The 57671-nt window shown below is 69.8% G+C and carries 24 protein-coding genes (2 of these 24 only partly in view); 13 read left to right on the forward strand and 11 right to left on the reverse strand.

All coding sequences use genetic code 11. The features are described 5' to 3' along the window. The 4 genes from ABZV58_RS22850 to ABZV58_RS22865 form a co-directional block, all read left to right on the forward strand. Positions 1-942, forward strand: the 3' portion of a protein-coding gene (locus ABZV58_RS22850; RefSeq protein ID WP_355002154.1) for an amino acid permease. The gene continues 600 nt to the left of window position 1, outside the view; the window shows 942 of its 1542 coding nt (coding positions 601-1542); its start codon lies off the left edge, out of view; the stop codon is at positions 940-942. Positions 943-1009: 67 nt separating this feature from the next. After that, entirely contained in the window at positions 1010-1771 is a 762-nt protein-coding gene (locus ABZV58_RS22855) for a DUF1989 domain-containing protein (protein WP_355002155.1), read from the forward strand. Continuing rightward, complete coding sequence (locus ABZV58_RS22860; RefSeq protein ID WP_355002156.1) at positions 1768-2388, forward strand: urea amidolyase associated protein UAAP2; 621 nt, start codon at positions 1768-1770, stop codon at positions 2386-2388. Before ABZV58_RS22855 ends, ABZV58_RS22860 begins: the two co-directional genes overlap by 4 nt. Positions 2389-2438: 50 nt before the next feature. Beyond that, on the forward strand, positions 2439-4400 hold the full coding sequence (locus ABZV58_RS22865) for a 5-oxoprolinase/urea amidolyase family protein (RefSeq protein WP_355002228.1): 1962 nt from the start codon (positions 2439-2441) through the stop codon (positions 4398-4400). A gap of 5 nt (positions 4401-4405) precedes the next feature. Here ABZV58_RS22865 and ABZV58_RS22870 read toward each other — a convergent pair whose 3' ends face one another. Both ABZV58_RS22870 and ABZV58_RS22875 read right to left on the reverse strand, forming a co-directional pair. After that, entirely contained in the window at positions 4406-4558 is a 153-nt protein-coding gene (locus ABZV58_RS22870) for a hypothetical protein (protein ID WP_169810847.1), read from the reverse strand. A 163-nt stretch (positions 4559-4721) separates the two neighbouring features. Next, the gene (locus ABZV58_RS22875) at positions 4722-5876 is read right to left on the reverse strand and encodes an epoxide hydrolase family protein (RefSeq protein WP_355002157.1); all 1155 of its coding nucleotides are present in this window, start codon (positions 5874-5876) and stop codon (positions 4722-4724) included. 63 nt (positions 5877-5939) lie between these two features. Here ABZV58_RS22875 and ABZV58_RS22880 point away from each other — a divergent pair, with 63 nt between their 5' ends. Both ABZV58_RS22880 and ABZV58_RS22885 read left to right on the forward strand, forming a co-directional pair. Next, the gene (locus tag ABZV58_RS22880; protein ID WP_355002158.1) at positions 5940-6890 is read left to right on the forward strand and encodes a YafY family protein; all 951 of its coding nucleotides are present in this window, start codon (positions 5940-5942) and stop codon (positions 6888-6890) included. A 48-nt stretch (positions 6891-6938) separates the two neighbouring features. After that, complete coding sequence (locus ABZV58_RS22885; RefSeq protein ID WP_355002159.1) at positions 6939-7187, forward strand: hypothetical protein; 249 nt, start codon at positions 6939-6941, stop codon at positions 7185-7187. Here ABZV58_RS22885 and ABZV58_RS22890 read toward each other — a convergent pair. Beyond that, on the reverse strand, positions 7171-7707 hold the full coding sequence (locus tag ABZV58_RS22890; RefSeq protein ID WP_355002160.1) for an NUDIX hydrolase: 537 nt from the start codon (positions 7705-7707) through the stop codon (positions 7171-7173). The genes ABZV58_RS22885 and ABZV58_RS22890 overlap by 17 nt on opposite strands. Before the next feature lie 252 nt (positions 7708-7959). After that, on the reverse strand, positions 7960-9006 hold the full coding sequence (locus tag ABZV58_RS22895) for an NAD(P)-dependent alcohol dehydrogenase (protein ID WP_355002161.1): 1047 nt from the start codon (positions 9004-9006) through the stop codon (positions 7960-7962). A gap of 81 nt (positions 9007-9087) precedes the next feature. Here ABZV58_RS22895 and ABZV58_RS22900 point away from each other — a divergent pair, with 81 nt between their 5' ends. Beyond that, on the forward strand, positions 9088-9738 hold the full coding sequence (locus ABZV58_RS22900) for a TetR/AcrR family transcriptional regulator C-terminal domain-containing protein (RefSeq protein ID WP_355002162.1): 651 nt from the start codon (positions 9088-9090) through the stop codon (positions 9736-9738). 4 nt (positions 9739-9742) lie between these two features. On the opposite strand, the gene ABZV58_RS22905 is transcribed toward ABZV58_RS22900, so the two are convergent. Beyond that, positions 9743-10207, reverse strand: coding sequence for a MarR family transcriptional regulator (locus ABZV58_RS22905; protein ID WP_355002163.1), 465 nt, complete (start codon positions 10205-10207; stop codon positions 9743-9745). A 109-nt stretch (positions 10208-10316) separates the two neighbouring features. On the opposite strand from ABZV58_RS22905, the gene ABZV58_RS22910 reads away from it, so the two are divergent. Continuing rightward, positions 10317-11456, forward strand: coding sequence for a GDSL-type esterase/lipase family protein (locus ABZV58_RS22910; protein ID WP_355002164.1), 1140 nt, complete (start codon positions 10317-10319; stop codon positions 11454-11456). Between the two features lie 21 nt (positions 11457-11477). Here ABZV58_RS22910 and ABZV58_RS22915 read toward each other — a convergent pair whose 3' ends face one another. After that, the gene (locus ABZV58_RS22915) at positions 11478-12092 is read right to left on the reverse strand and encodes a TetR/AcrR family transcriptional regulator C-terminal domain-containing protein (RefSeq protein WP_355002165.1); all 615 of its coding nucleotides are present in this window, start codon (positions 12090-12092) and stop codon (positions 11478-11480) included. Positions 12093-12162: 70 nt separating this feature from the next. On the opposite strand from ABZV58_RS22915, the gene ABZV58_RS22920 reads away from it, so the two are divergent. The 4 genes from ABZV58_RS22920 to ABZV58_RS22935 all read left to right on the forward strand — a co-directional run bounded on the left by ABZV58_RS22920 (position 12163) and on the right by ABZV58_RS22935 (position 14333). After that, entirely contained in the window at positions 12163-12720 is a 558-nt protein-coding gene (locus tag ABZV58_RS22920; RefSeq protein ID WP_355002166.1) for a peroxiredoxin-like family protein, read from the forward strand. Then, positions 12717-13259: a DUF1772 domain-containing protein gene (locus ABZV58_RS22925; protein WP_355002167.1), complete on the forward strand. Its 543-nt coding sequence runs from the start codon at positions 12717-12719 to the stop codon at positions 13257-13259. The genes ABZV58_RS22920 and ABZV58_RS22925 overlap by 4 nt, the downstream gene beginning before the upstream one ends. Next, positions 13256-13861, forward strand: coding sequence for an ATPase (locus tag ABZV58_RS22930; protein ID WP_355002168.1), 606 nt, complete (start codon positions 13256-13258; stop codon positions 13859-13861). The genes ABZV58_RS22925 and ABZV58_RS22930 overlap by 4 nt, the downstream gene beginning before the upstream one ends. Positions 13862-14123: 262 nt before the next feature. Next, positions 14124-14333, forward strand: a complete 210-nt coding sequence (locus ABZV58_RS22935; protein WP_355002169.1) for a hypothetical protein — start codon at positions 14124-14126, stop codon at positions 14331-14333. Positions 14334-14468: 135 nt separating this feature from the next. Here the strand turns inward: ABZV58_RS22935 and ABZV58_RS22940 are convergent, their stop codons facing one another. From ABZV58_RS22940 to ABZV58_RS22960, 5 genes are all read right to left on the reverse strand, one after another. After that, positions 14469-15044 (reverse strand): Uma2 family endonuclease, encoded by a 576-nt coding sequence (locus ABZV58_RS22940; protein WP_355002170.1) that lies wholly within the window; start codon positions 15042-15044, stop codon positions 14469-14471. A gap of 166 nt (positions 15045-15210) precedes the next feature. Continuing rightward, complete coding sequence (locus ABZV58_RS22945) at positions 15211-52296, reverse strand: non-ribosomal peptide synthase/polyketide synthase (RefSeq protein WP_355002171.1); 37086 nt, start codon at positions 52294-52296, stop codon at positions 15211-15213. An 842-nt stretch (positions 52297-53138) separates the two neighbouring features. Then, on the reverse strand, positions 53139-53339 hold the full coding sequence (locus ABZV58_RS22950) for a hypothetical protein (protein ID WP_355002172.1): 201 nt from the start codon (positions 53337-53339) through the stop codon (positions 53139-53141). Positions 53340-54818: 1479 nt separating this feature from the next. Beyond that, positions 54819-55523: a hypothetical protein gene (locus ABZV58_RS22955; protein ID WP_355002173.1), complete on the reverse strand. Its 705-nt coding sequence runs from the start codon at positions 55521-55523 to the stop codon at positions 54819-54821. A 60-nt stretch (positions 55524-55583) separates the two neighbouring features. Beyond that, positions 55584-55898 (reverse strand): hypothetical protein, encoded by a 315-nt coding sequence (locus ABZV58_RS22960; RefSeq protein WP_355002174.1) that lies wholly within the window; start codon positions 55896-55898, stop codon positions 55584-55586. A gap of 931 nt (positions 55899-56829) precedes the next feature. Between ABZV58_RS22960 and ABZV58_RS22965 the strand changes: the two genes are divergently transcribed. Further along, positions 56830-57671, forward strand: the 5' end (the start) of a protein-coding gene (locus ABZV58_RS22965; protein WP_355002175.1) for a toxin glutamine deamidase domain-containing protein. It continues 3196 nt past the right edge of the window; only the first 842 of its 4038 coding nucleotides appear in the window; it begins with the start codon at positions 56830-56832; the stop codon falls past the right edge of the window.

Below are 57671 nucleotides of genomic sequence, written 5' to 3' on the forward strand. Positions count from 1 at the left end.
GCGATCATCGGCCTGTTCTTCGTGAACAGCGAGCGCGGACCCGGCGTCGTGTTGCAGACCGATCAGGCCGCGCCGGGGCCGTACTGGGCCGCGTTCCTGGTCTCCGGTCTGATGGCCGCCTACGTGATGGTCGGATTCGATTCCGCCGGTGAGCTTTCCGAGGAGACGAAGAACCCGCGCCGGGTCGCTCCGCGCACCATCCTGACCGCGCTGTCGGTGTCCGCGCTCGGCGGCGGGCTCATGCTGCTCGGCGCGCTGATGGCTGCCCCGAGCCTGACCGACGGCGCGCTGGCCACCGAGGGTCTCGCCTACGTGCTCACCTCGAAGCTGGACAGCCCGGCGGGCAAGGTCCTGCTCGGCTGCGTCGCCATCGCGATCATGGTGTGCACCTTGGCGATTCAGACCGCGGGCTCACGGTTGATGTTCTCCATGGCCCGCGACGGCAAACTGCCCTTCGCCCGGCGGCTCGCCGCGGTGCATCCCCGGTACGGCACGCCCGTGCTGCCGGCCGTGGTGATCGGCCTGCTCGGTATCGCCCTGCTGATGGTCAATCTCGGCAACGCCGCGATCTTCGCGACCCTCGCCAGCGTCTGCATCGTCTCGCTGTACGTGGCCTATCTGCTGGTCACTGTTCCGCTGCTGATCCGGCGGCTGAAGGGCTGGGGGCGCACCGTGGAGGCCACCGACGAATCGCTGTTCAGCTTGGGCCGCTTCGGCATTCCGATCAACGCGCTCGCGGTGGTGTGGGGCGTCGCCATGGCGATCAATCTGGCCTGGCCGCGCGCCGAGGTCTACACGCCGCACGGTGGTGGCTGGTGGATGCTCTGGGCCGCACCGCTGTTCGTGCTCACGGTGGCGGCAGTCGGCGCGGTTGTGCACCGGTTCGTCGTCGCCGTTCCGCGCGCCGAGACGAGCGGCGAACCCGCCGTCCAACCGGCCTGACCACATCCATGCCGTGCGCGGCGGTTCTGCCGACCGCCGCGCACGGATCACTCGAAAAGGGAACACCATGACCGAGTCCCCCACGGGAACCGCTTCCACCGAGGCCGCGCGCTCCCACGCCCGCGCCCAAGCCGCGGCCGCGACTCTCGCGGCCCCGGACCTTCCCTCCGACGTGCCGTCCGCCAAGGTCACTTGGTCGCAACGCATTCCGCCGAGCGGCTACGCCAATGTCGTTCTGGGTCGAGGCACCCGCGTCCGGCTGAGCGACCCGGCCGGATCCGCCTGCGCCCACATGCTTCTGCTCCGCGCCGATGCGCCGTGGGAGCGGCTGAACGTGGCCGACACCGTGAAAGTGCCGTGGCAGGCGTATCTTTCGACGGGTCACCCGCTGCTCACCGATCAGGGCCGAGTGCTGGCCACCGTGCTGGCCGACAATTCCGGACACCACGACACGCTCTGCGGACCCACCCCCGAAGCCCGCGGGCTGCTGCGTCTCGCGGGGGCCAAACAAGGCTTGGCGGCACGCGATATCGCGCCGAGCGTCTCGTTCTTCCGCGGCGTCCGGGTGGCGGCCGACGGCGCGCTCGTCGCCACCGGCAGCGCGGCCGCCGGATCGTCGGTTGATCTGCTCGTCCACCTGCCCGCGGTGCTGCTGGTGGCCAATGCCGCGCACCCGCTCGACGAGCGCGCCACCACCGATCTCGATGTCGTCGCCTGGTCCGCGCCCGAGGATCTGGTCACGACCCACAACAGCGACCCGGAATACCTACGGGCCGTGCAGAACACCGAAGCGGCCTGGACGGCCATGACCCTGGAGGCGACGGCATGACCTCGACCCTGTCCCGCGCCATCGTGCTCGACGAGACCGTGCCCGCCTGCGCGCCGTGGTCGACGATCGTCCGTGCGGGCGATCAGTGGGAGATCATCGATCTGCACGGCAATCAGGCGGTCGACTGCCTGCTCTACTCCGCCGCCGACCACGCCGACCGCTACAGCGCCCAGGCCACCATCGTCGCCCAGCGCAACATCTTCCTGACCACCGGCAGCGTCCTGTTGACCGACGCGGGCACCTCGCTGATGACGGTGCTCGCCGACGAGGTCGGCAACCACGACACCATCGCGGGCGCGTGCTCACGGGAATCCAACACCCTCCGCTACGGGCACCACACCCGCCACCAGCACGCCTGCGTGGAGAACTTCCTCGCCGAGGCGATGAAATGGGGTCTGGGCAAACGAGATCTCGTCTCGAACATCAACTGGTTCATGAACGTCCCGGTGGAGCCGGACGGAACTCTCGGCATCGTGGACGGGTTGTCGGCTCCCGGCAAGAAGGTCACCCTGCGGGCCGAGGTCGACACGCTCGTGCTGGTCTCCAACTGTCCGCAAATCAACAACCCCTGCAACGGCTTCGACCCGACGCCCGTGCGCATGGTGGTCACGCGATGACGGTCGTCGAGGCGCCCGCCCGCACGCCGGAAGCCGACATCACCGACGCTGTGCGCGCGCGCGTCGAAGTGCTGCGGCCGGGAACGCTCGTCACCGTGCAGGATTGGCCGGGTCGTGTCGGCTACTGGCACGTCGGCGTTCCGCCATCCGGCCCGATGGACGACCTCTCCTTCCGGCTGGGCAACCGGGTGCTCGGCAATCCCGAGGGTGCGGCGGGGTTGGAATGCACGCTCGCCGGTCCCGCGCTGCGATTCGCCACCGCCACGTGGGTGTGCGTGACGGGCGCGCCCGCAGAGGTGACGGTGGACGGCGTGCCGGTCGAGCAGTGGCGGACGGTGCGGGTGCCGGACGGCGGCGTGCTGGAGGTCGGCGCGATTCACGGGCCGGGAATGCGGACCTATGTGCTGCTCTCCGGCGGCATCGACTTGCCCGAATACCTCGGGAGCGTCGCGACTTTCACGCTCGGGCGATTCGGGGGCAGCACGGGTACCGCCCTGCGCGCAAGAGAAGTGCTGCGCCTGGGGGCATCCCATGCTCCCCTCGCCACCGCTGTCCCGGCCGACGACCGACCGGTGCTGGCCAGGCGCTGGGAACTAGCAGTCACGGAAGGACCGCACGGCGCACCGGAGTTCTTCACCCGCGCCGACTTCGACACCATCATCGGCACCGACTACGAAGTGCACTTCAACTCCGATCGCACCGGCGTGCGGCTGATCGGACCCAAGCCGGAGTGGGCACGCACCGACGGCGGCGAAGCGGGTCTGCACCCGTCCAATATCCACGACACGCCCTATTCCGTTGGCGCACTGGATTTCACCGGCGACACACCGATCCTGCTCGGTCCCGACGGTCCGAGCCTCGGCGGTTTCGTCTGCCCGGTCACGGTGGTCGCGGCGGATCGGTGGAAGCTGGGCCAGCTCTGTCCCGGCGACGCGGTGCGGTTCGTGCCGGTGCGCCGCGAACACGCCGCGTCGCTGCGCGATCTCGGTCCCGGTAGACGGGCTTCGTGGCCTTCGGTGCTCTCCCCCGGTGGTGACGGCGACGACGGCGTGCTGCGCCGCGCCGAAGCGGACGGCGAGACCGGGGTGACGTATCGCCGCGCGGGCGACGACGGTGTGCTCGTCGAATATGGCGCGATGGCATTGGATCTCGGCCTGCGCGCCCGTGTGCACGCGCTGCACCAGCACCTGCTCGCGGCGGATCCGCGCGGGGTGGTCGAGCTGACCCCCGGTGTGCGGTCCTTGCAGATTCGCGTCGATCCGCACGTCCTGCCCGTGCCGAAGCTGTTGGATCTGCTCGCCGAGGCCGAGCGGGAGTTACCCGCCGTCGCGGAGCTCGTGGTGCCGAGCCGTACTGTGCACTTGCCGCTGTCCTGGGACGACCCCTCGACCAGGGAGGCGATCACCCGCTACATGCACGGTGTGCGCGCCGACGCCCCGTGGTGCCCGTGGAACATCGAATTCATCCGCCGCATGAACGGACTGGCCACGGTCGAGGACGTCTACGACACCGTCTTCGGCGCGCAGTACCTGGTGCTCGGTCTCGGCGATGTGTACCTCGGCGCGCCGGTGGCCACCCCGATTGATCCGCGCCACCGCTTGGTGACCACCAAGTACAACCCGGCCCGCACCTGGACGCCGGAGAACGCGGTCGGAATCGGCGGCGCCTACCTGTGCGTCTACGGCATGGAAGGGCCGGGCGGCTACCAGTTCGTCGGCCGCACGACCCAGGTGTGGAACCACGCCGCCACCGAGACGCCTTGGCTGTTGCGCTATTTCGACCGCATCAGCTGGTATCCGGTGAGCGCGGAAGAATTGCTCGACATGCGAGCCGATTTCGCCGCAGGCGAGGTGGAGGTGCGTGCGGAGGACGGCGAGTTCCGGCTCGCGGAGTACCGCGCGTTCCTCGCCGACAACGCGGCCGCCATCGACCGATTCCGCGCGACGCAAGCGGAAGCCTTTGCCGCCGAGCGGGAATCGTGGCGGGCGGCGGGTGAGCTCAGCGCCGAGTGAATCGGTTACCAGCCGAGCAACTCGGCCATGTCGATCCATTCGTCGCCCCAGCGCTGTTCGATCTCGCGGCGCTGGGCCTCGGATTGCTCGGGTGACCAGCCGCAGCGCCGCCAGAAGGCCTCTCGATGTTCCTGCGTCATCCGCAACGGTTCGGTCATGGCGATCGCTCCTGCTCACCGCGGTCCTGCGCTTCCGAGTGTGCGCCTGAATCGGCTCTGCTGGAAACCGTTTCGCCGATCTCGGGTGCGTCCGCCGATAGTCCGCACATGGCCCGCCTTGTTCCGGAAGTGATAGACCGGAACAAGGCGCGGTCGTGGACTTTCAGCGCAGCTCGCGGAAGAACGCGCGGACGTCGTCGGTGAGCAGCTCCGGTTCCTCCAGCGCGGCGAAGTGCCCGCCGCGGTCGACGTCGGTCCAGCGGGTGATGGTGTTCTCCCGCTCGTCGTAGCGCCGGATCGCGACGTCGTGGGCGAATACGATGACGCCGGTCGGCACGCCGGAGTTCACCTTCGGGGCGCCCCACGGTGCGTCCTGTGCGTAGCCCACGTACGCCGCGGAACCCGCTGTGCCGGTGAGCCAGTACAGCATCGCATTGGTCAGCAGGCGATCCCGGTCGATGATCTTGTCCGGCTCCACCGCCCGCGGGTACGTCCACTCGCGGAATTTGTCCATGATCCAAGCCAATTGGCCGACCGGCGAATCCGTGAGTCCGTAGGCGAGCGCCTGCGGACGGGTGGACTGGATCGCGATGTAGCCGAATTCCTCGTTCATGAACGCCTCGATCCGGCGGATCCGATCACGCTCCAGGTCGGTCAGCTCGGCGAACTCCTTCTCCGACAGCGGCAGCTGAGGGAAACCGCCCAGCCCGCCATTGGTGTGCACGCCGATCACCCGATCCGGCGCGACCCGTCCGACCTCGGGGCTGACCGCCGCGCCGATGTCGCCGCCCTGCACGCCGTAGCGGTCGTAGCCGAGCCGCCGCATCAGTTCCGCCCAGGCTCGGGCGATGCGTTCGATGGTCCAACCGGATTCGCGCACCGGCCCGGAGAATCCGAATCCCGGCAGCGCGGGAACGACGACGTGGAACGCGTCGGCGGGATCGCCGCCGTGCGCCCTCGGGTCGGTCAACGGGCCGATCAGATCGAGGAATTCGACCACCGAACCGGGCCAGCCGTGCGTGAGCAGCAAGGGAAGCGCGTCCGGCTCCGGCGAACGGACGTGCAGGAAATGGATGGTCTGTCCGTCGATCTCGGTACGGAACTGCGGATGCGCGTTGATTTCGCGCTCGGCGGACCGCCAGTCGTAGGCGGTGCGCCAGTACTCGACCAGCGAGCGCAGCCAGGCGGTGGGTACGCCGGTATCCCAGTCGTCGCCGGGCAGCGGATCGGGCCAGCGCACCGCGTCGAGCCGTCGGTGCAGGTCGTCGAGTTGCCGCTGCGGGATGTCGATGCGGAATTCGGTGATCTCGAAGGTCATGAGAACGACGATATGCGGCACCTAGGACAATCCTGGCCCTAGGTTTCGGGCAGACTTCTCGGCATGTTGGAAACCTCCGCCCGCCTGCTGCGCCTGCTCTCTTTGCTGCAAACTCCGCGCGACTGGACCGGAGCCGAACTGGCCGAGCGTCTCGAGGTGGACGTGCGCACCGTCCGCCGCGACATCGACAAGCTGCGCACGCTCGGCTATCCGGTGCAGGCCAGCGCCGGGGTGGCGGGCTATCGGCTCGGGGCGGGCGCGAAGCTGCCGCCGCTGCTGCTGGACGACGACGAGGCGGTGGCCGTCGCGATCGGTCTGCGCACCGCGGCGGGTGGGACCGTCGCCGGGATCGAGGACAGCTCGCTGCGCGCGCTCACCAAGCTCGAGCAGGTACTGCCTTCGCGGTTGCGGCACCGCGTGCAGCTGCTGCACTCGGTGACGGTCACCGTTCCCGCGGCGGGCGCCACGGTCGACCCGGACGTGCTCACCGCCGTCGCCGCCGCCATCCGCGACCAGCACCGCCTACGCTTCGACTACCGAAACCACCGGGGCGACAGCACTTCACGTACCACCGAGCCACACCGGCTCGCGCACACCGGCCGCCGCTGGTATCTCATCGGCTGGGACGTCGACCGCGGCGACTGGCGCACCTACCGCGTCGACCGAATGCACCCGCGCATCCCCACCGGCCCGAAGTTCACACCGCGCGAGGCGCCCGACATGGACCTCTCCGGCTACCTCTCACGGGGCGTGACGACCTCCCCCTACCGCTACGCCGCCCGTATCACCCTGCTGGTCCCCGCAGAGGTGGCAGCCGACCGCGTCGCGCCGACGGTGGGCGTCATCGAACCGATCGACACCGAAAGTTGCCTGTTGCGAACGGGTTCGAACTCGCTCGACGAACTCGCCATCTACGTTGCGCTGTTCGACTTCCCGTTCCGGGTACACGAACCGCCCGAGCTCGTCGAGCGCGTGCGCATCCTGGCGACTCGGTTCGCCGACGCCGTGCCCTGAATTCCCCTCACCCACGCCGAACTTCGATCGCCAACCCAGTCGTTGGACATGTCCGACGGCTACACCCGCGGCCGCTCGTTCAATTTGTGTCTGCTGGCCTCGGCCCGTGCCGCCGAAGACCCGCACGAAGCCGTGCGTGTCGGATCAGAAGCCCTGGCGGTCACAGCCGGGCTGGAATCCCAGCGCACCCTCACTTACCTGCGCGAGCTGCGGCACCGGCTCACGCCGTACGCCGAGCTTTCCGACGTCGCCGACTTCCGGCACCGCGTGCTGGCCATCGCTACGCGGGCAGACTGAGCAGACGGTATACCGCGACGACCGTAGCCTCGCCGACGATCTCACCGCGTTCGATCATCCGTGCCGCCTCGTCGAGCGGTATCCAGCGGATGTCCTCGGCCTCGTTGATGTCCGGTTGCGTGTCGGTCACGTCGGCGCCGCGGGCAAGGTAGATCTCTTGCGGATGATCCAGGGTGCCGATCGCCGGTTGGTAGGTCACAAGGTGTTCCATGCTCCTCGGACGCCAGCCGGTTTCCTCTTCGACTTCGCGCGCCGCCGCCAGCGCGACATCCTCTGCTTGATCGACGTAACCGCCAGGCAGTTCCCACACCCAGCGGTCGATGATGAAGCGGTGCCGGTACATCAACAGAACTTCGCGTCGATCGTTGAGCACCAGCGTCATCGCACAGCGCGGCATCCGAGCGATGTACTGGGTGAACTTCACGCCGTCGGGCAGCTCGACGTCAACGGTCGACAGTTTGATGTGTCGGTTCTCGTCCACGACGGTCTCACTGTGGATCGTCCACTGGGTGCGGCTCACCACTCGACCGTAACCTGATGTCAGATCGCGTGGCCAAGAGCTCGGCAAGGTATACAACCGCACCGGACAATACGTGAAGGTCGGGGTGGTGCCGAGGTGCGGGAGCGCATGCGGCCGCTCGTCGCGGTGACGGCATAGGAGTGGGCTGGATGGTGCGGATCGGGGTCAGTGGGCACATGAACATCACCAAGGCGGCCGATCGCGGCCCGCCCTTCGACAACGCTTCGCGTTGCTGCGAGCACTGCGCGAATCTCACGAAGGTTCGGAAGCACCTGTCCGGCTGACGATCAGCACCGTCTTGCCTTGCGCGTGACCTTCGGCGACGTGCGCGATCGCGGCGGGGGCTTCGCGCAGCGGGAACTCGCGTTCGATCGCCGGGCGCAGCTTTCCGTTCTCCACGAGTTCGGTCAGGTAGTCGAGGTCGGCGCGCCGCGGCTTCATCAGCAGCGGCCGTAAGGTGTGGCGGACGAAAAGGTTTGCCACCACGACCTTTCCGATCCATAGCACCGGGCCGAGCCAGTCGCCACCTGGGGCTCCGGCCGAAGATACGAAGACTCCCTCGGGCGCGAGCACTTTGCGGTAGTCGGAGAGGCGGCGGTTGCCCGCGAGATCGAGCAGGACGTCGTAGCGTTCGCCATCTTCGACGAAATCGGCGCGGGTGTAGTCGATTACCCGATCGGCACCGAGTGCGCGCACGAACTCGACGTGGCGCGTACTGCACACCGCGGTCACCCGTGCACCCATCGCCTTGGCGATCTGCACCGCGGAACTGCCCACACCGCCGGACGCCCCGTTGATCAACACCGATTGCCCAGCGCGCAACCCGCCGACATCGCGCAGCCCCTGTAGGGCGGTCATGCCCGAATCCGGCACGGCGGCAGCCTGTTCGAAGCCGAGACCAGCGGGCATCGGCGCGAGCGTCGCCTCGTCGACGCAGACGTACTCGGCGAAGGCCCCGAAACGGGTTGCGCCGTAGACGAGATCACCGGCTCGGAACGACGTGACCGCGGACCCGATCGCGACGACCTCGCCCGCCAGATCGTGCCCGATCACCGGATCCTTCGGTTTGCGCACACCGAAACCCATCAGCCGGATCAGGTACGGCCTGCCGGTGAGCAGGTGCACATCACCCGACGCGACGGCGGCCGCCCGGACCCGAACCAGAACCTCGTGGGCGGCGGGAGTCGGCCTGGACACTTCCTCGACGCGCAGGACGTCGCTGGAACCGTAGCGCGGCGCGACGACCGCCGTCATGACGTCTCGCTCGGAGGCCGGGATCGCTGCGCGCGGACTCGACATTGCGGATACCACCTTTACTTACACCGTAAGTGCGTTGGCTCGAACGCTACGCTTACGGTGTAAGTCCGTCAAGGAGTGCTGATGCCCAAACCCGCCGACCGCGCCCGGCTCACCCGCGAACTCGTGCTGCGCACCGCCATCCGCCTCGCCGATGAGCAGGGGCTCGACGCGCTGTCGATGCGCAAGCTGGCCCAGGCCCTCGGCGTGGAGGCGATGTCGCTGTACAACCACGTCGCGAACAAGGACGACCTGCTCGACGGGATCGTGGATCTGGTGGTCGCCGAGATGGCGGTGCCGGAAATCGGCGGAGATTGGAAGGCGGCGCTGCGCACCCGCGCCGTCTCCGCGCACGAGGCGCTACGCCGCCACCCCTGGGCGACCGGACTGATCGGCTCACGCGTGAACGTCGGACCGGCCATGCTGCGCTACATCGACGCCACGCTCGGCTGCCTACGCTCCGCGGGCTTCACCTACCAGCAGGCGGACCGCGCCTGGAACGCCATGGACGGGCACATCTACGGATTCACCCTGCGCGAGTCGACCTTTCCACTCGACCCGTCCGAATACATCGCGGCGGCAACCCATTTCCTTCCACGCATCCCGAAAACGACACACCCCCACATGAACGCGCTCACCCACCTCGTCATCGACGGCGAGCACGACGGCATCGCGGACTTCGAGTTCGGCCTCGACCTGATCCTCGACGGGCTAGAGCGCCTGCTCGACGAGTAGCCCGTCAGTCGGTGCGGGCGGTGGCGGACGGGTTGGTGGCGTCGCGGATGATCCGCAACGCAGTGGTCAGGCCGTCGAGCTGGTCCGGTGTGAGGAGTCCGGTGAACCAGCGCTGTACTGCGTCGAGGTAGTCCGGCAGCACCTGTTCGAGTCGGCGCGCTCCGGCGTCGGTCAGCACCGCGTGGGCGCTGCGGCGGTCGGCCGGGTCGAGGACGCGCTCGACCAATCCCGCCGAGGCCAGCCGATCGACGAGGCGGGTGACGCCGCTGGTCGACAGCGAGGTCTGCGTCGCGAGGTCCGTCATGCGCAGCCGCCGCCGCGGGGACCGGCTCAATCGCAGCAGGGCGTTCATGTCCAAGCCGGAGAGGCCGTTCGCCTTCCAGGTCGGCTCCATCTTGGCGACCAGGCCCTCGTGCGCCTCGTACATCAGGCCCATCGCGGTGAGACGCGGATCGTCGAAGAGGTCCATGATGCGAACCTACCGCACATTGTTGACGCGCGGATAGTTGACAGGAGGAATATCTCGGAGTAGATCTATGCATACGCAATATTCCTCACGTCAAACACTTGGAGGGCTCATGTCACCGCAAACCACCTGGATCGCAGGCTTCCGTTCGGCCGTGATCAGCCCCTACGAGCGGATCAAGCTCACCGAACCGCACGAGTTCGCCGATCAGACGCTGCGCCAGGTACTGCACCTCGCGGGCGGCGGCGAACAGATCCGCGTTCATCTGACCAACCGCTACGGGCAGACGCCGCTCGTCGTCGGCGCGGCCAGGGTCGCACTGCGCAAAACCGCCGACCAGATCGTCCCGGAGACCGACCGCGCACTTCGCTTCGACGGCGCGGAGCGGGTGACCGTACCCGCGGGCGGCGAGCTGATCAGCGATCCGATCGACCTCGCGGTCGATGCGGGCGACGACCTGCTGCTGAGCCTCTACCTCCCCGAACCGACAGGGCTCGCGAGCTTTTCGCACATGCCCGCCGAAATCGCCTACGTCGCGACGGGTGACCACGTGGGCAGTATCGAAATGCCTGAGTCGCAGGTGATCCCCGCTAGGTTCTTCGTGACCGGCGTCGATGTCCTCGCACCGGCCGAGACCGAAATCGCGGTCGCTTTCGGTGATTCCTGGTTCGAGGGCTTCGGCAGCACGATCGGCGCCAATCACCGCTCGGTGGACGCGCTCAACGACCGCCTGTCACGCGGCTGGGTGGTGAACCAGGGCATCGGCGGAAACCGCCTGCTCACCGCGGAGATCGGGGAACGCGGCATGGACCGGTTCGAGCGCGACGCCCGCGACGTCCCCGGCGTGCGCCACATCCTGGTCCACTTCGGCATCAACGATCTGATCCTCGGCGGCCTGGGCGATCAGCCACCTGCCACCGCAGCGGAACTCATCGAGGGCTTCACCGAACTGGCCCGCCGCGCGCACGCCGCCGGGCTCACCATCCACGTCGGCACCATCGGCCCGTACGCGGGCTGCGTCTACGAAGGCCCGACCGTCTTCGAGACCCTGGACACCCGGCGCGAGGTGAACGAATGGCTGCGCGGGACGGACATTTTCGACTCGGTGTTCGACGTGGACCGCGCCGTCGCCGATCCGGAGCGACCGGACTACATTCGGCCCGATTTCGACAGCGGTGACGGCATGCACCTCAACGACGCGGGCGCGCGGGCGATGGCCGAGGCCGTCGACCTCACTGCCGTATTCGGGTGATGACCACGGCGGCAACGGGATTCAGCGCGGCGCCAAACCGCGCAGCACGATCTCGACGCCGCCGTAGAACTCGTCGTCGATGGACATCGTCCGCGCCTGTCCCGCGGTCTGCACCAGCAGCGGGAATTCATCGGTGGACAGCGCGGCGATGGTCGCGGTGCCCGGGCCCGCGATCGAGGCGTAGTGCTCGCTCTGCAGGAAGCCGAGCAGGAAGCCGACCACCGTGCGCTGCGCGATCACCCGCTCGGAACCGGTGAAGCCCGCGTCGGTGAGCACGGTCAGCATGGCCTCCATCCAGTGCAGCGACGCCGCCGAGGACTGGCGGTGCCGCAGGATCAGCGGGACCGCGGCGGGATGGTCCGCGACGGCGGCGCGCATCCGCGTCAGCAGGACCGTCGCCCTGGCTCGCCAATCGGGACCCTCCGGCGGCGCGGTCTCCATGGCGCTCAGCACCCGATCCACCACCAGGACCTCCAGCTGATCCCGATCGGCGACATAGCGATACAGGCCCATGGTGGCGATGCGCAGTTCCTTCGCGATCGCCCGCATGGTCAGTCCGTCGAGCCCGTCGCGGTCGATGACGGCGAGGGCGGCGGTCCCGAGATCGTCGGTGGTCAGCGAACGAGGACGTGGCATGGGTTGACAGCGTACAAGGTACGCGCATACTGGTCGTAGGCGTACGTAGTACACCTACAAAGGAGAGACCATGTCATTGCCGACTTCCATCGCCGCCCGAAACTTGCGGACCGTCACCGGCGTCGAGGTGCCGATCCCGGATCCCGATTGCCGCGTCCACCTGCAATTCCGCCGCTTCGCGGGCTGTCCCGTGTGCAACATGCACCTACGTTCGATCGTGGTCCGCCAGCACGAGATCACCGCCGCGAACATCCGCGAGGTGATCGTCTTCCACTCGCACGCGGACGAACTGCGCAAGTACACCGACGAACTGCCCCTCGACGTGATCGCCGACCCGGATCGGGTGCTGTACCGCGAGTTCGGCGTCGAATCGTCGCCGCGCGCGCTGCTCGATCCGCGCGGCTGGCCCGCCATCGCCCGCGCCGTCGCGCACGACCTGCGCGCCGCATCGCGCCGCGACCGCCCCGCTCCCCCGTCCCGGCCCGACGGCGGCCCGCTCGGCCTGCCCGCGGATTTCCTCATCGCCCCCGACGGCCGCGTCCTGGCTTCCAAGCACGGCACGCACGTCTACGACCAGTGGTCGGTCGACGAACTGCTGGCGCTGGCGCCCTCGAGGCAGCTTCGATGAGCCCGCTCATCCGGCCGCGTGCGCCGGGCGCCACACGGCGAGATCCGGTCCCGGCCCCGTCTCCTCGGCCCCGACTCGCCGGAGCGTGCGCGCTGCTGTCCGGCGGACTGCTCGCTGGTGCGTTCGGATACGGAGCGGTCAACGTGCTCTACGCCTTTCGTGAGGTTCCGCTCGATGTCCGCTTCACCTTCCACACCGCGCTGATGCAGGTCAACGGATTCGTCATGCAGTCGCTGATGGGGCTGACCATCGTGAGCTGCGCGGTGCTCGCCGTGCGCGCTTCCGGCAGGCAGCGATGGACTGCCGGAGCCGCTGCGGCGCTGGCCTTCTCGTCCTTCTTGATCACGCGCTTCGGCAATGTGCCGATCAACCAGCACATCAAGCGCTGGGCGATCGAGGGGCCACCCGCCGACTACGCCGAGATGCTCGGCCGTTGGGAGGCATTCCATTTCGCCCGCACCGGCTGCGCGCTGCTGGCCTTCGCGCTGATCGTCCTGCTCACCATCCCGCATTTCACCGAGAAGGGAACACGCCCATGATGACCATCGAATTGTTCGTCTCCCCAGGCGTTCTCGATGCCGAGCGGAAACAGGCGCTCGCCGAACGCATCCTGCACGCGCTGACCACCGAGGACAGCGCGCCGGACGCGGTACTGGACAAGGCCCGCGAACTCACCCACGTGCTCGTCCGGGAGCCGGAAGTGTGGGCCACCGGCGGCCCCGCCGCACCGCGCTACCTCGTCCGCCTCACCGTCCCCGGTGCGTGGAGCAACAACCCGCAATTCGCCGACCACGTCGTGCCGATGATCACCGGGGCGATCGCCGCGACCGAGCCCGACCCGGATCGCCTCACCCGCGAACCGCACTGCGTCGTCCAAATCGTCGGCCTACGCGAACGCGGCCTCGCCACCCTCGGCCGCACCCTCACCAGCACCGAACTCACCGAACTGCTGACCGACGACTACCGCAACTCCGGCGAAACCCGCGAAGCGCCGGAAGGTTTCGTCATCGACCCGGTCTGCGGCATGACCGTCGAACTGGCCACCGCCGACCTGACCCTGACCCACAACGGCACCGACTACGCCTTTTGCGCCCCCGCCTGCCGCAAACTCTTCGCCGAAGAACACGCCATCTCCGCATGACCCCCGACCGCCTCGACGGCTGCCGCCGAAGAACCGGCGGCGGGCTTCGGCTCGATTCGTGGGCGCAGGCGTCGGATTCGCGAGCGCTGCCGTCTCGTCGCAGCGCCGCCCGCCGAGATCCCGCACCCGAAGAGCAACCCTTCGGGTTCGAATTCCTTGGTGCGCTTCACTTTACGCGCAATCGATCTATTGCGACCGATTGGTCAAATATGCGAGACTGCGAGCCGCAACAGCAACTACAGAATTGAACAAAGGATTCACCATGTCGTTCACCAAGCTGCTCGGCGCAGGCGTCGCCGCACTGGCTTTCGGCGCAGTCCTCACCGCAGGTCCGGCGCTCGCGGAGCCGATCACCCCCGCCCCGGTGGTCGCGCCCGGCGAGCCCGCCCCCGGCGGAGTGTCGTCGGGCAGCGCCGTCCTCGACCCGATCCTGCGCCTCCTGCGCTGCGGCTCCGCCTACAGCTGCGCCTAGGATCCCGGCACGTAGACCGGTCGACGGCACGGGCGGGATCGGGCCCGTCCGTGCCACGCGGCGCTCATAACGTGGCGCCCCAACCGGACCCAGGAGCTGCCGTGCTCGACCGCACCGCCCTCCGTGAGATCGGATTCACGGCAAGAGCGCGGCGGGATCGAGGGTGAATTCGAAAGGCGTTCGCACGGTGACCTTCTCACCGGCGGGGATCCGATGTGTCGGCTCGTAGCTGCGATCGCCGCCGAGGGAGTGGACGAACGCCACCGGCAACGACTCGCCCGGCAGTTGTCCTTTGAAAGCGTTCAGCTCGAAGCGCCAATAGTTCGGAATGCCCGCCTCGGCGTACAGGACCGGCTTCACCATGCGGTCCTGCAACGTGGTCGATTTGGAGACCACTTCGACGGCGAGCTGAACCTGCTCGACGGGAATCCCCCGACCGTCCCAGTCGATCGGGCCGGTGACCACGATCAAATCAGGGATGGGCTCGTCCTCGCCGACCAGGACCCCAACGCCGGGCAGCACCTCGAAGCCGTCCGGCTTGGCATCCTCGAGCGCACGATCGAGCCGCTTGATCAACCGCTGATCGCGCAGCCTCGGAGGCGCGCTTACAACGAGCTGACCGTTCAGTACCTCATACCGAAGCCCGTTCTCAGGCATGCGGTCGAGATCGGCAACCGTCCAACCGTCGGAGCCCCGACCCGGCATCGCCATGAATCACCTCCACCCCGCCGGTAAACCCCTCCGTAGAAATCGACGTTTCCCAGTCCAGCACAGATGAGACGGACGTTGTCATCCCGCACCGTCGGCCGGGGCTCCCGGGTGCAACGAACGAAGGCCGCCACCGATCCCTCGGCGGCGGCCTTCGTGGTCGAACAACCTACTCCGCGACGATGATTCGGATTTCCTCGTCGGCGGCGTCGGTGGGTTCGCCCGGGATGACGAACCAGTGGGTGACTTCGCCGTCGGCGAGGTCGTCGGCGAGGTCGTCGGCCGTGGGGAGCACGGAGAGTGCGCCCGCGGTAGCCGTGGCGAGGAACTCCCAGAGGGCGGCGCGGCCCGCGGCGGCGGTGGTGAACGTCGTCGACTCGTAGTCGATGTCGTTCTCGTCGCGAATCCGCTCGCCCAGGTCGAGCGCCACGGTCTGGCTCAGCGCGACCGGCGCGGCGTCGACCAGCTCCACGAAGGCCGGGTGCTCCTCGCCGAGCGGGCGGACCCGATCGGCGTAGGACACCGGATGCCCTGCGGCCGCGGCCAGTTCGGTCTGGACCTGCGGATCGCTCGGCACCAGCCAGTTCACCGCGTCCGCGCCGTCCGGCGCCGAGCCGATACCGAAACCGGCTCCGGCCGCGGCGATCTCGTCCGCGCCGAGGCCCGAGGCGAACAGACAGGCGGCGCCCGCCTTCTGCACGGCCCAGCCGGCGACCACCGCGTCGACACCGCGCGGCAGCGCCACCGCGACGACGTCGCCCGGACCAGCGCCCCGCGCGATCAGCACCCGGGCCAGCTGCGAGGAACGCCGATCCAGCACATGGTAGGCGATCTCGGCGCCGTCGGCGAGCAGCGCGGGCGCCTGCGGATCCGCCTCGACGACCTCGGCGAGCACCTTGGCCACGGTCCGCGCGCCGACCCGGTTCGCCGACTCCGGCGCCGCGGCCGCCGAAGCGACGTGGGACTCGGCGAGCAGCCGGGCCCGTTCCTCGCTGTCCAGGATGTCGATGTCGCCGACCAGCCCCGACGGATCGCCGAGCAGCGACTCCAGCACCCGGACCAACCGGGTGGACAGCGTCTGCACCTCCTCGGCGGTGAACCGGCTGAGCAGGTATTCGAAGCTGATCTCCAGGATCGACTCGGCCGCCACCTTCAGCGACAGCGGGTAGTGCGTCGTGTTGCTGACGTCAACCCCGGTCACCGACATGCCGTCGATCGAGCTAGCCGCCGCGATCGCCTCGCGGTCGATCGGGTAGGACTCGAACACGTACAGCGTGTCGAACTGCGACCCGGCGCCCGCGGCCCGCTGGATGTCGGCGAGGCCGACGTAGTGGTGATCCAGCAGATCCGCCTGCTCGCGCTGCAACTGCCGCAGCTGCTCCTCGATGGTGGCGCGATCATCGATGCGCACCCGGACGGGCAGCGTGTTGATGAACAGGCCGACCATCGATTCGACGCCGGGCAGCTCCGCGGGCCTGCCCGACACCGTGGCGCCGAAGGCCACGTCCGAGCGACCGGTGAGCCTGCCGATCAGGATGCCCCAGGCCGCTGACACCAGGGTGTTCACCGTGATGCCGAGCTCCGCGCAGTGCTTGGTGAGCCTGCGGGTGCGGTCCGCGTCGAGGTGGGTGATCAGCTCGCCGGTCCGATAGTCCTCGGCCGAACGCGCCTGCGGGGCGAGTTCGGTCGGATCGTCGAGACCGTCGAACGCGCGCGACCAGGTCCGCAGCGAGGCGTCCAGGTCGCGGCCCGCCAGCCACTCCAGGAACGTCCGGTAGGACGCGACCTCCGGCAGCGCCGAGGCGTCGCCGTGCAGTGCGTACAGCACGAGCAGGTCCTGCATCAGCAGCGGCATCGACCAGCCGTCCAGCAGCACGTGATGGGTGCTGATGACGAGGTGCCAGTGGTCGGCGGCGGTGCGGTACAGGCTGTAGCGCACCAGCGGCGGAGCGGCCATGTCGAACCGCTGCGCCAGGTCCTCGGCCAGCCGCTTCCGCAGTTCCGCGTCCCGCTCGCCCTCGGGCACCCCGGTGAGATCCACCGTGCGCCAAGGCACCTCGACCCGGTCCATCGCGATCTGCACGGACTGCCCTGCGGCGTCGGTGACGAACGCGGTGCGCAGGTTCGGGTAGCGGTCCAGCAGCGCCTGCGCCGAGGCGCGCAGCCGCTCGGTGTCCACCTCGCCGGTGAGCTCGATGACGGCCTGCATGTTGTAGACGTCCACGGTGGTCGTGGTCATCTGCGCGTGGAAGAGCAGGCCGGACTGCAGCGGCGTGAGCGGCCAGACCTCGGTGAGGCCGGGATAGGTCCGCTCCCACAGCTCGATGTCGGCCTGGTCGACCCGCACCAGCGGCATGTCGGACGGCGTGTGGCCGCCCGCGCCGGGCCGACGCACGTGCGCGGCCAGCGCGGTCAGCGCGGACACCCAGAGCTCGCCGAGTTCGCCGACGCGCTCGGCCGTGAGCAGGCCGGTCGGGAAGGCGAACGACGCCACCAGCTCCGGACCGCCCGCACCGTCGAGCACCATCGCGTCGATGTCGAGCGCCGCGTCCGCGGGCCGGTCGTCGTCGGCGACGGTGGTGATCTCGGCGGGCAGCGAGCCCAGGAAGCGGAAGCCGACCTGCGCGGCGTCGGCCAGTCCGAGCAGACCGTGGCCGCGTCCGTGATCGGGCACGGCGAGCAGCTGCTCCTTGACCGATTTCACGATGCGGCCCAAGGCGTTTCCGCCAGCGAAGGCCTCGTCGAGGTCGGCGCCGTCGAGGTCGATCCGCACCGGGTGGGCGAGGTCGAACCAGCCGAGCGTGTGCGCCAGCTCCGCGCCACGGGCGGCGCGTGCGGCGCGGCCGTCGCCCGCGTGGCGGATCAGCGCGGCGGCGCCGTGCTGTTCGCCGCGCCAGCGCACCAGCGCCATGGCCAGCGCCGCGAGCAGGCCGTCGGCCGCCGCGCCGTGGTAGCGGGCGGGCACCGTGCTCAGTACCGCCTCGGTGACCTCGGCGGGCACGGTGACCCGCACCCGGTCCACGGTGGCCGCGGTGTCGATCGCCGGGTCGAGCGCCCGCGCGCCGAGCAGCGGCTCGGTGGTCGCCGAGATCTCCTGCCAGAACGTCAGTTCCGACTCGTGCGCGGCGGCGTCGTCGGCGGCCACACTGTGCGCCCAGCGCCGCAGCGTGGTGCCGGTGGCGGGCAGCTCGAGCGGCGCGTCGACGCCGAGCTGCTCGGCCGCGGTGGTCAGCTCGCCGAGCAGGACCCGCCAGGACCGCGCGTCCACCGTGAAACGGTGTGCCACGACCAGCAATTCGTCGGGGCGGTTGTCGGCGAAGGTGAACAGCACGAACTGCGCCATCACACCCTGGGCCGGATCGAGTCGATCGACCGCCGCGGCGCGTTCGGCCGCGAGCAGGTCGGCCAGATCGACGTTCTTCTCGACCCGGACCTCGCTGACCAGCGGCTCCACCTCGACACGATCGACGGCCTCGAACACCCAGCCGTCGCCGTCGGCGCGCAGCTTCGTGCGCAGCGCGTCGTGCCGGTCGAACAGGGCCTCGAGCGCGTCGAGCAGCGTGTACCAGTCGAGCGCGGTGGGCAGCGGCAGCAGCGCGGACTGCGCGTACCGCTGGAACGGCGCGCCACCGGCCAGCGCCGCCGCGACGGCGGGCGGCAGCGGCATCTCGCCGACACCGCCGCCGGGCAGTTCGGCGGGCTGCTCCCGCTCGGCCTGCGTGGCGGTCGCGATGGCCGCCAGCGCGGCGACGCTGCGCTGGTCGAACACGTCGCGCACGCTGAACTCGACGCCGAGCGCCTTGGCCCGCGAGACCAGCTGGATCGACAGGATGCTGTTACCGCCGAGCGCGAAGAAGTCGTCGTCGGCGCCGATGAGTTCGACGTCGAGGACGTCGCCGAACACGCCCGCCACGATCTGCTCGGCCGGGGTCACCGGCGCGCGGAACGCCGCCTTCTCGAAGGTCGGCTGCGGCAGCGCGTTGCGGTCCAGCTTGCCGTTCGCGTTCAGCGGCAAGGCGTCCAGCGCCATGAAGGCGCTCGGCACCATGTAGGACGGCAGCTCCGCGGACAGCGCGGACTGCAACTTGCGCTTGTCCAGTTCGCCGGTCTCCGGGTCGATTCCGGCCGCCGACGGCACGACGTAGGCGACGAGCCGATCGCCGAGGCCGGGATCGTTGTGCGCCAGCACCGCCGCGGCGGCGATGGCATCCTGCCGCAGCAGCGCGGCCTCGATCTCGCCGAGCTCGATGCGGAAACCGCGGATCTTCACCTGGAAGTCGGTGCGGCCCCGGTACTCCAGCTCGCCGTCGGCGTTCCAGGCGACCAGGTCACCCGTGCGGTACATCCGCGCGCCCGGCTCGCCGAACGGGTTCGCGACGAACCGTTCCGCGGAGAGATCCGGACGGGCGAAGTAGCCGCGCGCCAATTGCGCACCGGCCAAGTACAACTCGCCGGAGACGCCGACCGGAACCGGCCGCAGGCGCGAATCCAGCACGTAGACCTGGCTGTTCCACTCCGGCGCGCCGATCGACACCGAGAACTCGTCGGCATCGGTGACGGCGTGGTTGGTGATCGACACCGCCGCCTCGGTCGGACCGTACAGGTTGAACAGCCCGGCCGCGTTGCCGCGCCGGAACTTCTGCGCGGTCGCCGCGGGCAGCGCCTCACCGATGGCGAGGATGCGCCGCAGCGAATGCGGCATGCGCCCCTCGGATTCGGTGAGCAGCGCGTCGAGCATCGACGGAACCACATGCAACGTGGTCACACCCGTCGAACGCATCAGCTCGTTCAGGTACGCCGGGTCGCGGTGCCCGTCGGCGGTGGAGATCACCAAGCGACCACCACTGACCGCCGCGGACCAGAACTCCCACACCGACAGGTCGAACGTCGCCGCCGTCTTCAGCAGCACCACGTTCTCGCTGTCGAGACCGAATTCGTCCGACTTCCACAACAACTGGTTCACGATCGCCGCGTGCGGCACCGCCACACCCTTGGGCTGACCCGTCGAACCCGACGTGAAGATCACATACGCCGTATTCGCCGCAACCAGAACACCATTGCGCTCGGCGGCCGCGATCGGCGCGTCCGAGTAGCCGGACAGGTCCACCTCGTCGATCGCGACGGTCCGCGCCGCCTCGGTCTCGAACGCGTCCCGAGCCGTGGTCAGCACGCACACCGGAGCGGCCGTGCCGAGGATGTAGTCCACACGATCCACCGGCTGGTCCGGATCGATCGGCACGTACGCCGCACCGGCCTTGGCCACCGCGTACATCGCGATCACCAGATCCGCCGACCGGCGAATGGCCAACGCCACCCGATCCTCCGGACCCACACCACGACCGATCAGGTACCGCGCCAACCGGTTCACCCGAGCGTCCAGCTCGGCGTAGGTCAGCTGGGTCCGCTCGCCGGAAGCCGTGTCGGCGACCAGCGCGACCGTCCCCGGTGCGGCCTGGGCCACCGCGGCGTCGAGCAGCGACACCAGCGTGGCGTCGGTGTCCACGGGTCGCGCGGTGTCGTTCCACTTGCCGAGGATCCGCTCGGTCTCCGTCTCGGCGAGCAGGTCGATCTCGCCGACCGGAACCGTCACGTCCGCGATCACCGCGTCCAGCACCCGCACGAACCGGTCCGCGAAGCCCTGCACCGTGGCCTCGTCGAACAGGTCGGTGGCGTAACCGAATTCGGTGATGATCTCGGCCGGGGTGCCGTCGTCGGCGTACCGGTCGTAGAGCGTCACGTGCAGGTCGGTCTTGGCCAGCTGCGAGTTGAAGTTGACCGCGCTCACCTGGAGCCCGGGCAGCGTCAACGTGGTCTCGGCCAGGTTCTGGAAGGACAGGCCGATCTGGAACAGCGGGTTGCGCGCGGTGGAGCGCTCCGGGTTCAGCACCTCGACGAGGCGCTCGAACGGAACGTCGGCGTTGGCGAAGGCTTCCAGGTCGCGTTCGCGCACGTCGGCGAGCAGGTCGGCGAACCGGTCGCCCGGCCGCACGCCCGTGCGGAACACCAGCGTGTTGACGAACATGCCGATCAGGTCGTCGAGCTCGCGCTCACCGCGACCCGCGATCGGCGTGCCGACCGCGATGTCCTCGGTGCCGGAGAGCCGCGCCAGCAGCACCGCCAGCGCCGCGTGCACGACCATGAACAGCGAGGCGTTGTTGGCGCGCGCCAATTCGGCCAGTTCGGCGTGCCGCTGCGGCGAGAGTTCGAAACGCAGCGCCTTGCCGTGGAACGACTGCGCGGGCGGGCGCGGCCGGTCGGCGGGCAGCTCGAGCTGATCGGGCAGCCCGGCCAGCGCCTGCTTCCAGTAGGCGACCTGGCGTGCGGCCACCGACTCCGGATCGTCCTCGGAGCCGAGCACCGCGCGCTGCCACAGCGCGTAGTCGGCGTACTGCACCGGCAGCGGCGTCCACTGCGGTGCGTCGCCCGCGACCCTGGCGACGTAGGCCGCCATCAGGTCGCGCGCGAGCGGACCCATCGACGCGCCGTCCGCCGACACGTGATGCACGACGAACGCGATCACGTGCTCCTGCTCGGAGATGCGGAACAGCGCGACAGCCAGCGGCACCTCGGTGGTGACGTCGAAGGTGGTCATGGCGAACGCGATGACCCGCCCGATCAGCTCCGACTCGTCGATCTGGACCGGGTCCAGCTGCGGCAGGTTCACCGGCAGGATCACCTGGTGCGGCCCGTCCGCCGAGCTCGGGTAGGTGGTGCGCAGCACCTCGTGGCGGGCGAACACATCGCCGATCGCCTGCTCCAGCGCCCGCACGTCGAGCGCGCCGGAGAGCCGGACGGCCAGCGGGATGTTGTCCACCGCCGAAGTGGCCGTGTCGAACTGGTTGAGGAACCAGTACCGAGCCTGCGCGGGCGAGAGCGGAATCCGCTCGGGCCGCTCGGCGGCGGTCAGTTCCGGACGCGTCCGGCCGGAGCCCGCGATGCGCTCGACGCGGGTCGCCAGCGCGGCCACGGTGGACGCCTCGAACAGGTCGCGCACCGCGAGCTGGGTGTCCAGCGCCGCGCCGAGACGCGCGGTCACCTGGGTGGCGACCAGCGAGTTGCCGCCCAGCTCGAAGAAGTCGTCGTCCAAGCCGACCCGCGCGACGCCGAGCACGTCGCCGAAGGTGTTCGCCACGATCTCCTCGATCGGCGTCGAGGGGGCGCGGAAGGCCTTGACCTCGAACACCGGCGCGGGCAGCGCCTTGCGATCCAGCTTGCCGGAGGCGTTCAGCGGGAACTCGTCGAGCACCACGAACGCCGAGGGCACCATGTACGCGGGCAGCTCGCCGCCCAGCTGGGAACGCACGGACTCGACGTCGATCGCCTGACCGTTGTCCGCGATGACGTAGCCGACCAGCTGGTCGCCGAGGCGCTCGTCCGAGCGCACGACCACGACCGCCTGGGCGATCGCATCCAGCGCGGTGAGCGCGGCCTCGATCTCGCCGAGCTCGATGCGCAGACCGCGTAGCTTCACCTGGAAGTCGGTGCGGCCCAGGTATTCCAGCTCGCCACGCTTCGTCCAGGTGACCAAGTCACCGGTGCGGTACATCCGCTCGCCGTCGGCGAACGGGTTGGCCACGAAGCGATCCGAGGTCAGGTCCGGCCGCGCCACGTAACCGCGCGCCAGCTGGACACCGGCCAGATACAGCTCGCCCGCGACGCCGACGGGAACCGGGTGCAGGCGCGAATCCAGCACGTACACCTGGGTGTTGAACACCGGCGCGCCGATCGGCACCGACACCACGTCGTCCTCGGTGACCTCGTGATAGGTCACGTCGACCGCGGCCTCGGTCGGGCCGTACAGGTTGTGCAGACGGGCGCCGGTCAGCTCCTGGAGACGCTGCGCCGTCACCGCGGGCAGCGCCTCGCCGGAGGCGAAGACGTTGCGCAGGCTGGTGCACTCGTCCGCGCGCTCCTCGGCGACGAACACCGACATCATCGACGGCACGAAGTGCGCCGTGGTGACCCGCTCCCGCTTGATGACCTCGACCAGGTAGCCCGGATCGCGGTGGCCGTCCGGCTTGGCGACCACCAGTCGCGCGCCGATCTGCAAGGGCCAGAAGAACTCCCACACCGACACGTCGAACGTCGCGGGGGTCTTCTGCAGCACCACGTCGGTGCCGTCCAGCCCGTACTCGGACTGCATCCACACCAGGCGGTTGACGATCGCGTCGTGCGAGACGCCGACACCCTTCGGACGACCCGTCGAACCCGACGTGAAGATCACGTAGGCGGTGTTCGTCGGACGCAGCGGCGCGCGGCGCTCGGCGTCCGACACGGGCGCGTCGTCGTAGGCCGACACGTCGAGCGTGTCGATCTCCAGCGCGGCGACCGAGCCGGAGTCGAAGCCGTCCCGCGAGGTGGTCAGCACGCACACCGGGTCGGCCAGGTCGAGCACGTAGTGGGTGCGTTCGGCCGGGTGATCCGGATCCAACGGCACGTACGCACCGCCCGCGACGCTCACCGCGTACATGCCGACGACCAGGTCGAGCGAGCGGCGCATGCCGAGCGCGACCAGCGTGTCCGGTCCGACACCCGAGGCGATCAGATGCCGCGCCAAACGATGCACGCGAGAAGCGAACTCGGCGTAGGACAGACTCGTCCCCTCGAACGTCAACGCGATCGCGTCGGGCGTCCGCGCCGCCTGCGCCTCGAACATCGACACCAGGGTCGCGTCCGTGTCGACACGGTGCGCCGTGTCGTTCCACGTCCGCACGACGGTGGCGCGCTCGCTCGCGTCGAGCAGCTCGACGTCGCCGAGCACCACGGCCGGGTCCGCGACCACAGCGTCCAGCATCCGGACGAGACGCTCGGCGAACGAGGCCACCGTCGCGCCGTCGAACATGTCGGTGGCGTAGGCGATCTCGGCCTTCATGCCCTCGGCGGCGGAGCCGGTGAAGTTCAGGTGCAGATCGAACTTCGCGGTCACCACGTCCAGCGGCACGCCCGAGACCTCGAGGCCGGGCAGCTCGAAGGTGGTCTCGCCGGTGTTCTGGAACGAGAGCATCACCTGGAACAGCGGGTGCCGTGCCTGCGAACGCGCCGGGTTCAGCAGCTCGACGAGCCGCTCGAAGGGCAGGTCCGCGTGCCCGAACGCGGCGAGGTCGGTTTCCCTTGTCCGCGTGAGTAGTTCGGCGAACGGCTGGGCCGGGTCGACGGCGCTGCGCAGCACGAGCGTGTTGACGAACATGCCGATGGCGTCGTCGAGCACGGCCTCGCCGCGGCCCGCGACCACGGTGCCGATGGCGATGTCGTCGCTGCCGGACAGGCGTCCGAGCAGCGCCGCGAACGCCGCGTGCACCACCATGAACAAGCTCGCGCCGTGCTCGCGCGCCAGCGCCTCGGAGGCCTGTGCCAGCTCGGCGGAGAGCTCGAACTCGTAGACCCCGCCGCGGTTGGACGCGACGGCCGGACGCTTGCGGTCCGACGGCAGGTCGAGCTGGTCGGGCAGACCGGCCAGGTTCTGCGACCAGTAGGCGACCTGCGCCGCGATCAGCGAGTCCGGATCGTCCTCGGAGCCGAGCGTCTCGCGCTGCCACAGCGCGTAGTCGGCGTACTGCACCGGCAGCGGCGCCCAGCCGGGCGCCTCGCCGCGCGAGCGCGCCGCGTAGGCGACCATCACGTCGCGGGCCAGCGGGCCGACCGACCAGCCGTCACCCGAGACGTGATGCACCACGAAGACCAGCACATGCGTGTCCGGCTGGGAGCCGTCCATCGAACCGGCGATACGGAACAGCGCGGCGCGCACCGGCACGGCGGCGGTGACGTCGAATCCGGCGAGCACCAGCTCGCTGATGCGCTCCTGAATCTCGGTCTCCGACACCACGATCGGGGTCAGGTCCAGGTTCTCCTGGCCCGCGGGCAGCACGACCTGCACGCCCTGGCCGTCGGCGGTCTCCGGGTACACGGTGCGCAGCACCTCGTGCCGGTCGACCACGTCGGCGACCGCCCTGCGCAGCGCGTCGGTGTCCAGTGCGCCGGTGAGCCGGACCGCGAGCGGGATGTTGTTGACCGCGGTCTGGTTGTCGAAGCGGTTGAGGAACCACATCCGCTGCTGCGCGAGCGACAGCGGGATCTGTTCCGGACGCGGACCGGCGACCAGTTCGCGCCTGCGCCCGCTGCCCGCCTTCGCCGCGGTGCGCGCGGCGAGCGCGGCCACCGTGGGCGCCTCGAACAGCTCGCGCACGGCGAGGTCGGCGTCGACCGCCTCGTTGATCCGCGCGACGACGCGGGTCGCCAGCAGCGAGTTGCCGCCGAGGGCGAAGAAGTCGTCGTCCAGACCGACTTCCTCGACGCCGAGCAGCTCGGCGAACACCGTGGCGACGGCCTGCTCGATCGGCGTGCTCGGTGCGCGGAACGTCGCGGTGCTGACGAACTCCGGCTCCGGCAACGCGCGCCGGTCCAGCTTGCCGTTCGGGGTGAGCGGCAGGGTGTCGAGCACCACGATGGCGTCCGGAACCATGTACGCGGTCAGGAACTCCGCGACCGCCTCGCGCAGCGCGACCGGGTCGACCGCGGCGCCGGTCTCGGGCACCACGTAACCGACGAGGCGGTCGCCCGCGTGCTCGTCGGCGCGGACCATGACCACGGCTTGACGCACGCCTTCGCAGCGGACCAGCGCCGACTCGATCTCGCCGAGCTCGATGCGGAAGCCGCGCAGCTGCACCTGCTGGTCGCTGCGGCCCGCGTATTCGAGGTTGGCCGCGTCGCCGGTGCCGAACCAGCGACCGACGTCACCGGAGCGGTACATCCGGGAACCGGGCTCCCCGAAGGGGTTCGCCACGAAACGCGTCGCGGCCAGGCCCGGCCTGCCGAGGTACCCGCGCGCCAGCTGCGCGCCGGTCACGTAGATCTCGCCCGCGACGCCGACCGGCGCGGGGGCCAGGCGGTTGTCGAGCACGAAGGCGCTCAGGCCGGGCAGGGCGCGGCCGATGACGCTGGCCGGGTTGTCGACGTCCTGGTCGTCCAGGGCCAGGAACGACACGTGCACCGTGGTCTCGGTGATGCCGTACATGTTCACCAGGCGCGGCGCGTCCGCCGGATGGCGTTCGTACCAGCGGCGCAGCTGCCGCAGGTCGAGCGCCTCACCGCCGAAGATGACGTGGCGCAGCGCGAATTCACCGTTGTCGTCGGCGGCGCTCGCCGCCCGGTCGGCCTCCACCAGCTGGTAGAACGCCGACGGCGTCTGGTTCAGCACGGTGACCCGGTCGCGAACCAGCAACTCGCGGAACAGCTCCGGCGAACGCGAGGTCAGGTAGTCGACGACGACCACCGAACCGCCGTAGGCCAGCGCGCACCACAGTTCCCACACCGAGAAGTCGAAGGCGAACGAGTGGAACAGCGTCCACACGTCGGACTCGTCGAAGCCGAACAGCGGCTGGGTGTTCGCGAACAGCTCCACCGCGTTGCGGTGCGAGACGCCGACGCCCTTGGGCACACCGGTCGAACCGGAGGTGTAGATGACGTAGGCGAGGTTGTCCTGGCGCAGCGGCCGGACGCGGTCGGCATCGGTGACCGGCGCGTCGGACTCGTCCGCGGTCCGCTCGACCAGCAGCAGCGGAAGATCGCCAGCCGGAACGGCTTCCGCGTCCGCGGCGGTGGTCAGCACGCACACCGGCGCCGCGTCGGCGAGGGTGAACTCGAGCCGCTGCACCGGGTAGGTGGTGTCGATCGGCACGTAGGCCGCGCCGGTCAGCAGCACCGCGTACAGCGCGATCGGCAGTTCCTCGGTGCGCGAAACAGCCACCGCCACCTTGGATTCCGGCCCGACGCCGAGCCCGATGAGCGCACGCGCGATCCGGTTGGCCCGGCGCTCGAACTCGCCGAAGGAGACCGCGGTCTCGCCGAAGCGAATCGCCGGTGCGTCCGGACGACGCCGCGCCTGCGCGCCGATCAGGTCGACCAGCGTGGCCGCGGGCGCCTCGACGCCCTCGGTGTTCCATTCGCGCAGGACCAGTTCGCGCTCACCGTCGGCGAGCAGGTCGATATCGCCGACCACCACGCTCGCGTCCGCCGAGACCGCGCCGAGGACGCGCAGCAGGCGATCCGCGAAACCGCGGACCGTGCTCGCGTCGAAAAGGTCGGTCGCGAAGCTGAATTCGGCCGACATACCCTGCGGTCCGCCGTCCGCGCCGAGCTTCTCCTCCAGCGTCAGCTGTAGGTCGAACTTGGCCAGCGGCACGGCCATGTCCACGCCCGACACCGTCAGGCCCGGCAGTTCCAGCGCGGTCGGCGCGGTGTTCTGGAAGGTCAGCGCGACCTGGAACAGCGGGTGCCTGCCCGGCGAACGCACCGGGTCGAGCACCTCGACCAGGCGCTCGAACGGCACGTCGGCGTGACCGAAGGCGTCCACGTCGACCCGCCGCACGGTGCGCAGCAGTTCCTCGAACGCGACGCCGGGCTCGATCTCGGTGCGCAGCACGAGCGTGTTGACGAACATGCCGATCAGATCGTCGAGCGCGCGCTCACCGCGGCCCGCGATCGGGGTGCCGATGGCGATGTCCGACGTGCTGGACAGGCGCGCGAGCAGCACCGCGAGCGCGGCGTGCACGACCATGAACAGCGTCGAATTGTGCTGCTGGGCCAGCGCGCGCAGGGCCGCGTGCACCTCGGGGTCCACGGTGAAGGCCACCGTGTCGCCGCGGTTGGAGGCGGTCGCGGGCCGCGGGCGATCGGCGGGCAGATCCAATTGCTCGACCAGCCCGGCCAATTCGTTCTTCCAGAACTCGATCTGACCGGAGATCAGCGAGTCCGGGTCGTCCTCGGCGCCGAGCACCGCGCGCTGCCACAGCGCGTAGTCGGCGTACTGCACGTCGAGCGGACGCCACGCGGGCTCGTCGCCGTCGACGCGCGCGCTGTAGGCGATCATCACGTCCCTGGTCAGCGGCCCCATGGAGAAGCCGTCTGCCGAGATGTGGTGCACCACCAGCGCGAGCACGTGCTCGGTGGGGCTGATCTCGAACAGGCTGGCGCGGAACGGCACCTCGGCGGTGACGTCGAAGGCGGTCAGCACGACCTCGGCAAGACGCTGCGGCAGTTCGGCTTCGGTGATGTCGATCGGCGAGAGATCCGGGATCACCTGCGCGGTCGGCACGATCTGCTGGTAGCCGACGCCACCGACCTCGGGGTAGTACGTGCGCAGCGACTCGTGCCTGGCCAGCACGTCAGCGACCGCGACCTGCAGAGCCTGCCGGTCGAGCAGACCGGACAGCCGCACGGCGGCCGGGATGTTGTCGGCCGCGGCGGCCGCGGAGTGTTCGCCGCCGCCGCCCATGTTGAACCGGTTGAGGAACCACATGCGCTGCTGGGCCAGCGAGAGCGGCACCCGCTCGGGCCGCCGCTGCGCGACCAGCGCCGCACGCGCGCCCGCGCCCGCCTTCGACTCGGTCCGCGCCGCCAGCGCCGCCACGGTCGAGGCTTCGAACAGCTCGCGCACGCCGAGTTCGGTCTCCAGCGCCACGGACAGCCGCGCCGCCACTTGGGTGGCGCTGAGCGAGTTGCCGCCGAGCGCGAAGAAGTCGTCGTCCAGGCCGACCCGATCGAGGCCGAGCACGTCGGCGAAGGTGCGCGCGACGATCTCCTCCACCGGCGTGGTCGGCGCGCGGAACACCGCGGCCTCGAACACCGGCGCGGGCAGCGCCTTGCGATCCAGCTTGCCGGAGGCGTTGAGCGGGAACTCGTCGAGCACCACGACCAGCGCGGGCACCATGTAGGCGGGCAGCTGCCTGCCGAGGTCCTCGCGCACCACGTCGCCGTCGACGCGCGCGTTCGGCGCGGCCACGACGTAGGCCACCAGCTGATCGCCGGTGCGCTGGTCGCCGCGCACCACGACCACCGACTGCGCGATCTCGTCCAGCGCGGTGAGCGCCTGCTCGATCTCGCCGAGCTCGATGCGCAGACCGCGCAGCTTCACCTGGAAGTCGGTGCGGCCGAAGTACTCCAGCTCGCCGTCGGCGGTCCAGGCCACCAGGTCACCGGTACGGTACATGCGCTGTCCGTCGGCGAACGGGTTGGCCACGAAGCGATCCGCGGTCAGGTCCGGCCGGGCCACATAGCCGCGCGCCAGCTGGGTACCCGCGAGATACAGCTCACCCGCGACACCCACCGGAGCGGGCCGCAGCCGCGAATCCAGCACGTACACCTGGGTGTTGAACACCGGGGCGCCGATCGGCACGGTGTCGGTGTCGGCCTCGGTCACCCGGTGATAGGTGACGTCGACCGCGGCCTCGGTCGGGCCGTACAGGTTGTGCAGTTCCGCGCCGGTCAGCTCGCGCAGGCGGTGCGCGGGCTTGGGCGGCAGCGCCTCACCGGAGGCGAACACCATGCGCAGCGTGTCGCAGCGGGCCGCGGCGGCGTCGGCCACGAACACCGCGAGCATGGACGGCACGAAGTGGGTGACGGTGACCCGCTCGGTCGCGATGACCTCGGCCAGGTAGGCCGGGTCGCGGTGGCCGTCCGGCTTGGCGACGACCAACCGCGCGCCGATCTGCAAGGGCCAGAAGAACTCCCACACCGACACGTCGAAGGTGGCGGGCGTCTTCTGCAGGACCGCGTCGGACTCGGTGAGCCCGTACTCGGACTGCATCCACACCAGGCGGTTGACGATCGCCGCGTGCGAGACAGCGACACCCTTCGGGCGGCCGGTCGAGCCGGACGTGAAGATCACGTACGCGGTGTTCGACGGACGCAGCGGCGCCCGGCGCTCGGCGTCGGTCACCGGCGCCTCGGACACACCGGACAGGTCGAGCAGATCGATGCGCACCTGCGCGGTGTCGATCTCCAGGTCGCTGCCCGAGGTCAGCACACACACCGGATCGGCCGTGGCCAGAATGTATTCCGTGCGCTCGGCCGGGTGATCCGGGTCGAGCGGCACGTACGCGCCGCCCGCGACGGTGACGGCGTACATGCCGACGACCAGGTCGATCGAGCGCCGCATGCCGAGCGCCACCGAGGACTCCGGGCCGACGCCGCGTTCGATGAGCCAGCGCGCCAGGCGGTAGACCCGGCCAGCGAACTCGGCGTAGGACAGACTCGTCCCCTCGAAGGTCACCGCGGTCGCGTTGGGCGTCTCGGCCAGCTGCGCCTCGAACTTCGACACCAGCGTCGCCGCCGCGTCGACCTCGTGCGCGGTCTCGTTCCAGCCGGACACCACGAGCTCGCGCTCGGCGGTGTCGAGCAGCTCGATATCACCAACGGCCACACCGGAATCGGCGGTGATCGCGGACAGCACGCGGACCAGGCGGTCGGCGATGCGGCGCACGGTCTGCTCGTCGAACAGGTCGCGCAGGTAGCCCGCGCGGATGCGCAGGCGCGAATCCAGCTGAGCGATCAGCGTCAGCGGGTAGTGCGTCGCGTCGGCGGCCTCCAGGTCGGCCACGGCCATGCCGTCGATGTCGGCGGCTTGGGAGCGCAGGCCTTCGGCGTCCACCGGGTAGGACTCGAACACGACCAGGGTGTCGAACAGGCCGCCGACGCCCGCGGCGGACTGGATGTCGGCCAGTCCGATGTAGTGGTGGTCGAGCAGGTCGGCCTGCTCGCCCTGGGTGCGGGTCAGCAGTTCGCGCGCGGACTCCGCGGGATCGAAGCGCACCCGCACCGGGACGGTGTTGATGAACAGACCCACCATGGATTCCACGCCGGACAGCTGCGCAGGGCGGCCGGAGACGGTGGTGCCGAACAGCACGTCCTCCGAGCCGGTCGTGCGGCCGACCAGGATGCCCCAGGCCACCTGCAGCACCGTGTTCGGGGTGACGCCCAGCGAGCTCGCCAGCGCGGTCAGGCGCGCGGTCGCGGCCTCGTCGAGGTCGAACAGGTACTCGCCGGAGAGCGCGGTGATCTCCCGGCCCGCGTCGGGGCGCGCGAGCAGCGTCGGCTCGCTCACCCCGCGCAGCGCCGTCGACCAGGCGGCCAGCGAGGCCGAATGATCTTGGCGCGCGGTCCATTCCAGGAAGTGCCGGTAGGAGCGCACCGCGGGCAGCGCGCTGGCGTCGGCGTGCACCGCGTAGAGCACGATCAGGTCGCGCATCAGCAGCGGCATCGACCAGCCGTCGAGCAGAATGTGGTGGTTGGACACCACGAACTGCCAACGATCCTGCGCGACCTGGATCAGCGTGAAACGGATCAGCGGCGGCGCGGTGAGGTCGAACCGCTGCATGCGGTCGGCCTCGATCAGGTCGGCGGCCGAACCGGTTTCGGTCCGGTCGTGCTCGGCCCAGGCGACGCGCACGCTGTCGAGCACCACCTGCACCGGGTTGCCGTCGGCGTCGCTGACGAACGCGGTGCGCAGGTTCTCGTAACGGTCGACCAGCGCCTGCGCGGCCGCCCGCAACCGGGCCGCGTCGACGCGGCCGGTGAGGGTGAGCACGGCCTGCGCGGTGTAGACGTCCACCGAGCTGGCGGCGAGGCGGGCGTGGAAGAGCAGACCCGCCTGCAGCGCCGAGAGCGGCCACACGTCGGCCAGCGCCGGGAAGCGCCGCTCCCAGCCCTCGATGTCGCGCTGGCTCGCGCGAACCAGGGCGAAGTCGGACGGGGTGTGCCCGCCCGCCTCGGCCGAGTTGGCGTGCCGGGCAACCGCGTCCAGGGCGGTGGTCCACAGCTCGGCGAACTCGCGCACCTCGGCGGCGTCGAGCAGCGTCGACGGGTAGCCGATGTTCGCGGTCAGCTTGTCGCCGACCACGATCGCGTTGACGTCCAGCGGGGCCATCGCGGGCATGTCGGCGTCGTAGGCGCCGCCGAGCGCGCCGAGTTCCGGCGCGGGAGTCCAGCCGAAGCCGCGCAGGGCCTCGGGCACGTCGCTGTCGGAGACGCGGCCCAGGTAGTTGAAGCTGACCTGGCCGGGCAGCTGCGCGGGCAGCTCCGCGGCGGTGCGCCGGTTGAGGTAGCGCAGCAGGCCGTAGCCGATGCCCTTGTCCGGCACCGCGAGCAGCTGCTCCTTGACCGCCTTCACGGCCTTGGACAGCGCGGGACCGCCCGCGAGGGCGGCGTCCACGTCGACGCCGGTCAGGTCCAGCCGCACCGGGAAGATGGCGGTGAACCAGCCGACGGTGCGGGACAGATCGGCGCCGGGGACGACGTCTTCCTCGCGGCCATGGCCTTCCAGGCGGATCAGCAGCGCGTCGTCGGTGCGCGCGCCCGCCCGGCTGGCCCGCCACTTCGCGGTCGCCAGCGCGAGCGCGGTGAGCAGACCGTCGTTCACGCCGCCGTGGAACAGCGCGGGCACCGTGGTGAGCAGTGCCTTGGTGGTCTCGGCGGAGACCTCGACCTGAACCTTCTCGATCGCGCCGGAGACGTCCACCGCGGGATCCATCGGACGCGCGGTCAGCAGCGGATCGGGGGTGTCGGTCACAGCCCGCCAGTAGTCGAGTTCGCCGACCCGCGAAGCGCTTTCGGCCTCGCGCTCCAGCGCGTGCGCCCAGGCCCGCATCGACGTCGCCGGAGCCACCAGCTCGGGCTGCTGCCCGGCGGTGAGCTGGCCCCAGGCGGCGACGAAGTCCGGCACCAGGATGCGCCACGAGACGCCGTCGACCACCAGGTGATGGGCGACCACGATCAGGCGGCCCATCCGGCCGCCTTGCGCGGGATCGAGCCAGACGAACCGCACCACGACACCGGCCGCCGGATCCAGTCGGTCCAGCGCGGAATCCAGTGCGGCGGAGGCGATGTCGAGCAGTTCGGCATCGGTGGCCGCGGCCGGGAACTCGACGCGCTCGATCAGCGCGTCCACGTCCACGGCGCCGGGCTCGGCGGTCCGCACCACCCAGTCGTCGCCCTCGCGGGAGAGCCGGGCGCGCAGCATGTCGTGCCGGTCGATCACCGCGCCGACGGTCGTCGCGATGCCCGCGCGGTCGATGCCGAGCGGCAGCTCCAGCGCGAGGGTCTGGTTGAACCGGCCGAAGGAGCCCGGGCGCTCGGCCATGAACCGCACCACCGGGGTGAGCGGCATGTCACCGACGCCGCCGCCGGGCAGTTCGGCGAGCGCGGCGACGGCGGGCGCCGAAGCGTCGGCCGTCTCGGCGACCGCGGCCAAGCCCGCGACGGTCTTCTGCTCGAAGACGTGCCGCGGCGTGAACACCACGCCGCGCGCCTTCGCCCGCGAGACCAGCTGGATCGAGACGATGCTGTCGCCGCCGAGCGCGAAGAACGAGTCGTCGACGCCGACCCGCTGCACGCCGAGCACCTCGGCGAACACCTCGGCGATGACCTGCTCGACCGGCGTGCGGGCGGCGCGGAACACCACCTCGGTCGCGAACACCGGCTCCGGCAGCGCCTTGCGGTCCAGCTTGCCGACCGGGGTCAGCGGCACCCGGTCGATCACCATGATCGAGGAGGGCACCATGTAGGCGGGAAGCCGGTCCTCGACGTGCGCGGTGAGCGTCGCGACATCGATGGAATGTCCTTGCGCGGCCACCACGTACGACACCAGCGACACCGCGCCCGCGGCGTTCTTGTGGCCGACGGTGACCGCGAAGTCGACGGTCTCGTGCGCCGCGAGGGCCGCGTCGATCTCGCCGAGCTCGATGCGGAAACCGCGGACCTTCACCTGGAAGTCGGAGCGGCCCACGTACTCGACCTCGCCGGTGCGAGTCCAGCGGACCACGTCACCGGTGCGGTACATGCGCTCGCCGTCGACGTACGGGTTGGCCACGAAACGTTCGGCCGTCAGGCCGGGGCGGGCGTGGTAGCCGCGCGCCAGCTGGACGCCCGACAGATACAGCTCACCCGCGACACCCACCGGAACGGGTCTGAGCTGGGCGTCCAGGATCAGCGACCGCATGCCCCGGATCGGTCCGCCGATGGTCACTGTCTCGCCGACCACCAGCGGATCGCTGATGTTGGTCATGATGGTGGTCTCGGTCGGGCCGTAGCCGTTGTGGAACGCGCGCAGCGCGCCGCCCTCGCCGAGCGGCACGGCCCACTTCGCGACCAGCTCCGGCGGGCAGGCCTCGCCGCCCGCGACCAGCACACGCAGCGTGTCCAGGCCGCTCGGGTCGAAGGTGGCCAGCGCGGCCGGGGTGATGAACGCGTGCGTGACCCGCTCGCCGCGAATCAGCTCGGACAGCTCCTCGCCGCCGTACACGCCCGGCGGCACCACGACCAGCGCGCCGCCCGCGCCCACCGCGAGCAACAGCTCGAGGATCGAGGCGTCGAAGCTGGGCGAGGCGAAATGCAGTGCGCGCGAATCGGAGTCGAGGCGGTAGCGCTCGATCTGCTCGGCGCTGAAGTTGGCCAGACCCGCGTGCGTCACGACGACGCCCTTGGGCACACCGGTGGAACCGGAGGTGTAGATGACGTAGGCCGGGTGCTCCGGACGCACCGGGCGGACCCGGTCGGCGTCGGTGATCGGACCGCCGTCGAAACCGTCCAGCGCGAGGTCCTCGAGCACCAGCCAGCGCGCCGACTCGGGCAGACCTTCCCGCACCGCGGTGACCGTGATGCCAAGGGGTGAACCGGAATCGGTGACCATGTGCGCGATGCGCTCGGCCGGATAGTTCGGGTCCACCGGCACGAACGCGGCGCCGGTCTTGGACACCGCCCACGCGGCGAACACCGAGTCCGCCGAACGCGGAACGCCGACCGCGACCAGGTCTTCCGCGCCGATGCCTTCGGCGATCAGCAAGCGGGCCAAGCGGTTCGAGCGTTCGTCGAGTTCGGCGTAGGAGAGAGTTGTCCCCTGGAACACGACCGCGGGCGCGTCCGGGTTGTGCGCGGCGGCCTCGGCGAGCAGCTCGGGCAGCGTGCGCGGCGGCACCGCGGGTGCGCCGGTGCGCGCGACGAGATCGGCCAGTTCGGCCGCGTCGAGCACGTCGACGGCGCCGACCGTGACGGCCGGATCGGCCGCGACGGCGGTGAGCACGCGCACCCAGCGGTCCACGATCTCCCGCGCGGTCGATTCGTCGAACAGCTCGGTGGCGTAGGTCAGCGCGAGCGTCATGCCCGCGACGCCGTTACCGGCCACCGCATCGTTCTCCGACAGCGTGAACTGTAGGTCGAAACGCGCCACGTTCTCTTCGAGATCGAGCGCGGAGACCGAAAGACCCGGCAGTTCCAACGCGGTCCGGTCCAGGTTCTGGAAGGCCAGCATCACCTGGAACAGCGGGTTGCGCGACTGCGAACGCTCCGGCGCGAGCAGCTCGACGAGGCGCTCGAACGGCACGTCGGCATTGCCGTAGGCGTCCAGGTCGGTCTTGCGGACGCGGTCGAGCAGTTCGGTGAACGATTCGCCGTTGTCGATGCCGGTGCGCAGCACCAGCGTGTTGACGAACATGCCGACGAGGTCGTCGAGCGCCTGTTCGCCACGGCCCGCGATCGGCGTGCCGACCGCGATGTCGTCGCCGCCGGACAGGCGCGCGAGCAGCACGGCGAGCGCGCTGTGCATGACCATGAACAGCGAAGCGCCGCTGGCGCGGGCGATCTCGTCGAGCGCCGCGATCAGCTCACCGCGAAGCTCGTGATGCAGCGTCGCGCCGCGATGCGAGGCGATCGCCGGACGCGGGCGGTCGGTCGGCAGCGCCAGCTCGTCCGGCACGCCGTCGAGGGCGCGCTGCCAGTACGCCACCTGGCGGGCCAGCAGCGAATCCGCGTCGTCCTCGGAACCGAGGACCTCGCGCTGCCAGACCGCGAAATCGGCGTACTGCACCGCGAGCGGCGACCAGCCGGGCGCGCTGTCCTGGGTGCGAGCCGTGTAGGCCAGCATGACGTCGCGGGTCAGCGGGCCCATGGAGAAGCCGTCGGCGGCGATGTGGTGCACGACGACGACGAGCACGTGCTCGTCCGGTCCCGCGGCGTACAGCCTGGTGCGCAGCGGAACTTGTTCGGCCACGTCGAATCCCGCGGTGACGAACTCGGTCACCGCGCCGAGCAGCTCGGCCTGCGGCACCGCGACCGGGTGCAGGTCGAGCGCGATCTCCTCGGCCGGGACGATCACCTGCACCGGCGTGCCGCCGTGCTCGGGGTAGCGCGTGCGCAGCGATTCGTGCCTGCGCACGACGTCGGCCACCGCGAGCCGCAGCGCCTCGACGTCGAGCGCGCCGGACATCCGGATCGCGATCGGCAGGTTGTAGGCGGCCGAGGAGGTGTCGTACTTGTTCAGGAACCACATGCGCTGCTGCGCGTAGGACAGCGGCACCAGTTCGCCGGCGGCGCGCTTGCGCGCGACCAGCGGGGCGCGGCCGTCGCCACCGGTATGCGATTCCACCCGTGCGGCAAGGGCTTCCACGGTGGAGGCCTCGAACAGCGTGCGCACCGGCACCGAAGTGCCGAGCGCCGCGCCGATCCGGGACACCACCCTGGTCGCGATGAGCGAGTTGCCGCCGAGATCGAAGAAGTCGTCGTCCACGCCGACGCGAGGCAGGTCGAGCACCTCGGCGAACACCGCGGCCACCGTCTCCTGCACCGGCGTCACCGGAGCGCGGAACGCCCTGGCCTTGGCGGCGGGCGCGGGCAGCGCACGGCGGTCCAGCTTGCCGTTGACGGTCAGCGGGATCCATTCCAGGCGCACCATGGCCGCGGGCACCATGTAGGCGGGCAGCCGCTCGGCCGCGCCGGAACGCACCGCGTCCAGGTCGGGGACGACATCGGGTTCGGCGACGACGTAAGCGACGATGCGCTGATCGCCCGGCTGGTCCTCGCGCACGATGACCGCCGCCTGGGCGATGCCCGGCTGCGCGAGCACCGCGGCTTCGATCTCGCCGAGCTCGATGCGGAAACCACGCACCTTCACCTGATCGTCGGCGCGACCCAGGTACTCGAGCTCGCCGAAGCGGTTCCAGCGCGCGAGGTCGCCGGAGCGGTACAGGCGCGAACCCGAATCGCCCTGGGTCGCCAGCGGGTTGGCCACGAAACGAGCAGCGGTCAGATCGGGGCGGCCGAGGTAGCCGCGCGCCAACTGCGGTCCGGCGACATACATTTCGCCAGCGACACCGACCGGCACGGGACGCAGCCGGTCGTCGAGCACGTACACGTTCAGGCCCGCGATCGCGCGACCCACGATGCTGCCGGAGGCCGCTTCGATCGTCGCCGCGTCCAGGGCACGGAAGGACACGTGCACCGTGGTCTCGGTGATGCCGTACATGTTCACCAGCACCGGAGCGGAATCGCCGTGGCGGGCAACCCAATCCGACAGACGACGCAGCTCCAGTGCTTCACCGCCGAACACCACGTAACGCAGCGACAGCGGCGCGGCATCCGAGGCGGCATTGCGGTCGGCTTCGGCCAATTGGTAGAAGGCCGAGGGCGTCTGGTTGAGGACGGTCACGCGCTCGTCGCGCAACAGCTCCAGGAACTGCTCCGGAGACCGCGAGGTGAAGTAGTCGACAACGACCACCGTGCCGCCGAACAGCAGCGGACCCCACAACTCCCACACCGAGAAGTCGAACGCATACGAGTGGAACAACGTCCACACATCATCCGGACCGAAACCGAAATCACGATCGGTATTCGCGAACAACCGCACCACGTTCCGATGCGCGACCGCCACACCCTTCGGACGGCCCGTCGAACCCGACGTGTAGATCACGTAGGCGACATGGTCGGGGGTCAGCGCGGCGCGGCGATCGGCGTCGGTGATCGGCGCGTCGTCGGCGTCGACCACATTGCCGGTCTCCACCGCGAACCCGTCCAGCACCACCGAGGGCAGACCCGCCGGGATCTCGACCTCGACCGTGGAATCCAGCACCACACTGGTCGGACGCGAATCCGCCAGCACGTAGGCGATACGGTCGGCCGGATAGGTCGGGTCCACCGGTACGTAACCCGCACCGGTCTTCACGACCGCGAGCAGCGCGACGACCAGATCCAACGACCGCGGCAGGATCACCGCGACCAGCGACTCCGGCCCAGCGCCGTCGTCGATCAGCCTGCGCGCCAACACATTCGCGCGCTTGTCCAGCTCGGCGTAGCTCAACGAGTCCGCACCGAACCGCGCGGCGACCCGGTGCGGATGCGCGGCGACCATCTGATCGAACAACTCGACCAGCGTCACACCCGGCTCGGCGAACCGGCCCACGCCGGCATCCGAGCCCGCCGACACCCAACGCTGCGAGACATCCAGCCGCTCGGCCTCGCCCAGCAGATCGATGTCACCGACGACCACCGACGGGTCCTCGGCCACACCGCGCAGGATGCGCACCAGACGATCGGCGAACGAGGCGACCGTCTCCGGGTCGAACAACTCGCTCGCGTAGTTCCACGACATCGCCAGCCCACCGTCGCGGGCCTCGCCCACGGTCAGCTGCACGTCGAATTTCGCGGTGCCCGCGTCGAACTCGACGACGTCCAGGTCCAAGCCGGGCAGCGCGATGGTGCCCATGTCGGCGGCCGAGGCCGCCTCGAAGGTCAACGCCACCTGGAACAGCGGGTGGTGCGCCTGCGAACGCGCCGGGCTCAGTACGTCCACCAACCGCTCGAACGGCACGTCGGCGTTGGCGAAGGCCGCCAGATCCGTGCGCCGCACCTGCTCGAGCAGATCGCTGAACTTCCCGCCCAGGTCGATCTCGTTGCGCAACACCAGCGTGTTGACGAACATGCCGACCAAGTCGTCCAGGGCACGCTCGCCGCGACCGGCGATCGGGGTGCCGATCGCGATATCGGTGCTGTTGGACAGCCGTGCCGCCCAAGTCGCCAACGCGGCGTGCACGACCATGAACAACGTCACGCCGTGCGCGCGCGCCACATCCTCGAGCGCGCGGTGCAGCTCGGCGTCCACCGAGAAGGCGTGCAGCCCACCGGTGTTCGACGCGATTTCCGGGCGCGGCCGATCCGCGGGCAACTCGATCTGATCCGGCAGATCGCGCAGCTGCTCGGTCCAGTAGGCGATCTGCTTGGCCGCCATCGACTCCGCGTCGTCCTCGGAGCCGAGGACCTCGCGCTGCCACAGCGCGTAGTCGGCGTACTGCACGTCGAGCGGCGCCCAGCCGGGCGCTTCCCCGCCGGCGCGCTCGGTGTAGGCCACCACCACGTCACGCAGCAGCGGACGCAGCGAGAAGCCGTCGGCGCTGATGTGGTGCATGACCAGCACCACGACATGGCTGCGTTCATCGACTGTGAGCAGGTAGGCCCGGAACGGGATCTCGCTGGTCACGTCGAAGTGCACGCTCGCCAGTTCGACGATGCGCGAAGGCAGTTCGGTGCTCGGCACCCACTCCGCGGACAGGTCGAAGCGCACCTCGTCGGCGGGCACGACGCGCTGGTAGCCCTCGCCCTCCACCTCCGGGTAGATGGTGCGCAGCGCCTCGTGGCGGGCGATCACGTCGCGGATCGCGGCCTGCAGCGCGACGGCGTCGAGCTTGCCGGTCAACCGGATGGCGACCGGGATGTTGTTCACCGCGGTGCGGTTGTCGAAGCGGTTGAGGAACCACATCCGCTGCTGTGCGAGCGAGAGCGGCACCAGCTCCGGCCTTGGCTGCGCGACCAGCGGCGCCTTCGCTCCCGTACCGGTGGCCGATTCCACCTTGGCGGCCAGCGCGGCGACGGTGGACGCCTCGAACAGGGTCCTCAGCGGGATCTGAGTGTCCAGCGCCTCGCCGAGCCGGGCCGCCACCTGGGTGGCGACCAGCGAGTTGCCGCCGAGACCGAAGAAGTCGTCGTCCAGGCCGACGCGTTCGATGCCGAGCACGTCGGCGAACGCGCTGGCCACGATCTGCTGCACCGGGGTGACCGGCGCCTGGAAGACCTTCGCCTCGAACGTCGGCTCCGGCAGCGCCTTGCGGTCCAGCTTGCCCGAGGTGTTCAGCGGGAACGCGTCGAGCACCACGAAGGCGGCGGGCACCATGTAGGCGGGCAGTTGCTCGGCGAGCGCGGACTTGACGCGCTCGATGTCGATGGCCGTGCCCGGCTTGGCGATGAGGTAGGCCACCAGCTGATCGCCGGTGCGCTCGTCGGTGCGCACCACCACGACCGACTGCGAGACCTCGTCCAGCGCGGTCAGCGCGCCCTCGATCTCGCCGAGCTCGATGCGCAGACCGCGCAGCTTCACCTGGAAGTCGGTGCGGCCCAAGTACTCCAGCTCACCGGCGGGCGTCCAGGACACCAAGTCGCCGGTGCGGTACATGCGCACGCCGTTGCCGAACGGGTCGGCGACGAAGCGCTCGGTGGTCAGGTCGGGGCGGGTGACGTAGCCGTACGCCAGCTGCGCGCCCGCCAGGTACAGCTCGCCGGGGACGCCGACCGGAACCGGCCGCAGGCGCGAATCCAGCACGTACACCTGGGTGTTGAACACCGGCGCGCCGATCGGCACCGTGACGGTGTCGGCGTCGGTGACCTCGTGGAAGGTCACCTCGACGCCGGCCTCGGTCGGGCCGTACAGGTTGTGCAGGCGCGCGCCGGTCAGCTCGCGCAGGCGCTGCGCGGTGACCGAGGGCAGGCCCTCGCCGGAGGCGAAGACGTTGCGCAGACCGGTGCATTCGGCCGCGCGCGGTTCGACGACGAACAGCGACATCATCGACGGCACGAAGTGCGCCGTGGTGATCTGCTCCTCGATGATCAGCTGGGCGAGGTAGGCCGGGTCGCGGTGGCCGTCCGGCTTGGCGATCACCAAGCGGGCGCCGACCTGCAAGGGCCAGAAGAACTCCCACACCGACACGTCGAACGTCGCCGGGGTCTTCTGCAGGACCACGTCGTCGGCGGCGAGGCCGTACTGCGCGTGACCCCACACCAGGCGGTTGATGATCGCGGCGTGCGAGACCGCGACACCCTTCGGGCGACCGGTCGAACCCGACGTGAAGATCACGTACGCGGTATTGCCGGTGCGCAGCGGCCGGTGCCGGTCCGCGTCGGTGAGCGGCTCGTCGGAGTACGCCGACAGATCCAGCTCGTCGATGCGCACCTGGCGCGCGAGCGCGACACCGAGGTCCGCGCCGGAGGTCAGCACGCAGACGGGGCGCGCCGTGTCGAGGATGTGCTCGATGCGCTCGGTCGGGTTGTCCGGGTCCAGCGGCACGTACGCGCCACCGGCCGCGGACACCGCGTACATGCCGACGAGCAGGTCGAGCGAGCGGCGCATGCCAAGGGCCACATACGATTCCGGGCCGACGCCGTTCTGCTTGAGCCAGCGCGCAAGCCGGTGCACCCGGCTCGCGAACTCGGCGTAGGACAGACTCGTCCCCTCGAACGTGAGCGCGGTCGCGTCCGGGGTGCGCGCGACCTGCGCCTCGAACAGCGCGACCAGCGTCGCGGCGTCGTCGTCGCCCACCGGCGAGGCCAGTGCCGCGTCCACCGCGAATTCGGTGTCGTTCCACTGCCTGAGCACCAGCGCGCGCTCGGCGGCGTCGAGCAACTCGATGTCGCCGATCGCGGTGGACGGCGCTGCGGCGATTCCGCGCAGCACGCGAAGGAAGCGAGCGCCGAAGGAATCCGCGAAGGCGGAATCGAAAAGGTCGGTGGCGTAGACGAGTTCGGCGTCCATCTCGGACTCGCCGTCCGGGATCTCGCTCAGCGTGAGCTGCATGTCGAACTTGGCCGTCGGCTGATCGATGCCCAGTTCGGACACGGTCAGGCCGGGCAGCTCCAGCGAGGTGCGGCCGATGTTCTGGAACGTGAGCATCACCTGGAACAGCGGATGCCGCGCCTGCGAACGGGCCGGGTTGAGCACCTCGACCAGCCGCTCGAACGGCACGTCCGCGTGCGCGAACGCCTGCAGGTCGCGCTCGCGGACCTGGGCGAGCAGGTCGGTGAACGAGGCGGCGGTGTCGATCTGGGTGCGCAGCACCAGGGTGTTGACGAACATGCCGACGAGGTCGTCGAGCGCCTGCTCGCCGCGGCCCGCCACCGGGATGCCGATGGCGATGTCATCGGCGCCGGACAGGCGCGAGAGCAGCGTCGCGAAGGCGCTGTGCACCACCATGAACAGCGTGGTGCCGTGCGCGTGCGCGACCCGGTTCAGCTCGTCGATCAGCTCGCCGGGCACCCGGAAGCGGTGCGTACCGGCCTGATAGGAGGCCACGGTCGGGCGCGGCTTGCCGGGCAGGCGCAACTCGTCGGGCAGATCGGCGAGCGCCGTACGCCAGTAGTCGAGCTGCTCGGAGATGAGCGAGGTGGGATCGTCCTCGTCGCCGAGGGTTTCGCGCTGCCAGAGCGCGAAATCGACGTACTGGACGGCCAGCGGCGGCCAGCCCGGTTCGGAGTTCGACGTGCGCGCCACGTAGGCGGTCATCAGGTCGCGCACCAGCGGCCGCATGGAGAAGCCGTCGGCGGCGATGTGGTGCACCACGACCGCGAGCACGTAATCGCGCTCGCCCAGTTCGTAGATGCGCAGCCGCACCGGCGGCTCGGCGGTGACGTCGAAGCCGCGGTTGACGAATTCGTAGAGCGCACCGTACATCTCGGTCTGGTCGACCTCGACGACGTCCAGCTCCGGAATGGCGCGGATGGACGGAAGCACCCGCTGGTACGGGACGCCCTCGTGCGACGGGTAGACGGTGCGCAGCGACTCGTGCCGCGCGATCACGTCGCCGAGCGCGCCGCGCAGCGCGCTCAGATCGAGCAGACCGCGCAGCCGGACGGCGGCCGGGATGTTGTAGGTGCCCGCCGCCGCGCCCGGCTCGGTGCCGAGATCGAAGCGGTTGAGGAACCACATCCGCTGCTGCGCCAGTGACAGCGGCGGGTGCTCGGGACGGGTCCGCGCGCTGAGCGCTTGGCGTACACCGGTTCCCGCGTGCGATTCGACGCGAGCCGCCAGCGCGGCGACCGTGGGCGCCTCGAACAGCGTGCGCACGCCGACCTCGGCGTCCAGCGCCTTGCTCAGCCGGGCCGCGACCTGGGTCGCGACCAGCGAGTTGCCGCCGAGTTCGAAGAAGTCGTCGTCCACGCCGACGCGGTCGACGCCGAGCAGGTCGGCGAAGATGTCCGCGACGATCTCCTCGATCGGGGTGGACGGCGCGCGGAAGCTCTTGGCCTCGAAGACCGGCGCGGGCAGCGCCTTACGGTCCAGCTTGCCGCTGGCGTTGAGCGGGAAGGCGTCCAGCACGACCAGCGCCGCGGGCACCATGTACCCGGGCAGCGCCGCGGCGAGGCCGGACTTGACCGCCGTGCTGTCCACGACGGAATCCGGTTCGGCGACAACGTAACCCACCAGCTGATCACCGGCGTGCGGATCGGTGCGCACCACGACCACCGACTGTGCGACACCCGGCTGCGCCAGCAGCGCCGCCTCGATCTCGCCCAGCTCGATACGCAGACCACGCAGCTTCACCTGGAAGTCGGTGCGGCCCAGATACTCCAGCTCGCCCTGCTTGGTCCAGGCGACCAAGTCGCCGGTGCGGTACATACGCGAACCAGCGGCGCCGTAAGGGTTGGCGACGAAACGATCCGAGGTCAAATCGCTGCGGCTCAGGTAGCCCAACGCCAGCTGATCGCCCGCCAGATACAGCTCACCCGCGACACCCGGCGCCACCGGGTGCAAACGCGAATCGAGCACGAAAACCCTGGTGTTCCACACCGGACGGCCGATCGGCACCGACACCACGTCGGCGTCCACGACCTCGTGGTAGGTCACGTCGACCGCGGCCTCGGTCGGGCCGTACAGGTTGTGCAGACGCGCACCGGTCAGCTCACGCAGACGCTGTGCGGTCGGCGCGGGCAGGGCTTCACCGGAGGCGAACACCTGACGCAGGCGCGGCGCGGGCACGGTCGCGGCGTCGCCGTTCTCGTTGCCCAGCGTGGAGACGAACACCGACAGCATCGACGGCACGAAATGCGCCGTGGTGATGCCCTGTTCGGCGATGATCTGCGCGAGGTACACCGGGTCGCGGTGGCCGTCCGGCTTCGCGACGACCAGGCGAGCGCCGGTCTGCAAGGGCCAGAAGAACTCCCACACCGACACGTCGAAGGTGGCAGGGGTCTTTTGCAGCACGGCGTCGTCGGCGCCGATCGGGTACTCGTGTTGCATCCACAGCAGGCGGTTCACGATCGCGGCATGGCTGACCGCCACGCCCTTCGGCCGACCGGTCGAACCGGAGGTGAAGATGACGTAGGCGGTGTTGCCCGGACGCAGCGGGCGCACCCGCTCGGCGTCGGTGATCGGCGCACCGGAGGTCTGCGCCGAGCTCGGCAGGTCCTCGACGTATCGGGCGTCGACCGCGCCGTCGGTGACGAACCCGTCGCGGCGGGTTGTCAGCAGCAGGCTGGGCCGCGCGGTGTCGAGGATGTGACCGATGCGGTCGGCGGGCTGATCGGGGTCCAGCGGCACGTAGGCCGCGCCCGTCTGCAGCACCGCGTACATGGCGACGACCAGCTCGGTCGAACGCCGCATGGCAAGCGCCACCAGCGATTCCGGGCCGACGCCGGAGGCGATCAGCTCCCTGGCGATGCGGTTGGCGCGCTCCTGGAGCTCGCGATAGGTGAGCTGTTCGTCCTCGTAGACCAGCGCCATGGCGTCCGGGCTCGCCGCCGCCTGCGCGTCGAACAACGAGACCAGCGTCTCGGTGGGCACCGCGTGGTCGGTGTCGTTCCAGTCGACGAGCACCTGCGCGTGTTCCTCGGGCGCGAGCAGATCGATGTCGCCGATCGGCACGTCCGGGTTCGCGATGACGGCCGCCAGGATGCGGTCCAGGCGGCGCGCGAAGGCGGCAACCGTCGACTCGTCGAAAAGGTCGAGCGCGTAGGAGAACTCGGCCGACATGCCCGCGGCCTCGCCCAGCTCGTCCTGGGTCTCCTGCAGGGTCAGCTGCAGGTCGAACTTGGCCAGGCGGGCGTCGTAGTCGATGCCGTTGACCGAGAGGCCCGGCAGCTGCAGGGTGGCCTGTTTGGTGTTCTGGAAGGCCAGCATCACCTGGAACAGCGGGTGCCGCGCCTGCGAGCGGGCGGGGTTGAGCACCTCGACCAGCCGCTCGAACGGCACGTCGGAATGCGCGAACGCCTGCAGGTCGGTTTCCCTGGCCCGGTCGAGCAGTTCGGCGAAGGTGCCCGCGCCATCCACCTCGGTGCGCAGCACGAGGGTGTTGACGAACATGCCGATCAGGTCGTCGAGGGCGGCCTCACCGCGACCCGCGACCGGCGTGCCGATGGCGATGTCGGAGGTGCCGCTGGCCCGCGCGAGCAGCACCGCGAGGGCGCTGTGCATGACCATGAACAGCGAGGCGTTGTAGCGGCGGCCCAATTCCACAAGGGCGCGCTGGGTTTCGCCGGAGATCACGAACGCGTAGGTGCCGCCCTGGTAGGAGGCGACCGCGGGACGCGGATGATCGGACGGCAGCACCAGCTCGTCGGGCAGGTCGGCGAGTTCGCGCGTCCAGTAGCTGATCTGGCTGGAGATCAGCGAACGCGGGTCGTCCTCGGAGCCCAGGATCTCGCGCTGCCAGAGCGCGTAATCGGCGTACTGGACCGGCAATTCGGCCCAGGTCGGCGCTTCCCACGTGGTGCGCGCCGCGTACGCGACGATGACGTCGCGCGACAGCGGCCCCATCGACCAGCCGTCGGCGGAGATGTGGTGCACCACCATGCCGAGCACGTACTCGGTCTCGCTGATCTCGAAAAGCCGTGCGTGCAGCGGTACTTCGCTGGTCACGTCGAAGGCCATGGTGGCCAGGTCGATCAGGTGCTCGAGCAGGGTCTCCTCGGTCACCCGGTACGGGGTGAGGTCCGGCACGATCTGCGCCGCGTCGAGGACCACCTGCACCGGGCCGCTCCCGGTCTCCGGGAAGACGGTGCGCAGCGACTCGTGCCGGTCGATCACGTCGATGACCGCGACCTGCAGCGCGGCCACGTCCAGCTCACCGGAGAGACGGATGGCAACCGGGATGTTGTTGACCGCCGAGGAGGTGTCGAAGCGGTTCAGGAACCACATGCGCTGCTGAGCGAGCGACAGCGGCACCTCTTCGGGCCGCTCGCGCGCGACCAGCGCCTTGCGCGCGCCGTCGCCCGCCTGCGATTCCACGCGGGCGGCGAGTGCGGCGACGGTGGGCGCCTCGAAGAGCATGCGCACCGGGACGCGGGTGTCCAGTGCGATGCCGACACGGGAGGCGACCTGGGTGGCGATCAGCGAGTTGCCGCCGAGGTCGAAGAAGTCGTCGTCGACGCCGACGCGGGGCAGGTCGAGCACGTCGGCGAAGACCTGGGCGACGATCTCCTCGATCGGCGTTGCGGGAGCGCGGAATTCGCGCACCTCGAACACCGGCGCGGGCAGCGCGCGGCGGTCCAGCTTGCCGTTGACGGTCAGCGGGATCGCGTCGAGCGCCATGAACGCCGAGGGCACCATGTAGGCGGGCAGCCGGTCCGAGGCGGCGCGGCGGACGTCGTCGAGGTCGAGCTCGATACCGGGTTCGGCGACGACATAGGCGACGATGCGCTGGCCGCCGGGCTGGTCCTCGCGCACGATGACCGCGGACTGGGCGATACCGGGCTGTTCGAGGATGGCGGCTTCGATCTCGCCGAGTTCGATGCGGAAACCACGCACCTTCACCTGGTCGTCGGCGCGACCCAAGTACTCGAGTTCACCGAAGCGGTTCCAGCGCGCGAGGTCGCCGGAGCGGTACAGGCGCGAGCCCGCGCTGGCGGCATCGGCGAGGGGGTTGGCCACGAAGCGGGTCGTGGTGAGGTCGGGGCGGCCGAGGTAGCCGCGCGCCAATTGCGGTCCGGCGACATACATTTCGCCGACCACGCCGACCGGTACCGGCTGGAGCCGGTTGTCCAAGACGTAGACGCTCAGGCCGGAGATGGCGCGGCCGACGATGCTGCCGGAGGCGGCCTCGATGGTCGCGGCGTCCAGCGCACGGTAGGACACGTGCACCGTGGTCTCGGTGATGCCGTACATGTTGACCAGCACCGGTGAGGAATCGCCATGCCGGGCGACCCAATCCGACAAACGACGCAGCTCGAGGGCTTCACCGCCGAAGACCACGTAGCGCAGCGACAGCGGCGGCGCGGCGGGTCCCGCGGCACGGTCGGCCTCGGCGAGCTGGTAGAACGCCGAGGGCGTCTGGTTGAGGACGGTCACGCGCTCGTCGCGCAGCAGTTCCAGGAACTGCTCCGGAGACCGCGAGGTGAAGTAGTCGACAACGACCACCGTGCCGCCGAACAGCAGCGGACCCCACAACTCCCACACCGAGAAGTCGAACGCATACGAGTGGAACAACGTCCACACATCATCCGGACCGAAACCGAAATCACGATCGGTATTCGCGAACAACCGCACCACGTTCCGATGCGCGACCGCCACACCCTTCGGACGGCCCGTCGAACCCGACGTGTAGATCACGTAGGCGACGTTGTCGGGGTTCAGCGGCGCGGAGCGGTCCGCGTCGGTGATCGGCGTATCGGCGAAACCGTGTGCGGCGGTGGCGAATTCGTCCAGGACCACGGTGGGCAGGTCGTCCGGAACGGCCACGTCCACCGAGGCGTCGATGACGACGCTGGTCGGACGCGAATCCGCGAGCACGTAGGCGATACGGTCGGCCGGATAGGTCGGGTCGACCGGCACGTAACCCGCACCGGTCTTCACCACGGCGAGCAGCGCGACGACGAGTTCGATCGAGCGCGGCAGGATCACCGCGACCAGCGACTCCGGGCCCGCGCCGTCGACGATCAGCCTGCGCGCCAAGACATTCGCGCGCTTGTCGAGCTCGGCGTAGGTCAGCGACTCCGCGCCGAACCGCGCGGCGACATGCTCGGGGTAGGCGGCGACCGCCTGGTCGAACAGCGCGACCAGGGTGGTTTCGGGGTCGGCGAAACGTCCGGTGCCGCCGTCCGTGCCGGAGGACACCCAGTCGCGCGACACCGCGAGCCGCTCGTCGGCGGCGAGAACATCGATTTCGCCGACGACGACCGCCGGATCGGCGACGACGCTGCGCAGGATGCGCACGAAGCGCTCGGCGAAGGAGGCCACCGTCTCGGTGTCGAACATGTCGGTGGCGAACTGCACCGCCGCCGTCATGCCCTCGGGCTCGCCGTTGCCGCCGCGCTCCTCGGTGATGGTCCACTGCAGGTCGAACTTGGCGATGTCGACCTCGAGCTCGGTGGCGGTCACCGAAAGCCCGGGTAGTTCGAGCGCGCCGTGCGCCATCTCCTGGAAGGAGAGCATCACCTGGAACAGCGGGTGCCGCGCCTGCGAGCGAGTCGGGTTGAGCACATCGACGAGCCGCTCGAACGGCACGTCGGCGTAGGCGAACGCCGCGAGGTCGGTTTCCCTGGTGCGGGCGAGGAAGTCGGCGAAGGACACGCCGCTGTCCACGTCGGAGCGCAGCACCAGCGTGTTGACGAACATGCCGATCAGGTCGTCGAGCGCCTGCTCGCCGCGGCCCGCGATCGGGGTGCCGATCGCGATGTCGCTGGTGCCCGACAGGCGACCGAGCAGCACCGCGAGCGAGGCGTGCACGACCATGAAGAGGCTGACGCCCTGCGCGCGCGCCAATCCCGCGAGGGCGGTGTGCAATTCGGCGTCGATGTCGAAGCGCACCGTGCTGCCGCGGAAGCTCTGCACGGGCGGACGCGGCCGGTCGGTGGGCAGGTCCAGCTGGTCGGGAAGACCGCCGAGCTGGCGTCGCCAGTAGGCGATCTCGCGGGCGGCCATCGAACCCGGATCGGCTTCCGAGCCGAGCAGTTCGCGTTGCCAGATGCTGTAGTCCTGGTACTGCACCGGCAGCGGCGACCACGCGGGCGCCTCACCGGCGGCCCGCGCCAGATACGCGGTGGCCACGTCCCGCGAAAGCGGGCCGAAGGAGAAACCGTCGGCCGCGATGTGATGCACCACGAAGGCGACAGCGTGATCGGGCGTTCCGTTGGTCGACCCGCCGGTCACCTGGTAGATCCGCACCCGGATCGGCAGCTCGCGCGCCACGTCGAAGCCCGTGCTGGCGAATTCGGTGAGCACACCGGACAACTCGGATTCGTCGATGGCCTGCACCGAGATCGCCAAGTTGATCTCGTCGTCCGGCACGACCTGCTGGTAGCCGCCGTCACCGGACTCCGGGAACACGGTGCGCAGCGACTCCTGCCGCGCCATCACATCGTTGAGCGCCGCCTCGAGCGCCGGGATGTCGACATGTCCGCGCAACCGCACCACGAACGGCAAGTTGTAAGTCGGCGCCGACGGATCGAACTGGTTGATGAACCACATCCGCTGCTGCGCCAACGACAGCGGCACGCGGGCGGGCAGCTGCTGAGCCACCAGCGGCGGACGCGAACCCTCGCCCGGACCCGCCGTTTCCGCGCGCGCGGCCAGACCGGCCACCGTCGGCGTCTCGAACAACGCGCGCACCCCGAGCTGGATGCCGAACGCCGCACCGATCCGCGACACCACCTGGGTCGCGACCAGCGAGTTACCACCCAGATCGAAGAAGTTGTCGTCGATACCGATCTGCTGCTGGCTCAGCACATCGGCGAAGATCCCGGCCACGATCTGCTCGGCCTGCGTGCGCGGCGCGCGATAACCGGCGTCCGCGGCGAACACCGGCTCCGGCAACGCCTTTCGATCCAGCTTGCCGGAAGTGTTGAGCGGGAACGCCTCCAACACCATCACCGACGCGGGCACCATGTAGCTGGGCAACTGCTCGGAGGCGAAGCGCGTCAGCTCCGCCGGATCGATCGAATGACCCGGCGCGGGAACCACATACGCCACCAGCTGCTGACCGGTCGCGGTATCGACCACCAGCACCGCGGACTGGCTCACCGCCGGGTGCGCCAGCGTCACGGTCTCGATCTCACCCAGCTCGATCCGCTGACCGCGGAACTTCACCTGGAAGTCGGTACGACCGATGTACTCCAACGTGCCAGCGGGGCTCCACCGCACCAGGTCGCCGGTGCGGTACATGCGCTCAACGTTCGTGCCGAACGGGTTGGCCACGAAGCGATCCGAGGTCAGGTCGGGGCGACCGCGATAACCGCGGGCCAGCTGACGTCCGCCCAGGTACAACTCACCGGGGGCGCCGATCGCGGCCGGACGCAGCCGCGAATCCAGCACGTAGACCTCGACGTTCCACTCCGGGATGCCGATCGGCACCGTCACCGTGTCGGCGGCGGTGGCCTCCCAGTAGGTCACCGAGACCGCGGCCTCGGTGGGTCCGTACAGGTTGTGCAGGCCAGCGGAGGTGATCGCGCGGAAGCCCGCGGCGGTCTCCGGCGGCAGCGCCTCGCCGATCACGAACACCGCGCGCAGCGTCGCGCACTGCTCGGCGGTGGCGTGCGCGACGAACACCGTCAGCATCGAAGGCACGAAGTCGGTGACCGTCACGCCGTGGCGCTGGATCATCTGCGCCACGTACAACGGGTCGCGGTGCCCGTCCGGGGCGGCGACGACCAGCTTCGCGCCGACCATCAACGGCAGGAAGTAGCCCCACAGCGACACGTCGAAGGTGGTCGCGGTCTTCTGCAGGTAGACGTCGGCGGCGGTGAGCCGGTACTCGTCCAGCATCCACAGCTGCTGGTTGACGATCGCGTGATGGGTGACCGCCACACCCTTCGGGCGACCTGTGGAACCCGAGGTGTAGATGACGTAGGCGGTGTTGGCCGGGCGCAGCGGCGCCAACCGGTCCGCGTCGGTGACCGGCGCGTCGGAGAACTCCGACACATCCAGGGTGTCGATCTCGACTCGCCGCACCGTTTCCGGCAGTTCCAGGTCGTCGTGCGAGAGCGTGAGCACGCACACCGGATCGGCGGATTCGAGGATGTAGGCGGTGCGATCGGCCGGATGATCCGGATCGATCGGCACATAGGCGCCACCGGCCTTGAGCACCGCGTGCATGCCGATGACCAGCTCGAGCGAACGCCGCATACCCAAAGCCACCAGCGACTCCGGGCCCACACCGTCGGCGACGAGGAACCGCGCCAACCGGTTGACCCGCGCGCCGAACTCGGCGTAGGTCAGCGTTTCGCCCTCGAAATCGAGGGCGATGTTGTCCGGAGTCAGCGGGATCTGGGCGTCCAGCAACGCCGCCAAGGTGGTCTCGGGAACGTCTTGTTCGGCGTCGTTCCACTCCACCAGCGTGGTCTCGCGCTCGGCTTCGGTGGTGACCGGCAGCTCCCAGACGCGCGCGTCGGCGTCGGCGGCCAGGAACCGGTCGAAGAACTCCAGGAACCGGCCGTGGTGGGCGCGCGCCTCGTCGGCGGTGTAGAGATTCGGGTTGGTCTCGAAGTCGATGTGCGAGCTGGTGCCCGACTGATAGAAATTGACGCCCAGGTCGTCGATGCTGCCGGTGGACAGCACGTGCATCCGACCGGCCATCGGGCCGAGCATCATCTCGCTGGTGAACAGCATGATGTTGACCCACGGGCCGAAGAACTGCGTGGCCACCATGCCGTCACCGGCCGCGTCGCGACGGATGTCCTCGTGCCGGTAGCGCTGGTGCCGCAGCGCGCCGGACACCTCGATCTGCACCGACTTCAGCAACTCGGCGACGGTCGTGTCGTGCCCGACGCGCAGCCGCAGCGGCACGATGTTGGAGGCCACACCGCCGGAACGGCGCATTGTCGCGGTGGTGCGCGCGGTCACCGGCAGGCTGAGGATCACGTCCTCGGCGCCGGTCAGCTGGGCGAGGTAGGTCGCGAAACCGGCGATGAGCAGACCGGCGGGCGAGTTGTCGTGGCGGGCGACGGCCTCGGCGAGCAGCGCGTCCTGATCCGGCGACAGCGCGGCGCTGGAGATCCCGTTGACCGGCGCGGGCGGGGCCGAACGACCGGCCAGACTGGAGCCCTCTTCGAGCCCGGCGACCCGCTCGGCCCAGTGCTGCTTGTCGGCCTGGAAGCGGGAGCTGTCGCGGTAGGCGATCTCCGACTCGTAGAGCGTCTTCAGGTCGGCGGCCTTGGCCGGTTTCGGCTCTTCGCCGTTGACCGCGGCCGTGTAGTGCGCGGCGATCCGGGACATGAAGGTGATCGCGCCGAAGCCGTCGAGCACGATGTGGTGCGCGCGCGAGTACCAGAACCAGCGCGCGTCCTCGAGCCGCAGGGCGGCGGCGCGGACCAGGCGGTCGCCGACGATGTTCAGCGGGCGGCTGTACTCGGCGCGCATCCACTCGGCGGCCGCGGCCTCCGGGTCCTCGGCATCGCGCAGGTCGACGTACTCGAGCGTGGCGTCCTGCGTGGGGTCGACGGTCTGGAACGGCTGACCGTCGAGCTCGACGACCTTCAGGAAGCCGGAGCCGAGCTCCAGCGCGGCCTCGCGGCTGGCACGCTCCAGCGCGGCGAGATCGAGCTCACCCCGCAGGTCGACATATTGTGCGATATTGATCGGCACCTGCGGATCGACGTGCTGGGCATACCAGATGCCCAGCTGTGCGGGCGACAGCGGGAAGAATTCGCCACCAGCTTCGCCGTTCCCGCCGAAATCCAGCCGGTCCAACCGTAACCTCGCTTCCGGAACACCACGCAAGCGCTCCCCGACGACACCCGGACAGGACGCACACCTTTCACAGCGTGGCGCCTGCGTCCCCGGGTTCAGTTCTCGTATCAATCAAGCTAAAAAAGTTCACTGGCACTATCTGTCCAGTGGGCCGATCTTGTTACATGGGACCGACCACTACCCACCGACCGGCCGAGCCGGGACATTTGTCGCTGATCACCGGAACAATCTACCCGCGCCTACCCTCAGCGACCAACCAAGATCCATAGCGGTGGAACATCACTGCTGGCAGGGCGTTCGGGTCGAGTTTGCTGAATTCGGTGTAGCGGTTCTCACAGCGAGATGGCTCACGCCACGAGACGCGGTCCGCCGGAGGGCCGTTCCGCCGCGCCGTCCGGACCCACCTGTCGCGCAGTCCGCTTCGGCGTCGCCACCAGCGCCGACGGGGCCCCAGCTACTTTTCGTTGGAACCGATGCCGGCCCGGCCGCGTCTAGTTGGTTGTCGGTATGTTCTAGGCCCAGCACGGTCGGGGCGGAGTAGCGGAGGGGTCGGGCGTGGGCATCGAGATTCCGGAGCCGTTGCAGTGGGCTGCGAAATATGTTGTGGGGGCGGGGGATTGGCCCGAGGGTGATGAGACCGCGATGCGTCGGGTGGAGTCGGCGTGGTCGGGTTTGGCGGAGACGTTGCGGGGGTTGGATTCCGAGGCGACCCATGTGGTGAAGGCCGCGATCTCGGCGTTGGATGGTGAGACCGGGGCGGCGTTGTCGTCGCATTGGGAGAAGTTGGGTGGGGGCGCGGGGGCGTTCGATGGGCTGATCAAGCATGTGGAGACGTTGGCTGATCAGATCGGGGATGGTGCTGCTGATATCGAGCACACCAAGTTGGTGATCATCGCGTCGTTGGTGATTTTCGCGGTGGAGATGGCCGCGGCGTTGGCGGCGATGGCGACGGGGGTGGGTGCGCCCGCGGGTGCGGCGGCGGGCGCGGCGGCGCGGGCGGCGACGCAGGTGGCGATCCGGGTGGCGATCAAGCAGTTGGTCAAGCGGATCATCTCGAAGGCGGCGATGAAGGCGGCGGGGCGGGCTGCGTTGCGTGGGGCGTGGGAGGCGGTGTTGGAGGAGGCCTTCCTGGATGTGGGGTTGAAGTTGGCGCAGGTGGCGGCGGATCGGCGGGATCCGTTGTCGAAGGAGGAGTGGGTCGAGTCGGGTAAGACGTTGTTGACCGCGGGGGTGGCGGGGGCGACGGAGGGGTTGTTGGGTGGGTCGGGTGGTCCGGGGCGGGGTGGGAATCCGTTGTCGGAGGGGTTGAAGGAGGCGGGGAAGGAGACGTTGACGGGGTTGGCGGGGGAGGTCGCGGCGGCGGCGACGGATGCGGCGTTGAACGATAAGCCGTTCGATTTGGGGGAGGTGTTGACGACCGAGACGTTGACCTCGTCGTTGGCCGGGGGTGTGCAGTCGGGGGTCGAGTCGGCGGGGGATCGTGGGGGTGATGAGGGGGTCGGGGACCCCGGTGATCAGGGGAATCGGGACCAGCAAGACGATCCTGGGCAGGATCAGCAGGACGATCCCGGGCACAGCCAGGATGAAAGTCGGCAGGGCGATCCGGGTCAGCAGAACCAGAATCAGCAGGATGATCCGGGACGGGATCAGCAGGATCCGGGGCGGACGCAGCCGTCGGGGGCGCAGAACGATCCTGGTCAGCAGACTCAGCCCGCGGGGAATCAGCAGTCGCAGCCCTCGCAGCAGCAGTCGACGCAGCCCTCGGGCCAGCAGTCACAGTCGACAGATCAGCCGACCCAGCCGACGGGCCAGTCGACCCAGCCATCGGGCCACCAGTCACAGCCGTCGGAACAGCCCACGCAGCCAACGCACCCCTCGGACCAGCAGAACCAGCCATCCGGCCAACAGAACCAGCCGTCGGATCAGTCGAGCCAGCCCTCCGGCCAGCAAAACCAGCAACCGGACCAGCCCACCCAGCCGTCGTCGGACCAACAGAACCAACAGCCTGAACCGCCGAGCGGTGGACCGAACCAGTCGTCGGATCAGCCGACCCAGCCAACGGGACAGCAGACGCAGTCGTCGGACCAGTCGAGCCAGCCATCCGGCCAACAGAACCCGCCGTCGAGCCAGCCCACTCAGCCGTCTGGACAACCGTCGCAGCCGGATCAGCAGAGTCAGCCGTCTGATCAGCAATCCTCGGACCGACCCGGCCAGCCGTCGGGCCAACAAACGCAGCCCTCGGAACAGCCGACCGGGCAACAGCCACAGCCCTCCGGCCAGCAGGCGCAGCCCTCCGCCCAACAGCCGCAGCCGCCCGCCCAGTCGAGCGACCCCACGCATCCGTCGACAGGTCAGCCGACCCAGCCCGGTCAGAACACCCAGCAAGACCACTCTTCGAGCACCGAGCCGACCCCGTCCCAGCGCAACGACTCGCCACCGACCACGCCGAGCCCTGGCTCGACAACTGATATCCCGACCGGCAGCGACCCATCAGCTCAACGTCCCGCCCCGGACACCTCCGATCAGTCCGGCCGCGAGAACAACCCCACATCGAACACCCCGCCCGGTTCGGTCCCTACGCAACCGACCACGCCGTCCTCGCCGAGCAACCCCACCATCCCGACCTCCGGTATCCCAGGAACGACTTCTTCCCAGGAACCGTCCCGCCCGGCGGACGACCGCACCCCGTCTACACCGTCGACTCCTGAGAACGGCACTCCGTCTACACCGTCGACTCCGGGAACCACGACCCCGTCGAACCCCGCTACGACACCGTCCACCCCGACCGCGTCGAACCCGGGACCATCGAACCCGGACAGCACGACAACATCGTCGACCACTCCGCCGGGCACCACCGGCACTCCCGCCTCGGGCCCTCCGACCACCCCTGCGCCCACCGCGCCCGCTAACAGCACCCCCGCAACGAACCCCACCGGGCCGACGACGACCAGCCCCACCACGTCGAATCCGACCGCCCCCGTATCGACGGACACCAGCACCGCCTCCGCAACGGCGACAGCCACTCCGTCGGCACCCGCGTTCCCGGCCTCCTCACCCACCGACACCGCGCGCCCCACCGGCGACAGCGCCCCCGCATCCGCACAGGCGGGCACGGCGGCCACCCCTGCGCCGAACACGCCCACCACCGGCACTCCCGCCTCCAGCACGCCGACCACCGCACAGCCCGGAACCACCCCGAACCAACCCGCGGCAACCACCCCGAGCACCGGTCCGCAAAATCAGCCGACCCAGCGCCCCGGCGTCGCACCAAACCCCGCATCCCCCAATCAATCTCCGGCAGACACCCGAACTCCCAGCACTCCGGCAACTTCCGCGAACACTGCCCAGCCCACCCAGCGCCCCGGCACCGCACCAAACCCGGCAGCCCCCATACCATCCTCGGCAGACACGGGAACGCCCGGCACCCCGCCAACGCCCACGAATGCTGGCCAGCCCACCGGAACCACCCCGAACACTGCCACCGAGGCCGCACCGACCCAGCGCCCGAACACGCCCGCGAGCCACGGCATCGAGCCTTCCACCGCTCCCCGCCCGAGCACGCCCTGGAACACCCAGCCCTCCACCAACTCGCCCTCGAACACCCCCGACTCCGGCGAACAGACACAGCCGCGGCCGAACGACGAATCCCCGGCGAACCAGACTCCCGCGCAACAGAAGCCAAACCCGCTCGGCCCCGCCAACCGCCCCGGCTTCGACCCCGCGAACCACAAATTCATCGCCCACTACAACGACGGCCGTCCCATCCCCCGCGACCCCTTCTACGCGGGCCAATACAACCCGCACATCGGCCGCTACCAACCCACCGAAGCCGAAATCCGCGCCGAACGCGAACAGCTCCAGAACAACTCGAACAGCCCGGGCACCACGACGACCAACACCGCGTCATCCGGCCCAACCTCCGACACCCCAACGCATCCCGGCAACAGCGCCTATCCGGTCCAGCCGCAGCCCAACGCGACCACACCGACCAGCACACCTGCCGATCCGGGCCGCCCGCAGACGCCACTCCCCAACGTCCGCGCACCGGAATCGTCTCCGCCGCAAGGTCCGCACACCCACGCGACCCCGCAGAACACCAACCCACACAACACACCTCACCGACCGGGTCCGCAACCTCCCCGCACGACTCCGCAATCCGCCGACCCACGCAACACACCCCATCGGCCCGCACCCCAGCCTCCCCGCAACACTCCACAGAACGCCGACCCGCGCAACGCACCGCACCGCCTGGGACCACAGCCACAACGCACCACCCCACAAAACGCCGACCCGCGCAACACACCGCAGCGGCCGGCACCCCAGCCTCCGCGCACCACTCCACAAAACGCGGACCCGCGCCACAACCAGCCCAACCAGCAGACCCCCGGCCCCGCTCGGACAGCACAACCGAACCCCAACTCCCCCAGCGCACCGCCGGGCCCCCCGAACCGACCGCAAAACCCGACCTCCCCGCAACAGCGTCGGATCGACCAGGCCCGCTCGGCCCGCGAGTTCTACCGCACCCAAACCCCCTTGGGCGGAACGACATCCGTCCAAGCACGCGGTATTCACGCGGGCCTCGGCAGACCCAACTACGAAGTCCGCCGCCACCGACTCCCGTCGGGCGAGTACGTCTCGATCCTGACCGTCCGCGTCCACGTCTCCCCCACCGCGGGCATCTCCCCCAACGACATCCGCCGCCTGATGTCCAACACCGAAAACGCCGCCGACGCCGCCTTCAACTCCGCACCGAGCCTGCTCAGCGGCGACCGCGTCCTCGTCGACGTCGTCTTCACCAACGACCCCGCGAACGCCCACCTCGACGTCAACGCCACCCCAATCGGCGAGGGCCGCGACAACTGGTCCCCCGGCGACCGCCCGAACACCCTCGCCGACAACCTCCGCATGCACCTCGGCCTCATGCCGAGCCCCACCAACGGCGACCCCGGCTTCACCCCCGACGACCTCCGCCAACTCAGCAACGACATCGCCGCCGCCAACACCGATCCCCGCTTCGACAACCCGTCGGATACGCGAATCGACGGACCGTTTCGACTCGCACCCGTCGAAAACCCTGCCTATCAGCACGACGTCGAAGACTCGCTACGCAACGGCAACGAATTCGTCGTCGGCGCCGATCCACGCACCCACCCGTACGGGCAACTGGTCAACGATGGCGGACCTACGGTCCCGGGCCGCAGCAACAACTGCCTCGACTGCTCTCTGTCGGCGTTGTCGTCGTTCTACGGAAACCCGCAGGTCTCCGCGCCTCGACACCCTGACCAGATGCCAGACGGAAGCATCGATGACCGCAGCGGCGAGTTCCGTGGTCCTGAACGCGCGGCGGCCTGGCTCGACGCGCCTTGGCTGAACTA

This window comes from Nocardia sp. NPDC004654, from assembly GCF_040609595.1.
Lineage (GTDB): Bacteria > Actinomycetota > Actinomycetes > Mycobacteriales > Mycobacteriaceae > Nocardia.

Excerpts from the sequence above, each read along its gene's own strand:
- ABZV58_RS22855 (WP_355002155.1), top strand. The coding sequence starts at position 1,010 with ATGACCGAGTCCCCCACGGGAACCGCTTCCACCGAGGCCGCGCGCTCC.
- ABZV58_RS22860 (WP_355002156.1), top strand. The coding sequence starts at position 1,768 with ATGACCTCGACCCTGTCCCGCGCCATCGTGCTCGACGAGACCGTGCCC.
- ABZV58_RS22870 (WP_169810847.1), bottom strand. The coding sequence starts at position 4,558 with ATGACCGAACCGTTGCGGATGACGCAGGAACATCGAGAGGCCTTCTGG.
- ABZV58_RS22875 (WP_355002157.1), bottom strand. The coding sequence starts at position 5,876 with ATGACCTTCGAGATCACCGAATTCCGCATCGACATCCCGCAGCGGCAA.
- ABZV58_RS22880 (WP_355002158.1), top strand. The coding sequence starts at position 5,940 with ATGTTGGAAACCTCCGCCCGCCTGCTGCGCCTGCTCTCTTTGCTGCAA.
- ABZV58_RS22885 (WP_355002159.1), top strand. The coding sequence starts at position 6,939 with ATGTCCGACGGCTACACCCGCGGCCGCTCGTTCAATTTGTGTCTGCTG.
- ABZV58_RS22895 (WP_355002161.1), bottom strand. The coding sequence starts at position 9,006 with ATGTCGAGTCCGCGCGCAGCGATCCCGGCCTCCGAGCGAGACGTCATG.
- ABZV58_RS22900 (WP_355002162.1), top strand. The coding sequence starts at position 9,088 with ATGCCCAAACCCGCCGACCGCGCCCGGCTCACCCGCGAACTCGTGCTG.
- ABZV58_RS22905 (WP_355002163.1), bottom strand. The coding sequence starts at position 10,207 with ATGGACCTCTTCGACGATCCGCGTCTCACCGCGATGGGCCTGATGTAC.
- ABZV58_RS22910 (WP_355002164.1), top strand. The coding sequence starts at position 10,317 with ATGTCACCGCAAACCACCTGGATCGCAGGCTTCCGTTCGGCCGTGATC.
- ABZV58_RS22915 (WP_355002165.1), bottom strand. The coding sequence starts at position 12,092 with ATGCCACGTCCTCGTTCGCTGACCACCGACGATCTCGGGACCGCCGCC.
- ABZV58_RS22920 (WP_355002166.1), top strand. The coding sequence starts at position 12,163 with ATGTCATTGCCGACTTCCATCGCCGCCCGAAACTTGCGGACCGTCACC.
- ABZV58_RS22925 (WP_355002167.1), top strand. The coding sequence starts at position 12,717 with ATGAGCCCGCTCATCCGGCCGCGTGCGCCGGGCGCCACACGGCGAGAT.
- ABZV58_RS22930 (WP_355002168.1), top strand. The coding sequence starts at position 13,256 with ATGATGACCATCGAATTGTTCGTCTCCCCAGGCGTTCTCGATGCCGAG.
- ABZV58_RS22935 (WP_355002169.1), top strand. The coding sequence starts at position 14,124 with ATGTCGTTCACCAAGCTGCTCGGCGCAGGCGTCGCCGCACTGGCTTTC.
- ABZV58_RS22940 (WP_355002170.1), bottom strand. The coding sequence starts at position 15,044 with ATGGCGATGCCGGGTCGGGGCTCCGACGGTTGGACGGTTGCCGATCTC.